Raw genomic sequence first — 57,671 nt, 5'->3', positions numbered from 1 at the left:
CATTGAGGATATGATTGTAGCGTCAACGAAGCCGCTGCGTTCCAAGCGTATTCACATCGGGATGGATGAAGCGTTCGGGCTTGGTCTAGGCAAATATATGCACAAGCATGGCTTCCGCGAACGATTCGATATTATGAACGAGCATTTGGCGCGCGTATTAGAGATTACGAGCAAACATGGCCTTACGCCGATGATGTGGAGTGATATGTACTTCCACCTGCTTATGAAAAACGGCGGCCACTACTATGATCTCGACATTAACTTCTCGAATGAAGTTGTTGATCAAATTCCGAAGGGTGTACAATTCGTCTACTGGGATTACTACCATGATGATCAAGGCTTCTACGAGGAATTTATCGAGAAGCATCGCCAACTGGGCTCTGATCCGGTATTCGCTGGCGGCGTCTGGGTATGGGGCGCGATGAGTCCGAACTACGGGAAGACGTGGCAGAATACGAATCCGGCGCTGCTTGCCTGCAAGTCGAAGGGCATTAAGGAAGTGTTCGCGACAGCATGGGGCGACAACGGGCAGGAGACGAATCATATGACAATTCTGCCAGGCTTGCAATTGTTCGCTGAGCACGGCTATACCGAAGGGGAAGTCGATGAAGCGAAGATGAAGGAACGCTTCCAGCTGTGCACCGGACAGAGCTTCGATGATTACTGGCAGCTCACTTACTTGGATGAGACACCGGGTGTAACGAAGAACAACATGCACGGTTCGAACGGTTCGAAGTTCCTGTTGTTCCAAGACACACTGATCGGGTTGTTTGATATCTATTTGACAGAAGAGCTGGAGTCGCAGCTGCCGAAGCATTACAGTGAGCTTGCTGAACGCCTCTTGGCTGCACGTGACAATACCGCAGGCGATCATGCGCTCGTGTTTGATATGTATGCGAAGTTGTCCAAGGCTGTTGGCGCAAAGTCGATGCTTGGCGTGCAGGTCACGCGCGCGTACCAGAATGGTGATAAGGATGAGCTTCGCCGCATTGCCGCTGATGTCATTCCGTCCGTTCGTCCGCTGGTCGATGAAGCGCGCAAGGCGCATCGTGCATTATGGATGGCGACAAGCAAGCCATTCGGCTGGGAAGTGCTCGACAGCCGCTATGGTACCGTGCTTGCACGGCTGCAGTCGGCGGAAGATCGGATTCTCGACTTCGTGGAAGGCCGCGTAGATCGCTTGGAGGAGCTTGATGCAGAACGTCTGCCATTCTACAGTGATGATCCAGTGGCAGGGGATCGCATCGCACATCAGCCGTTCTTCCATCGCATGGTGACGGGTACCGTGTTCTCGGCAATCTAATATCGTCAGGCAGCGAAGTCAATGGGATGTAAATACCTTATCGTGCTTGCAGGAGACATGTGCAAGGTTCGATGGCAAGCACGATGCTGCTACAGCGAACTATGGTAATAGGCTGCTGTATACAGCAGCGAGGGGGCCCGGTCGGTTACGACCCGGGTTTTCTTGTTGTTGTGGTGCTAGGCATGATGGAGCTTCACCTTTTATACGATGTGAAATCGGATGATGGAAGATATCTGCTGCAAAGGAGATGCTAGATTGGCTATATACGCCCTCCTGCTAGTTATTGCTTCAGCCTTCGCGCATGCAGCTTGGAATATGTTCGCGAAGCGGAGCATTCATAAGGAATCCTTTTTATTTTGCTTACATGGGTTGGCAACCGTCGTGTTCATGCCATTCTTCATCCATGATCTTGTGATCATGCACTGGACTTGGACGAATGGCTTGCTGCTTGTTGTGTCCTTACTGCTGCAAGGGATATACCTCTGGCTCGTTTCCAAGGCCTATCAGATTGGGGATCTGTCCAAGGTATACCCGATGATGCGTGGAACAGCCGCACTCATTGTGCCAATTGTTAGTGTGGTGCTGTACCAAGAGAGCCTGTCTCTTGTTGGCTGGCTCGGCTGGCTGCTCATTGTTGGAGGCTTGTTCGCGCTTAGCGGCATGTTCTCCTCGAAGGAACCGCGTGACAGGACATGGTGGCTTACCTTGGCAATTACGACGACGGTAGGATTGTGTACGGCCAGCTATACGCTGACGGATAAGATGGTGGTGCAGTTCTTCAGCCCCTTGGGTCTGATTCAAATTTCGAACTTAGGAGCGCTTCTATTCTTAGCGCCTTCTGTCCTGAGAACGAAGCGGCTGCGCGAGGAATGGCGCATCAATTGGCGCACGATTGTACTTGGCTCCGTCGTCTCGCCAGGCTCCTACTTGCTGTTCTTGTTCGCGATGACGCTTGGTCCGCTTGCACACTTGGCGCCCATTCGTGAATTCAGCATTGTGATCGGGACATTGCTAGGCATCGTTGTGTTGAAGGAACAGCAGGGCTGGACGAGAATTGCGACTTCGGGGGTCGTAGCAGCCGGTATGGCCTTGATCAGCATGTGGGGATAGCGGGGATAGCAGGAATCTTCCGGTTCGTTGTTCAGTGCGACTTGATTGCGACCCATTTGCATTTGAATGAGTGAATGTAATATATAAGCCCAAAAAAGCGCCCGCCCTCAATGATCGTCTGTATGCAGCAGGTCAGTTGAGACAGCGGGCGCTCTATGTTCACGAGGGACTCTCGTGTTAATTAACAATCTTATATTTATCGTTCGTCAGCTCGAAAATTTTCTTAATGCCTGATGTAACGTACACCTTATGATCCGTAGTAATGAAGATGGCTTCAATATTCGGATCTGCCTCGACGAACTTCAATCCCTTCTCTACACCGAGTGCGAATAAAGAGGTAGACAGCGCATCGGCATCCGTCGAGTTGTTCGTCACAATCGTTACACTGCTAAGACCATTGTCAACCGGATACCCATTAGCAGGGTCAAGAATGTGGTGGTAGTGTTTGCCGTTCTCCACAAAGTAACGCTCATAGACACCTGATGTAACAATCGTCTTATCAGTTACCCTCATCTTGCCGATTTGGTTGCCGCGAGATTCATCCGGGTCTTGGACGCCAATGGTCCAGTCGGAACCGCCAGGCTTCGGTCCAACGGCAAAAATATTGCCGCCAAGATCAATAATGGCGCTAGGGAAGCCGTTCGTGCGCAAGTAGTCAGCAATACGGTCTGCAGCGTAGCCTTTGCCGATGCTGCCCATATCCAGCTCCATGCCTTCACGGTTCAGCTTAATTTCATGCTTGTCCGGGTTGAGCGTAACATCCTTATAATCAACCAGCTTCAAGGTTTCTGCGAGTTTCTTCGCATCCGGCACTTTCGCATTCTCATGGCCAATATTCCATAAGTCCACGATCGGGCCGACGGTTGGATCGAATCGCCCTTCGGTACGCTTCGCGTAATCGAGCGACTTGGCAATCAGATCATAGGATTCCGGCGTGACCGCGACAGCTTGCTTGCCGGATGCAGCATGGATCTTCGCCAGTTCGCTCGTGTCCTTCGTACGGTTCAGACGGGAGTCGATTTCTTTTAACAGGTTCTCGATATCTTTGAATTGTTTTTGATCCGCTCGCTCATCATAAATCTTGACGGTAACGATCGTATCAAAAATAAAGTAGGATTGCTGCTTAATGGCGGATTTCTGGCTTGCAGTATCGCTCGTTCCAGATGCATCTTTACTGCTGCCGCAACCACTCAAAATAAGGGCGCAAGCAGAGAACAGAACGATGGCACTGCGAAGCAGGCTGCGTGAACGTATCATAAGGCGATTCCTCCATATATATGTGTAATGAAATAGACAGGATTTGAACATCCTTGTATTAAGGAAATAGGCTCGTAACCAAGCATTTTATTATAGCAGTTCCCCAAAAAGTTGCAAACCAAGCATATCACAGAAATGCAGACTATCACGTGCATATTCCGCTGAAGTTCACGGTTATGACATGGACGAACATTGAACCTTCTTTCACGAAGAGGTATAATAAAAATAGCTTCAAAATTAAAATGTAACCCGAGGAGTCAACAAGATGAAACGTGGAGATCTGATTCTCATCGGAGTCATTATTGTCGCGGCGCTCGCATTTCTTGTGCCGAAGTGGTTCTTTCAAAATGAAAGTGAAAATTTGCACAATTCCAAGGTGGTCGCTCATATTTCCGTAGATGGGAAACCTTATAAACAAGTGGAATTAACCGAGGAAGAACAAACTATTCGCGTCGAAACCGATCATGGCTTCAACCTATTGAAGGTGCATGATAAGGGGATCGAAATGATTGATGCCGATTGCTCCGACAAGGTGTGCCTGTCGTTCGGCTTCGTATCGAGACCGAATGATACAATCGTATGCTTGCCTCATCGCGTGCTTGTCGAGCTGTTCAGCGAGGGCGATGCTGGCCAGGAGAGTGACATCGATGCCGTCGTACAATAATACGAATCGTATTGCCGTGTCCAAACAGTCCGAAGCGTTGAAGAAGGCGGTCATTATCGCCATATTCAGCGCTGTTGCTGTTGTTCTCGGCTTCGTAGAGGCCATGCTCCCGGTGCAGACGATTCTGCCTATCCCGGGGGCGAAGCTCGGATTAGCCAATGTTATGATCTTGGCATGCTTATACTTCTTGAACGGAAGGGACGCATTGACGCTCGTCATCTTGAAGACGCTGCTCATGACGCTCATGCTGGGAACCTTCTCTGCCTTCCTATTTAGTTTCTTAGGATCTTTGTTCAGCTTCATGGTGATGTACGCCATCTTGAAAATTGGCCGCGATAGCGTCAGCCTGATAGGTATTAGCGTCGTAGGCGGCGCCGCGCACAACGCCGGTCAGCTGACTGCGGCGTATATTGTGTTTGGTACGGCAAATATTTTCTACTACTTGCCGGTCTTGCTTATTACGGGTGTTGTAACAGGCATCTTTATCGGCATCGCGGTGAAATATATTGTCGCAGCACTGGCGAAGCTGCCGCTGTTCGACTCGCTTGCTCCGCAAATTGGGGTGGCGCATGGCAAGGAGACAAGTGCAGATAGTGCCGCTAATGTTACTGCTGCTGGTGCGGGCACTGCCAATGATGTTGGTACTGCTCATGCCAGTTCTGCATATGAAAATGCAGTGTTTATGGAGAACATCCATTTCCAATATCCGCACCGCTCTCCGCTATTCCATGGGATATCGCTTCAAGTTCCTCAGGGGCAATGGGTCTCTGTAATTGGGCCTAACGGTTCGGGCAAGTCGACACTGTTGAAGCTTATCAATGGATTGTTCACTCCACATGCTGGGCATATTTATGTCAACGGGGAGCACCTCAATGAAGAGAGCGTTGCAGATATTCGCCGCCAAGTCGGCTTTCTGTTCCAGAACCCAGACAATCAGTTCTTCGCCACAACGGTGCGCGATGATATTGCGTTCGGCATGGAAAACCGCCAACTGCCGCTTGCTGACATGGAACGCCGACTTGAGCAGGTAGCAGATGAGTACCGTGTGCGGGAATGGCTCGATCGGCATCCCGCAGAACTGTCGGGGGGACAGAAGCAGCGCGTGGCGATCGCAGGTATGATGGTATTGAATCCGGACATTTTGATATTCGATGAAGCGACCTCGATGCTGGATGAGCGCTCGAAGCGGGAGCTGACCGCTCAGCTCCAGAGCTTGCATGCGTCTGGGCGCTACACGATTCTATCGGTTACGCATGATGCGGAGGAAATACTCGCTTCGGATCGGGTTATTGTGGTTAAGGACGGAACGATAGCGGCGGATCTAACGCCATCTAAGCTGTTCGCAGACGAAGCACTCATGAAGGAGTGCCGCTTGCAGGCGCCATTTACCCTCCAATTGGCGAAGGCGCTGCAAGCAAGAGGCATGGACGTGCCGGATACGAATGACGAGAGAGAGCTGGTGAATGCACTATGGCGATCATAACTGCGGAACGGGTCACGTATCGCTATCAAGGGCAAGGGGTGCATGTTGTCCCCGCACTAGATGAATTGAATGTCGCGTTTGAGCAAGGACAATTCATTGCGCTTCTCGGTTCAACCGGCTCGGGCAAGTCAACCTTGCTTCAGCATTTGAACGGGATCTTGCAGCCGACTTCCGGAAGCTTGAAGGTAATGGAGTTCACCTTCCAAGGAGGCATGCCAGAGCGCGGCTTGAAGGAGCTTAGGCGCCGTGTTGGGCTTGTCTTTCAATTTCCGGAGCAGCAGCTGTTCGAGGAAACGGTGGAGCGGGATGTATTGTTCGGCCCCTTGCAGTTTGGACAGAGCGAGGAGGAGGCGAAGGCATCCGCTCGCAAGGCAATGATGCAGGTAGGTCTGCCTGAATCGCTGCTGCAGGTCAGTCCATTTGAGCTGAGCGGCGGACAGATCCGCAAGGTAGCGATTGCGACCGTACTCGCCTCGAATCCTGAGATTGTCGTACTTGATGAGCCGACGGCTACCCTTGATCCGGTGAGCAGAGCAGAGCTCATTGCGCTGCTGCATAAGCTCTGTAAGGAAGAGGGCAAGACGATCATTATGGTAACGCATCGTCTGGATGAGCTGTTTGCCTATGCAGATTCGTTCGCCTTAATGAAGGATGGGCAAGTAACCTTTCAAGGCACGCGCTCGCAGCTCGTGGCGCAGCCGGAACGACTAGAGGAGGCAGGAATTCTTCTGCCTGCAACGATGCGTCTAGCAGCACTTGTTATGGAGCGATCAGGTGTGCCAATGGATCAGCTTCCTTGCTCGGTAGAGGGATGGACGGAATGGCTCGCTGCCACGATTGCAGGCGTAGGGCTCGAAGGAAGATCACATTTTGCAGGCAAGCAGTTGGAACAGCAGGCCGATTCATTGGAGGAGAAGGAGGAGTAGCCTTATGCAGGCGAAAATGATGCTCGGCCGCTACGTGGCAGCCGATTCATGGATTCATCGTCTTGATCCGCGCGCCAAGCTGACTGCGATGGTCATCTATCTAATCGCAGTCATTCTTGCAGAGCAGTTCGCTGAGCTTGCGGCGCTTACGGTGTTCGCGCTGCTCATGATGATAAGCTCGCGCATCTCGCTATACCGCTACTTCCGCGCCTCCCGGCCGCTGTGGCTCATTATGGCCTTCATGTTTATTTTCTATCTTCTATTTGATTCAAGCGGCAGTGCACTTGTCCAAGTAGGCGGCTTGAAGATTACGACAGGCGGCGTTACTTATGGGGCATATGCTGTATGGAGAATGGCGCTGCTCGTGACGCTGACTGCAATATTAACGTTCACGACAGCACCCGTTGAACTAAATCTGGGTCTTGAGCGCGTACTCAAGCCAATTCGATTCGTTGGAGGCTCTCCGCAGCGCTGGTCGATGATGATAGGGATATCGCTGCGCTTCATTCCAACCATATTCGAGGAAGCGGAGAAGGTAATGAAGGCGCAGGCTTCGCGTGGAGCGGATTACGCGGATTTGTCCTTCACGCAGAAGGGCAAGCTGGTTATGACACTAATGGTGCCAGTCATCGTGAGTGCCTTCCGCCGTGCGGAGGAACTGGTACAGGCGATGGAGGCACGTGGCTATGTACTGAATGCGCCACGAACGTCGCTGCGCCAACTGCAATGGAAGCAGGCTGATACCTGGTTCATGGCGTTATTTATTGGAATGTTAGTGCTTATTCTACTATGGTAGATCGGTGCGCAATCCGTTGCTTCCTTTAAGAAAGAGAGGAGCGGCAGCGGATTGCGCGTATTTATTGTATATATTGTGAAACTTGTCACAATAACAGTTTAAATATGTTATATTTAGAATATAAATATTTGGTTATTCGAAAGAACGCAAGGCGATACCTTAGAAGTGACTACTACTTGAAACGAATGGACTTGGGGGAGAGCGACTGTGGCTAGATATTTTAATGGGAAAGAAATTGAATTGTTGGCACCTGCCGGAACGTTTGACATCTTCAAAGCTGTTATTGATATGAACTGCGACGCTGTATACTTCGGGGGGCCGTCTCTGAACATGCGGATGATGCGCAAGGGCTACAATCTTAGCTATGAAGAAGTACGTGAAGCCGTGAACATGGCGCATGACCGCGGCAAGCGTGCCTATATTACTGTGAACAACTTGCTCAATGAAGGTGATCTGGACGAAGCGAAGCGTTACCTGTCGTTCTTGAACGAGGTAGGTCCAGACGCGATTATTGCGCAAGATTTGGCCGTATTCCCACTCATCCAAGACATGAATTTATCAAATGTACCGGTTCACTCTTCAGTTATGATGAACGTGCACAACTTAGAGATGATCGAGGCATTGAAGGAAATGGGCGTTACACGTGTTGTGGCATCCCGCGAGATGGATCTGCATACCGCAGAGCTGCTGCAAGCGAAGACAGGCATGGAGTTTGAATATTTTGTCCATGGGGATATGTGTACGGTGCATGGTGCAAACTGCTTCTACAGCTCGATGTTGTATGGCAATAGTGCGAATCGTGGACGCTGTATGAAGCCATGCCGCTGGGATTACCGGGTGAAGAAGGACGGCAATGTATATCCAACCGAATATCCGCTTGCGGCGAAGGATATGTACATGTATGAGCATATTCCAGAGCTGATCAAGTCGGGCATTACTTCATTCAAGCTAGAGGGACGGATGCGGGATTTGGAGTTCCTGAAGATGATTGTGAACAGCTACGGCGATGCAATTGATCGCTACATTGCGGATCCGCTCGGCTATGATCGGAAGGAGAACAGCGACACGCTGTATGAGAACCGCAAGCGGGACTTCTCGACGGCCTATGCGTTCGGCAAGCCAGGGCTTGATTATATCAACACGCGTTATGAGGGAACGGGGAAATTCTATAGCACAGGTAAAGTATTCAGTACACCAACAGCTGAGCGTGAAGTGAAGCCAGAGCGACTGGAACAGGTTCGTGATGCCTTGGCGGGAGTTCGTCAGCCGGAGAAGATGAAGCAGCCGCAATTGTCTGTACATGTCAACAATGTGGAGCAGGCGAAGACGGTACTCGAAGCGGGTGCAGACATTGTCTATTTGACAGGAGACGTATTCCAGCCAGATATGCCATTCACACGCCATGATATTGAGATGCTGGTTGAGATGAAGGGCTCTTCGCAAATCATTCTTGGTATGCCGCGCATGATGAATGAACTGCACATTGAGCAATACAATCACTTCCTGCGGGGCGGGCAATATGGGCTTGATGGTTTGCTCGTCAGCAATATTGGGGCTATGCATAAGTTCCGTGATATGGGTCTGCCGATGATTGGCGAATTCAATCTAAACGTATATAATCATATGTCGGCGAAGCTGTACCATGAACACTTCGGTTTGGAGCGCGTACATGCGTCTCTAGAGCTTCCGCTGAACGACCTAGCGAATCTGCTGCAAGAGACAGAGCAGGTGCCGGTCGAGATGATCGTTCACGGCTCGCCAATCGCCATGTATCTGGAATTGGATCTGTATGAAAATACAGTCGCGATAGAGCCGGTCATGCAGGAGGACAACAAGTACGTCGACAATCAGCACCTAGTGCTGATGACAGACAAGGGCGAGAATCCGGTGTACCGCGATTGGAGCGGACGCAACCACTTGGCATTGGCCAAGGAACTGTGTTACTTGCCGTTCTTGAAGGAGCTGCATGAAGCGGGCGTGAACCACTTCCGTATCGAGGGTAAGTCGTACACAACTGAGCAGCTGCGCAGCATCGTAGGCACATACCGTACAGCGCTGCAGGACTTGTCGCTCTGTGGTGAATTGTATGCCGGCATGAAGCCGGAATATGCAGGCTACACACTAGGGTCGCTGCAATTCGGCGAAGCGCTGTCGATTGATTTGCAGCCAGTTCATGCTTAGTTTGCATTCTTAATAGATCTATAGCGGTGGGCTTAGGTTTCTTATTTTGCTATTTCGGTGTCCTAAATAGTTTTTCTATATCGGTTCTGTACCTGTGGTAGAAAATGCGCTTCTTCTCTTTCCTAATCTCGGATGAACGAATGAGTTGGAAGTACGCATGACATCATGAATAGAGATAAAGTAATGATGGATAAATAAGAGAATAAAGTCAGTAATGGAGTAGAGAGAACAAGAAGCGGCAGGGCTTGACTTGAATGGCCAAGTTACAGCCTGTCGTTTCTTCAGTTCAAGATGAGAAAGGGTGACTACGACGTGAGCAAGGAGCAAACAACGTATATCGGACCTGAGGGTGTTATAGAGAAGCGGAAGCAATATTTCTTCCCGTGCACGCATCACTTCTATCGCAATCCACCGCAAATTGTACGCGGCTCGATGCAGTATTTGTACGACGAGAAGGGAACACAATATACTGATTTCTTCGCAGGGGTATCAGTCGTGGCGAGCGGCCACTGCAATCCGGCGATTACTGGAGCGACGATCAAGCAGCTGGAGACGCTGCAGCATACGACGACGATTTATTTGACGCAGCCGATGGTTGATTTGGCGGAGCGGCTCGCAAACGGCGTCCTGCCGGGTGATCTGAAGCGTACTTTCTTCTGCAACAGCGGCTCGGAAGCGAATGAAGGTGCGATGCTGCTTGCTAGACTGCATACGAAGCGCCGCAATTTCATTGCGCTGGAGTATGGCCTGCACGGGCGCACATTCCTGACGATGGGCGTAACGGGCATACCGATGTGGCGCGCTGATGATTATTTGGACAGCGGAGTAACCTTCATCCCTCGTCCATACAATCCGGAGACAGACGATGAGACGGCGGCACGCCGCTCGATTGAGGCGCTGAAGCAGGTGCTGGAGGAGAAGGGAGATACATTTGCAGCGATGCTCGTGGAACCGATTCAAGGCAATGGAGGCATGATTGCACCGCCAGATTGGTATTTCCGCGAGGTGAAGGCGCTTCTTGAGGAGCATGGCGTATTGATGATAGCCGACGAGATCCAAACCGGCTTCGGTCGTACAGGCCGTATATTTGCCATGGAGCATTACGGCGTTGTGCCAGATATTATTTCGATGGCAAAAGCACTAGGCAACGGTGTGCCAATCGGTGCATTTGCGACAACAGATGAGATCGCGGCAAGCTTCAACCGTGCGTCGGCATCGACATTTGGCGGAAATCCGGTATCTTCTGTTACTGCGCTGGCTGTACTCGATTATATTGAGCAGGAAGACTTGGTAGGCCGTGCAGAACGGCTCGGAAATCAGTTGAAGTCAGGCTTGCAGGCACTGCAGGCGAAGCATGCGGTACTCGTTGATGTACGCGGCAAGGGCATGATGCTTGGTGCGGAGCTGCACGGTACAGACGAACAAGATAGCGCAGCACTGACGGATCGTGTATTGGAAGCGATGAAGGATCGCGGCTATATTATTGGGAAAAACGGCATTGGCCGCAACGTGCTAGCCTTCCAGCCGCCGCTCGTGATGACCGAGCAAGATATTGAGGGGATGCTGAAGGAACTGGACGCAGTATTGGCGGAAGCGGTTCAATAGGCTGCTTTGCTTCGATTCGGAAACGTCCATTTGACTCGGATGAATAGTGAGCCCCTAGCAGGACATCATGATCGTATCTCCTAGGTTGGATTTGTGCCTGTTAAGGACAATAGAAATAGATATTTGAACACTCATGGGGTGTATGTAAGCTATGGTTATTATTCAAAAGGTTATTCGCAAAACGCGCATGTTCGGAGAACTGGTCATGTTCTCCCATACGCTGTTTTCACTGCCGTTCGCCATCATCTCGATGGTATGGGCAGCAGGAGGGATTCCCTCCTTCCATGTCATGCTCTGGTCGCTCATCGCGCTCGTAGCAGCCCGTAACGGAGCGAATGCGTTCAATCGCTTGGCAGATTTGCCATTCGATGCAGCGAATCCGCGCACGGCGCATAGGCATATGCCGCAGAAGCTGCTGCATGGGCGTGAAGTAACGCTGTTCGTCATCATCAACTTTGCGATCTTTATCGCAGCGGCAGGGATGCTGAACTCACTCTGCCTATGGCTGTCGCCTGTGGCGATTGTACTTATCTGCTCGTACTCGTTTACGAAGCGGTTCACCTGGCTGTGCCACCTGTACTTGGGCTTTACGATTGCATCAGCTCCTATTGGTGCTTGGTTCGCCGTGACTGGGAAGTTCGCCGTGACACCGTTTATTTTAGGCACAATCGTCATGCTGTGGATTGCGGGATTCGATATCATTTATGCGACGCAGGATATTGAGTTCGACCGCAAGACCGGATTATGGTCGGTGCCGAGCATCTTTGGCTATGAAGATTCGCTCTTTATCGCGCGCTCATTGCATACGATCATGGTTGTGCTGCTGCTCGTACTGTTCGTCATTCGGGGTCTAGGCACCGTTTACTTAATCGGCATCGGTATCGCAGTCATATTGCTGATGCTGGAACACAATATCATCAAGCCATCCAGCCGCAAACGGATGAATGTCGCGTCGTACAACCTGAATCAAGTTATCAGCATGACCATTCTGTTTTGTACGATGGCTGACTTTTTCCTGAAATAAGAATTAGGATAAATAAAAACAGGAGTTTTGTCTCAATGACACCGCTCCTGTTTTTTATATTTTGTTCAGTATCCATTAAGTAGAAACTATTTAACATCAGAAACTTGATCGTATCTATATTTTACTTGACAGTCTTAGTAATTAGGATATCTGGGAACTAAAATATGTTGATCTTCACAGGAGATGATTAGAATTAGTTGTTGAATGATTTTGGAGGCCGTCAGGCTTGGATTAAAACGAGTGTTTGTTTGATTTGGAGTGCGATTCTATCCTATATGGACAAATCTTATGTCGTTCACTAGTATATATGGATTAAGTCCGATGTCCCGACAGTCCTTGATATTATCAATATTTACACTTAGGTAAAAATATGGTATGTTTCTAATTAACACAATATATCTACATATTTCATTTATTACCATCATCTTGAAGATGGAGGGGCTGATTATTGGATGTAATTTATAACTAAAATTTAAGTCGGAATATCATAAAAATCCTTCAGAAGCAATTCACAATATGTTTGTCCCCATGAATCTTTCCATGAAAACGATTACCTACCAAACTATCATTGCCACAATTACCTGGACTCATCAAAACCAACGCACAGCAAACAACTGGGTTCATGTTACCTTCTAGTTTTTTTAACGTTTCGAAAAGATAATAAGGGAACTTTTTAGTTTCTAATACCTTAATTATTATCACAACAGGGTCATACATAAATTGAATGATCATAGAATAAGGAGGAGACTCTATTTGAAAAGCATTACTAAAACAACGCTTGTTATGTTACTAACTGTGTTTGTGGTGAGTAGTATTTTTTTCAGTACAGATTCATTTGCAACTGCGGGTAATGAATTGCCAAGTAAAGAAGAGTTTTTGCAAATGGTGATTAACAATGGGAACTACGTAAAATACCAACAAGATTTTATCAAAAGCGAACCAAAATTAGTTAATTATTTGAGAGATGAGAATAATAATCCGTATGGTTATATTGCTCAGTTCGAATTTGAGTACGGTTATAAAGAGAAAGAAATAATTCAATTAGCTTCTCTTTTGACTTTCACTTATGACATAAAGAAAAAACAAGTTGAGACTCTTATCATCGATTATAGTAAATCGTACTCTGATGGAGAAATATATGTAAGGGACTATGCAGGTAATGTCCAAACTTCTTACCAAGTTGATGCAAATAAGAATTTGAAAAATTACCTTGCATCATTGACGGAAAAAACTGAAGCACTTAAAAAATCAAATGATAATAACGCGACTTTAGTAGATAACTATTGTTGGACTTGTACAAAGTATGAGGAATATGGTGGTACATATGAAGGTATGTGTCAGACTGTAGTTGGCACAGCCTGTCTATGGGGTGATAAAGTTCCTTATGGCAGACTCATTTGTGCGGGAGCCTACATAATAGGTTGTTACGTTCCACCCTACAAAATTTGTGCAGAGGGACGATGGAATACTAGATGTCCTGTTGAGGGATTTAAGGGGTAATTTTTATTAAGCAAGTCAAAGCAAATGTAAATCATCTGCTTTGACTTGCTTTCAATAATGCATAGATATCAGAAAAAAAGGAGAGGGTTGTATGAATATTAAAGAGGCAGTACTATCAATTGTTATCTATGCTTTTCTTGGTTATTTATGGGTCATATTTGTTAAACATATTAATAGTATTGCAAATTCAATGAACCACATCTCGGGCGGATTGATCCTGTTCGTTGGTGCTTTATTGTTTTGGATGACTGTTAATCGGATCTCGCCTTTCAATACTTACAAGCAGACTCATCCTGCCAAGGTGATCGGAGCTATAACTTTTATTGCAATTGTTTTGATACAAGTTTATGTTTATAACTTAGTATAGAAATGAATGATTGTTTAGAAAGAAACATTCAACAACAAATAAGTGTTAATGTGCCATTGCCACAATAAAATATATGTTTCGCAAGATCGTTCCACTAATTTATACATTTTTTACTTCTACATAACTACATTTCTTTTATCTACATTTGTTCGCATAGAGATTAAAAGAAATAATTCATGACGTACCCTAGTTGCTAAGTACCTCTTCATGTCCAATACGAATTCAATTCTTATATTGGAAGTGCTACGAACAGTATCGATACCCCGCTAACTGCCGCTGAATTATGGGTTTCGGGCAAATTGATAATATTAATAAGGGATAGGCGTTACCATTTAATTTAAATCAGTATATACATGCTTCATATTGTCCAAAGATACGTTAACTTTGACGCCGCCTTCTTTGAGGAGTTGATTTTTTAATGAATCAGGAATATCAATAATATCTTCATCAGTGAAAATTAAAAGTTTGAGAATTGCGTCTTTTTGATCTACAGATAGCTCTTGAGGCGCAGTAATGCCTTTGATATACCCTTCCTCAAATTGTTGAACACTAACATTGTTGAGTGTAAGTGTTTTAAGTGCTTCTACTTGTGATTGTGCTTTTACATTCGACGGAAAAAATGAACTGAACAAAAGGACAACAACTGATAAAACATATTGACGCGATAAGAGCTTCAATAAAACCCTCCTAATTTGTAAAATTGTGTATGCTGTTCTTTTTTAGTAGAATGTATATATAATAAATCGTAAATATTTAGGGGGTTGTATTGTCAAAAGGAATTTTTTTGTATTATTTGTTTTGTGCTTTTTCCTTTTTGTTATAATGCCTTTTTTACTGAGCACAGACAAAACAGGCGCTGTTGCAACTCTTATCGAAATAGATCAAAATAAGAAATCACTTGTATTTTTAAATAGGGAAGAAGAGCGAATTGTAATAGACAGTACTGATGAAATTGTTCAAACGTTGAAGGTGAATAAAAACTATTTTATTATTATTGAAAGTCGACGGTTTACAAAACCAAAACTCATCTCGGCCAAATTAATGCCTGATGATGTATGAACTGCTCAGCGAAAACCCACAATTACACCAATATACAGTGTCAATGTCAGATGAGCCTGTAATGTGTTACGTAAATTGATGAAAAGGAGCCGTTGTGCATCTTTTCTAATCGTCGTGTTAAGTATTGTATAGATATTCTGCCCCCCACCAGATCTAATTCAAATCTTATACAAGCAATAAGAACCCGCCCCTTTATCTTAAGAGGCGGGTTTGTTGATTTTTTGATGTTGAAAACAACGGATCACACTATTTGGAGAATTATGCTGGTTACTTTACACCTTTCATGTAGCCCTGAATCTTAGGAGACAGCAAATAAAGCACCAGACTCAGAACGAGGGCCACCCCACCAATAACTCCGAAGTATAGCATCTCAGTTTCGGGCGTATAGAACTTCACAATCTGTGCGTTAATGGCTTGAGCAGCAGCGTTGGACAGGAACCATAAGCTCATGGTCTGAGCCGAGAAGGCCGCAGGTGCAAGCTTCGTGGTAGCCGAGAGGCCAACTGGCGACAAGCACAACTCTCCGAGTACAACGACGAAGTAGCTGAGGACGAGCCACAATGGGTTAACGAGCGAACCAGCACCGCCAAAGTAAGCCGGCAGCAAAATGATCAAGAAGGACAGACCAGCAAACAGCAAGCCCAGAGAGAACTTCTGCGGTACAGTCGGTTGGCGATTGCCGAGCTTAACCCACAGCCACGCAAATACAGGTGCGAATAGGATGATGAATAGTGGATTCAACGATTGAAACCAAGCCGGTGAAAGATGAATACCCGCGAAGTCCAATTGGGTACGCTTGTCCGCATAGTTAGCCAGAATCGTAGAACCTTGCTCCTGAATGGCCCAGAACATAATCGCAGCAATAAACAAAGGAATGTACGCAATGATTCGGGAACGCTCAACGGGCGTTGTTTTCGGACTGCGGTACATCACGACAAAATACAAGGTTGGAATCAGTATTCCCAACACGCCAACAAGCTTGATAAAGGTGTCAAACGTAAGTGCGCCTAATAGTATCGCAATCGTAATTAAAGCAGCGAGAACAACAATGCTTACACCAAGAATGGTAAATACCTTTTTCTTCTCGGCAGGTGACAGCGGGTTAACGACGACTGTACCGGCAATACCCAAATTTTTAGGACGAGTTACTACGAAAACAATTAGACCTAGCAACATCCCGACAGCGGCAAGACCGAAGCCAAGGTGGAAATTATTCATCCCAACTGTTCCTACAACCAGAGGAGCGAGGAAGCTTCCTAGGTTAATCCCCATATAAAAAATACTGAAGCCCGCATCTCGGCGATTATCCTCTTCCTTATAAATATCCCCCACTAAACTGGATACATTGGGTTTCAACAGTCCTGTACCTAATACAATCAAGATCATTGATACAAAGAAAAGCGCGGTATTTCCCGGTATGGCCAGCACGATATGCCCGCACATAATCAAGACTCCGCCATAAAAAACCGCTTTCGACGTACCGAATATTCGGTCAGCCAACCAACCTCCAATGATTCCTGACATATATACGAGTGATCCATAAATGGACATGATGGCAAGCGCGATGTCTTCCGGTAACCCAAGTCCGCCCTGCGTCACCTCATAATACATAAAGAATACAAGGATAGCCCTCATCCCATAGTAGGAAAATCGCTCCCAGAACTCAGTGAAAAAGAGGGTGAAAAGGCCCTTAGGATGTCCAAAAAACCCTTGTTGTGGGACACTTTCTATTATCTTCTTCTTATCATAATTGGGCATAACAACTCTCCTTTGATGTCGATATCCTGCTGCAGCGAATTGTATAATAATGAGTGTAAATTAATTATAATACTTGTTGTGGTTTTACAGCAACCATCCACAGATAGCAATATAAGTAAAAATAAATATGCTTCTTCCAATATTACTATTCCACATGACTGAGGTATTCATCACTCTTTTTTCGATGCTGCTAATTGGGTTTTTTTGGAGGGTAACTGGGATGCGCTTCAGAGCAGAGAGAAGCAAGTGAATGTAAGTGGGGGTGGGATGAAGATCCTGTAGTATGGGGGAAACGGATACTCAGAGAAATCGTGGAACAGGTGAGCAGGACGGTTAAGCACTTCATATTCTCAAATGATGTGACCATTTGCTCCGAATTGAAGAGCCATATAAAACAAGAAACCCGCCTCCTTAACAATAGGGGCAGGTTTCTTGTTATTTCGTACTGGAATCACCGGACACTTCTTCGTGCTCCATTGCATATTCAAAATCATCGATATCGTAAATGGGAATCGGGATTTCGTTCGTAATCAGGCGATCCACATATTCGAACTGATCAGTAAGTAAGGGAGCCTGCTCACGTATAGCGGTAAGGATAAGTTCCGTTTCGACGGGGTCAAATGTCTCGCCATAGCGGGCGTTATCCATCGCATTGACGACAATGCAGGATACGTTGCCCTGCAAAATAAGCGGTGGACTGTGGCGCCAAGGGGCTGTCAGTGCACGTTCGATCTTCTTCTTGTTCAGCTCGCTCTCGAAGTAGGAGATGAGCTCCTCAATTTGCTGCTTGGCATATACGTCTTCCTCGGGATCAGGCATGACCTGGTCACCTTCCAGACGCATCTCGTACAGCTCGAGTATCGTCGTGTATGGAATTATATATTCGACTGGACGCGTTGGCACAGACAGTTGACCATAGACCGCCAGCATGACTGCTTCTATTACGAATTGGCGAGGCTTCATCGTCGTACCTCAACCTCCTTCATCTATGGTGTAAGTGACAGACAAGCAGCCTGTACATATTTATAATACCACCTTGCCCTAACGCACAAAAGAGTAAACGGTACAATTTGTAAACAATTGATACTAAAAAAATAGCCAAACCCTTATTTGAACAAGGATTCGGCCATTTAGCGTAGATTATTAGTAGGTGCGGGCTTCGAAATAATGCCACAGTGCCTTCAAATCCCGGTGGGCAGGATAAGAAGACAGCTGCTCCGTTATATTCCAAGCCTGCTTCATGAACTCATGACTCATTTGAAGTGCTTCATCCAATGTACCACTGCGATGAATAAGCGCAATGGCTTCATCGAATGCATCATCTGGTGAATCTGCCTTCAACCCATGTATCTTCGCTGCGATCGATGCGTCACGCATGGCCAGAATGACCGGCAGCGTTGCATGTCCGTTCCGCAGATCGACCCCAGCAGGCTTGCCGAGTGATTCTGAAGATTGGGTGAAGTCGAGAATGTCATCTCTGACTTGGAATGCCATCCCGAGCTGATCGCCGAATGCATACAACTGATCGATTACGTGTTCATCAGCGCCTGCTGCCTTCGCACCTAGCTGCAGGCAAGTTGCCATCAAGAGCGCCGTCTTGTTGCGCGTCTTCTCCCAATACGCATCAAGCGACAGGTCGAAGTTGTATTTCAACTCCATCTGCTGATATTCACCCAGACACAGCTGCGTCGTTGTAATCGACGCCAGATCATGTGCGTAAGGCTCATGATCCTTGCCGCTAGCTGTTAGCAATTCGATGACACGGCACATAATGTAGTTGCCAATGTGAACTGCGTCATAGATGCCTGTCTTGCAGTGCAGCGCTGGCTGGCCTCGGCGCGTATCAGACTGATCCAGAATGTCGTCGTGAATAAGTGACGCTACATGAATAAGCTCGGCAGCAGAGGCTAGTCGGTAGACATCTTCGGATTCCACGTCTGTGCCGAAGCGGCTGCCTACGATTGTCATCATAGGTCTAAGACGCTTGCCTCCTGCACGGATGAGATCCAACACGCTCTTCGCGACAATGGATCGGGAGGGGACATCCGGATCGTGCAGAATAACGCGTTCCAAATCCCGATTAATTCGCCGTAGGGAGATGTTCAGCTGATCGCTCAGCGTACCGTTAAATGATGCCATAGGAAGCCACCTGCTTATAATGAGTGGACACGAAACGGCCCATTCGTTGATGAAGCATCATATCCGAGGCAGTGCCCTCGACACGGCGAATCTGGATGCGCTTGTTCGTCGTTGCCAAGTCTATAATGAGCTGTGTCATTCCGTGGCGAACGGCGAATTGATAGTACAGGCTGAGCAGGAAATCACCGTCCAACACAGCCTTGCCCGCGAGCTGTTCATCCTGCGGAACATGTTGATGTGTACGCAGTGCTTGACGAAGCAGCCAGTAGCAGCCGAGCAGCACTTGACGTTCCTGCTGCTGCATATCGTACGCATTCAGCATGCGAGCCATGTCGAGCAGCAGATGTTCATCCGTTCCAGCCGCCAATTGAATGCCGGTGATCGGCGGGAGATGCTGTGCCAGAAGGTCACTTGTTTGATTCAATAGTTGCCGATTCATGGGAACCCCCCGCTTCCCTCAGAAATAAGGAAAGTAATGTGACACGAAGTACACATTACTTTTCCAGTACACCATACCATCTATTCTTGTTGAGCAATTAATCCGTATACAGGTACCAGCGCTTCACGAACGGAATCTTCTTCCAAATTCGCTTCAGGCGTGGATACAGGTAGTAGTCCAGACCGAACGTGCTGCCGGAACCGCCGATAAGCGCGATGCCGCCGAAGAAGTACCAGAACATTTCATAAGGAGCCATACCGGACGTGTAGATCATGACGCCCATCGCAACAGTTCCGATCGATGCGATCGCTGTGAACAAGCCCAAGATCAACATAATACCGAAGATAACCTCAGCTGCAACCATGCAGCCTTGGAAGATGTAAGCCATTGCTGTATAGCCGCCATCGTTTGTATAGAACATCAAATCCATCGACCAATCGACAATGCCCTTGACGAAATCAGGCACTGGAATCGCCTTGATAGCCGTACTTGCACCTTCAACAGCGGATGCTGCTGTCTGTGCGTCAACCGTTGTATGAACTGCATCAACCGCTTGAGAAGCTGCAGTCACACCATCCATCGCCTTAGGCGGGATGAGGAACATCTGCGAAGGATCCTTCAGCAATTTCGATGCCTTCTCCCAACCTTGGGATAACCACATGAAACCGATATAGATCCGAAGCGGAACAAGCCAGAAATTCGGGGAACGCTTAGCAAAATGTCCACCGACGAAGCTGCGGCGATTCTTCACATGGAAGAATTCGTGCATCATGTAAGACCAGATCTTATGGAAGCCAAGTACTTGCAGGAAGTACACAATATTAATCATATGCTTGAAGAACATGGCCATGAAGCCAGTGAAGTGGAACATTTTCTTCGGCGTGCCGATAGCGGCTACCCCGTAGCGTCCACCGATACATACCATCGTACCGTGGAAGGTTGGCTTATACGACTTATGTGTGCCATTCTTCAAGTCAGCCACGATATTATGTGCGATAAGACCAGCAGAGTGCTCGGCGTTCTCAACCATTTGCGGTACAGGACGCTCTTCGCCTTCCGGAATATAGAAGATGTTGTCGCCGACAACATACACATTTTTGTGATCAACGGACTGCAATTTGTCATTTGTCAAAATGCGCTTGCGTCCTTGCTGCTGAACATCGAGGTTGCCTACAAGGTCAGAACCTTCGACACCGGCAGTCCAGATAACCGTGCTCGATTTGATTTCATTATCGCCAAGGACAACGGAATTCGGCGTAACGCCGGAAATCTTCGCACCTGTGATAATTTCAACTTTCATTTTGCGGAGATACTTGTCCGCTTTGTCAATGAGCTTTTGCGGCAGGATTGGCAGGATTTTCGGAGCCATATCTGCTACGACGAGGCGAACCTCAGATTCGTCCACATGGAACTCATGGCACAGCTCTTCGCGATATTCCGCCAATTCGCCGACCATTTCGACACCAGTGAAGCCGGCGCCAACGACGACGAATGTGAGCATTTGCTTGCGCAGCTCTGGATCTGAAATCTTCGTCCCGTCCATGAACATTTGACGAATTTGTTGTTTCAGTTTAACTGCATCCTCGAACGACCAGAGGGAGAAGGAATTCTCTTCTGCACCCTCGATACCGAAGAAGGATGGCTTACAGCCTGTACCGATAACAAGATGGTCGTAATTGTAGGATTTCTTTCTGCCATGCAGCTTCTGTCCGTTGAAATCAATGTTCTCGATCTCATCCAGCACTACGTCTACTTTCAGACCTGCAAAGATTTGCTTCAGGTCCATTTTGATTGCTTCTTCTTCGACGCGGCATGCTGCAACCTCATGCAGCTCCGTCATCATCGTATGGAAAGGTTTACGGTCGATGAGCGTAATGCGAATGTCTTTGTCTTTCTTCAGACGCTTCGCCAGCTTTTTCGCTGTCAGTACGCCACCATAACCGCCGCCCAATACAACGATCTCTTTCATGGTTTCACCCCGTTGTAATGCTTATTTGTCAATATTTTAAAATTGAACTATCTAATGCGAACAAGGGAGCTCCGCGAATAAAAAAGCGATATATGGCTCTCAAGCATTCATACGCTGCTCGTGCCCATTTTGCTTTCCTACTGCGGAGCTTCCGTGTTATCTCTATGTGATCAAGGAAGGAGTAAACTTATCTTACTTTGCTTTAGCCAGTGCTTCTTGAGCAAGTTTCACGAAGCTGCCAACGTGGATGGATACGCCGGATACAGCGTCTGTTTTACCTTCGTTGTTTACAGCGATCGCAGCTGGATCTTGCTTAGCGATAAGTTCTTGCTCCATTTTTTCAGCTTGCTCGTGCCATTCAGAAGAAGCACCGCCAGCTTTCATACCGTATTTGCCATCTTGAGATTGCTTTTTCTTGGAATCTCCGCCGTCTTTATGAACGCCATCCCAGTTTACAGCTGTGATTTTGCCGTCTTTAACTGTGATGTCCATTGTTTCTTTCCAACCGGATTTCTCATCGAAATCAGGAGATTCTGCATGGAAGTCGCCGTCTTTCAATGTTACTTGAGCAGCGTCTTTATTCGCTTCTGTTGATGTGTTTGTTTCAGGTTGTTTTGCAGCTTCTTCTTTCTTATCTCCACAACCAGCCAACATACCTACTACCAATACTGCGGATAGTAACAGTACAAGTTTCTTTTTCATAAAGAGTCCCCACCTTTTCTTTAGTTCAAAATTACTTTGTGAAAATTATAACTAACCGATTTACAATGTCATTTTAACATTAACTCCCTCTATTTAATGTGATATATGTCACACATAAAGGGTAAATCTTTAACTAAACCAAACTTTTTCCACGACGGTTTATTAGCTGCGCATTGACGATGCGGCTATGTATGACAATATATTCCCTCCATATCGCTCACAATATACGAGAGGGGCATCGGTAACGTTCATCCATCCATGTAAAATAATTGCTTCCACTTAATATAAGGGATAATTGCATCGCTGTTCAGTGATATTTTTCTATTGGCATGAACGATATGCATATGGTAAAGTTATGGCTTGCGCCTGAGCGCCGCGGTTCGTAACCATCCCGCGTAATCAAAACTAGGGAGGAATTTTATTATATGTTCAACTTTACTTGGGGCATTCTGTTCGTCCTTGCGAACTTTGCCTTCTTCTTGATTTGCTACCGGGCATTTGGCAAGTCGGGACTATATGCCTGGATTGGTGTAATGACGGTCATCGCTAATATCCAAGTTGGCAAGACGATTGAAATGTTCGGCATTGTCATGACGCTTGGCAACACGGCGAATGCAACGCTGTTCTTGACAACGGATCTGTTGAATGAAAAGTTCGGCCGTAAGGAAGCGAAGCGCGCAGTGTGGTTCGGGTTCTTCACGTTGATTATGACGACGATTATTATGCAGATGGCTCTTCGCTTTACGCCTGAGGCTTCTGATATGGCGCGTACGGCACAAGCATCGCTGTCGAATATTTTTGATTTGATGCCGCGCCTTGTCGTAGCAAGCTTGACCGCGTATTTCGTCAGTCAGTTCTTAGATGTGAAGCTCTTTAGTTGGGTGAAGGAACGATACCCGAAGGCAGGCCAATTGTGGATTCGAAGCAATGGTAGTACAGGAATTAGCCAAATGGCGGATTCGCTCGTATTTTGTACGATTGCGTTTGCTGGCATGGTGCCTTGGGATGTATGGTTCCAAATCTTTATTACTACTTATGTCATTAAGCTCATCATCTCGGTGTTATCGACACCAGTTCTATATTGGGCTAGAAGCTTCCCTGTTCGTGAAGATGTGGAAGGGCAGCAAGCGAAGTAGGGAGCGCCAATGGTTGACTTGGTAAACCGGTTCTAGCTTTCTTAATAAATGAAGACCCCGATACCGATATGAAGTTCTCCCTGTCAAGTGATGGAGCCTATCATGGTGTTGGGGTCTTTGTATAGGGAGTTTGTCCGAGCGGTTCGCTCCCTGAGGGATTTTTTATGATCATGATTCAGCCGGCAGTTCCGCATGTATCGTCACGGAACCATTCCCGCTTGTTGCCCAAACGCGTCCGCCTGCCCGTTCCACGATGTCGCGCACGATCGAAAGCCCAATGCCCGCACCACCGTACGTGCGCGAGCGTGAAGGATCAACCCGGTAAAATCGTTCGAACAAAAGCGTCAGATGCTCGGGAGCAATCTCCGCTCCAGTATTCGTAACCTCCACGCGGAGCATTTTAGCGTTTGCTTGCATCGATAAACGAACCGAATGACCATTCGGTGTATAGCGTATCGCGTTGTCGAACAGATTCTCAAATACGCGTAGGGCGTGAACTTTGTCGATCATGACGCAGACCGGGGAGGAAGGAACATCCTCTTGGAAAACAATTGCTTTTTCCTCCCATTTCGGCATATACCTTGAAGCGGCTTCTTGGGCAACGGATCGGAGATCGACCGGATTTGAGGGAATGGCCGCTTTCAAATCGCTCTCCGCCACAGCCAGACGGTGAATGTCCTCCACCAGACAAACGAGCCGCTCTACCTCGTGGTAACATTTATCGAGCGTTTCGGGCTTTGCGGAGAGGACGCCGTCTTTCATCGCTTCCATATAGCCCCGTACCGTAGATAGCGGATTTCTGAGCTCGTGGGCTACGTCCGCCACAAGGCTTCTTCGAAGCTGTTCGATCCTCTCAAGTTCCTTGCTCATTTGGTTGAATGAACGAGCCAAATCGCCGATTTCGTCGTTCGATCGAATCTCTGCCCTCACGGTATAATCCCCGCTCGCGACTCGCTCAGTCAGCTTCCGCATCCCGGACAAGGGGCGGACGATCGAACGGGTGAATAGCCAGTTAATCCCAATGGAGAGGGGGATGATGGCTAGACTGGTATATAGAAGATAACGCCCCGTAGCCGATTGGAACATGAGGAAATTTTGGTACACCATCAAGCGGTTTTCTTCTATCAGTTGAAGCGTGTACTGACTAAATCCGATGCTGATTCCGGCTACAAGCAAAATTAAAACTATCGCGTTAATCGCAAGGAGCTTGTAAATGAGTTTGATTTTCACCGTTTACCCTTCCTTTAACCGGTAGCCGATGCTCCGGACGGTTTCAATGAGATCGAATCCGGGATCAGTATCACGGATCTTTTGCCGGATATTGCCGATATGCACATCCACGATACGGTCGACAACATCTTTATCGCCCAGCGGATACAGCACGTTCAGCAAATGCTCGCGGGTACAGACTTTCCCTTGCATTTTGAGCAAGGTGATGACAATTTGAGCTTCCTGGTACGTGAATTGCAGGGGTGCTTTCTTCCAATAAAACCGATGGCTTTCGGATTCGTATAACAAATTCGCGTTATTGTTCAAAATGAGCCCCGAAGCTTTCCGCTCCGACGTACGCATCCGGCGTAGAATTGCCTGCATCCGGGCGACGAGTTCTCGCGGACTGAACGGTTTGCACAAGTAATCGTCGGCTCCACGTTCTAAACCCCGGATTTTGTCCTCTTCCTCGATTTTAGCCGTAAGCATGACGATAGGCGCGCTGCTGATTTTGCGCATTTCCCAGCATGCCGTAGTACCGTCCATGAAAGGCATCATAATATCCAGAATGATGAAAGATGGAGCCTCAGTTTTCACCAGTTCAACAGCTCGCTGCCCATCGCTCGCGGCAAGCACTCGGCAGTTCAGTGCCCCAAAGTATTCCTGCAAAAACGAGACGAGCGAAGCATCATCGTCCGCAATCAGAATAGGACCTTCAAGCTGCAGCTTATCCATCGGAACGTTCACCTCCACGGCTATCATTTTATCAGACATGATGCTCTCGTGTTCTTTATATGATCTTTACAATTCTCCGTTACATTGGTCAAGAGCCCCGTCTTACGTTGGCTCAAAACCTTTTCAGAGAGGCGATGAGTGAATGATGGTAAACAAAATGATAAAACCTGTACTTTTTGCCGGAATGGTACTTTCCGTTATTCAACCGGCGATTATTTTGGCTGCTGATAACAATTTGGCTTCGATCTCGGCTGCGGGAAACAACACCGCTGCGGCAATCCGCCCCTTTGACGGCGAGATTATCAATAACTCACTGGCCGTAAGTCCCGACGAGCAAACTGCGGTTGTCTCGGATAGTCGTCAGCCATGGATTCGAGTCTATGATCTTGCCCAAGGAACTTTGCGTAAGGAGATCCGCGGCTTTGTTACACCAAGAAACATTATGTTCATTAACGGCGGTTTGCAGTTTGTCGTTTCGGATAGCACACTGGGCACCCTGCGATTTTACAACACGGAAGACCTGGCATTGAAGGATGAGGTTGCAGTGGGTCAAGGCGCATTTGGAACTGATGTCACCGCGGACGGAAATACCATGTATGTCAACAATGAAGCCAAAAGTACAGTAACGGTTGTGGATCTCGGGCAGCATAAGACGACCGCTGTCATTCCGGGATTCTCCCAACCCCGTCAAGGGATAAAAGTATCTCCCGACGGTCGTTATGTGTTTGTTACTAACTTCAAGGGAGACAAGGTATCGGTTGTGGATGTCAAAACCAATTCAATCATCCATGAGATCTCCGGATTTTCGAAGATTCGAGCGATTTCAATATCCGCCGATGGCTCTACCATGTATGCGGCAAACAGCGGGCGTAATAGTATTGCCATAGTGGACATCTCACAAGGCAAAATCATTGGCGAGGTAAAGGTTGGGCGCGATCCTTACGGCGCATCCCTTTCTCCTGATGGAAAGATCCTTTTTGCCAGCAACAAGCTGGATAACTCCATTAATATAATCAGCACCTCCGACAACAGCATCATCGGGAGTATAAAAGGATTTTTAGAGCCCCGGCAAGCGATCAGCTTCAGCAAGGATGGGAACTTTGCTTATGTCCTTAATCGCGATCTCTCCATTTCTCGAGTGGATGTGAAGGCTGGTATGATTCTTGATACTGTAAGCGATAAAGATGATATTTATTATGATGTCAAGGTCAATGTTAAAGGCAATCCGATTCAAAGTGAAGAGTATCCTTATTATAAATCCAAAGCCGACATCATTTATGTTCCTGTACGTTTCGTTACAGAGGCTTTGGGTGCAACAGTGGAATGGAATAATGATTTTCAAACCATTCAAATCAACTACAACGGCAAAATCAATTCAGTTAACGTGGGAGGTAAAACCGCATTGGCAGGTGATCAACAGATCCAACTCGATGGTCCGGTTGAAAAAAACGGGGAACGCACCTTTGTTCCGTTAAGCTTTATTTCGAAAGTCATGGGAGCCAGCGTAAAGTGGGATAATCCAAGCAGAACAGTAAATATTACGCCGGTTAAGTAATGATATAAAACGCTGCCTAGTCAATTGGTAGCCCTTGCATGAGCTTTGATTCTCTACGCCAAGAAATCAATGAGGTAATTATTTTGAGTTAAAATGGAAGATTGTCCCTTGTTTCACATGGAACTTTTTTCGACAGGAATCTAGTGAATATGAGCAATCTGCTGTCATAAAGCATACGAATAACGAAGTTGATGGGAGATATGAGCATTGCCCCAATGATCAGCGGACACTTTGCAATTTCTGTTTGTCACTGGACTTTCTGATGGATGAGGACTATAATTACCCGTGTAATAGGTAGCTTCGATAACTGCATATGCACGCTAGGGGTGCTGGAATTTGGCCGGCTGAGATTGTATCCCATTAAGATACCGACCCTTACACCTGATCTGGGTAATGCCAGCGTAGGAAAGACGTTGAACCGCGTCATTATTGTTATAATTAGGTTGCTTGCTTATTCGTCATGCTCTGCATGAATGTGCGCTGCTTTGGGCAGAATGGACATGATTGCAGTACGGATGAACGAATGCCGGATGACCTTATTGACGTGATTCATCGTATGATGCACATTCGCATATACGCGTAGAACGGCACACAAAGCGTCCCAGAGGGGGCGCTTTTTTTTGTGGATCTGAATCGTGTTGCAGGACGGCGGGACGGGAACTTGCTCATCCACACATATACGATCGAGCGGATCGTCCAACTGGTGAACGCGGCAGGCGTTATCGAAGCACTTTCTAATTTCATGATCGGCTCTCCACTAGTGAGGGAAGGAAGAAAAGGGGGATTCATCATATGCAACGGACACGCTTTACACGAGGGTTGATGCTGGCGCTCGTTATCATGATGACATTTGCGCTCGCTGCTTGCGGCGGCAAGGGTCAAGAAGCAGGACAAGGGAGTCAGGCAGAGGGGAACACGACTCAGGAGCAAGGAACTGATAAGTCGAAGGAGAAACGCGACATTAAGCTTGTGCTTGATTGGACGCCGAATACGAACCATACTGGCTTGTATGTCGCTAAGGAGAAGGGCTACTATGAGGAAGAAGGTCTGAATGTTGAGATATTGCAGCCGAGTACTGGCGCATCAGAGGCGATGATCGCATCGGGAGAAGCGCAATTCGGTGTTAGTGTTCAGGAAAGTATTACGATGGCTCGACAACAAAATGTTCCGATCGTGTCGATTGGTGCGATCATTCAGCATAATACATCAGGCTTTGCCGCGCCGAAGGACAAGAACATCAAGTCACCTAAGGACTTTGAAGGCAAAACGTATGGCGGCTGGGGCTCTCCGGTTGAGGAGATGATTATCCGCACGATTATGGAAAAGGACGGCGGCGACTATAGCAAGCTGAAGAGCGTCAACATGGGCAATGCCGATTACTTTACAGCTGTGAAGAAGGATATTGATTTCGCGTGGATCTTTTACGCTTGGACAGGTATTGAAGCAGAGCTTCGCGGTGAGCCGATTGATATGCTGTACGTCAATCAATATGCGAAGGAACTCGATTATTATACGCCGGTTCTTTCGACAAGCGAGAAGCTGATCAAGGAAGATCCTGAATTGATTAAGGCATTCATGCGTGCTACGTCCAAGGGATATCAATATGCGATTGACAATCCAGAAGATGCAGCCAACCTGCTGCTTAAAGCGGTGCCGGATTTGAACAAAGACCTGGTTATCGCAAGCCAGAAATGGCTGAGTCCGAAGTATAAAGACGATGCACCTCGCTGGGGCGAGCAAAAGCGTGACGTATGGGCAAATTACATGAATTGGCTCGTGGAGAACAAATTAATGGATAAGAGCATCGATGTAGACAAGGCGTTTACGAATGACTTCTTGCCAGCTTCATAAGCCTGCACGGTTATAGGAATGGGCAATGGGCGCATATGCGCCCTTTTGCTGTATTTCGTTACAGGATGATCGTCACGAGATAATCGTTACTAAGTGATCATTCGAATGAACGTTATATCTGGATTGCGAAAGAGGAGGGGAAGCAAGATGGCGAACAGTTTAGTAAGTATTCAGATCGTTCCGAAGACGAAAAATGGGGAAGACGTAATTCCCTATGTAGATCGTGCAATCGAAGTCATTCAAGCATCGGGTGTGAAATATCAGGTAAATCCACTGGAGACAACGATGGAAGGCGAACTTAGCGAACTCTTCCGTATTATTGAGGATATGAACAAGGCCATGATTGAGATGGGAAGCAGCAATGTGTTATCGCAAGTGAAGATTGTGTATAAGCCTTCCGGCATTACGATGGATGAATTGACGGTGAAGTACCGGCCATGAGTGGACGTCGAATCGCGAAGATCGGTCCTCCGATCATTGCATTTATCATATTCCTTGCTATATGGCAGGCAGGAGTAATGGTGTCAGGCATTGAGAAATGGATGCTGCCCAGTCCGCTCGATATTGTACAAGAGGCCGTAAGCAATGGTGGCGGTCTGCTTATGCATACATGGGCTTCTGTTCAATTGACGCTCATTGGCTTCTGTGTAGGCACGGCTGTCGGCTTGCTGCTGGCTTGTGCGCTTCATCCGATGCCGTGGCTGAAGCGGGCGATCTATCCGCTTGTCATAGTCAGTCAGAATATCCCGACAATTGCGCTGCTGCCGCTGCTCATGATCTGGTTCGGCTTCGGTCTCATGCCGAAGATTGTCACCATTACGCTGGTATGCTTCTTCCCCGTATGCGTGGCTACCCTGGATGGTCTTGCCCAGACAGACCGCACGATGATGAATTATATGCGTATGGCGGGCGCGAGCCGGTCGCAGCTGTTCTGGAAGCTGGAGCTGCCCCATGCACTTCCATCTGTCTTCTCAGGCTTGAAAATAGCAGGGACGTATAGCGTGATGAGTGCGATTATTTCCGAGTGGCTCGGGACGGACAAAGGGATCGGCTACTACATGGTACTGCAAAAAGCAGCCTATCGCACGGATCGCATGTTCGTGGCAATCGCAGTTGTCATTCTATTGAGCTTGGCCATGTTCGGCCTCGTATGTGCATTGGAACGGCTGCTCATTCATTGGCGCCGTGACAATAAGCAGGGGTGAAGGGGGGAGCGTTAAAGATGATCACAACAAACGAACAACAGCCAGTTGCCCAGCGAGATGCTGATCATGTGCATCAGCATGAGGCAGTACAGAAGCAGGCCGCTCTTGAGCTGCGTGATGTCAGCATGTCATTTGACGGTCGAGCGGGACGGCTTCATGTGCTCGATCAAGTATCCATTACGGTGCAAGCAGGAGAGTTCGTCTCCATTATTGGCCCATCCGGATCGGGGAAGAGCACACTGTTCCATCTCATAGGCGGTCTGCTTCGTCCATCAGAAGGGGATATTCTCGTCCATGGGCAGAACGTGGTTGGTCAGACAGGCCATATCAGCTATATGCCGCAGCAGCCCGCGTTGTTCCCATGGAGAACGGTGGAGGACAATGTTATCCTCGCTCCAGAAATTGCAGGCAAGCCGAAGAAGGAGGCGCGGGAGGAAGCGCGCCGCTGGCTAAGCAATGTTGGATTGACGGGTTATGAACGCTCGTATCCGCATGAGCTGTCCGGTGGCATGCAGCAGCGTGTCGCCTTCCTACGCGCAATGATGAGCCCCCATGAGCTGATGCTGCTTGATGAGCCGTTCAGTGCACTTGACGCGCTAACACGCAGTGATATGCAGCGCTGGCTCATTGACCTGTGGGAACGCAATCGCCGCTCGGTGCTGTTCATTACACACAGCATTGAGGAAGCGCTGCTGTTGTCAGATACGATATATGTACTATCCAACCGCCCCGCGCAAGTGTTAGAGCGAGTTGCTGTCCCGTTCGCGCGGCCGCGAACGGAAGCGCTGGCTTCTGAGGCCGAGTTCGTCCGCATGAAGCGCGAACTGTCCGATCTGCTGCGTAGTATACAATCTTCATCTCCTATACGTTGAAGCGTGAAGCTGTCTCTTAATAAGAGGCAGCTTTTTTTGGGGAGAATATAGAGATGAGATGCAGCCCCTTCTAATCCCTTATTGTCTATCCATCTCAAATCTTATATATGTATCCTGCCCGCTGCCTGGAATGACCCGCTGTTCATTTTCTGGTGGAAAAAGTTAGAGGCAAAGATTATAATTAAATCTCGTTAGACATGGATAGCCGCAACTCTGTGCATTGCTGTATAGAGATGACGGTGTGTCCTGAGGAGGAATGAATTCAAATGATTACGAAAGAAAGCAATCTGCGGATGGTCGTTGCCGGCCTGCTGCTTGGTATCCTGATGGCAGCCATGGACAATACGATTGTTGCAACGGCGATGCCAACGATTGTAGGCGAGATGGGCGGCTTCAATTTGTACGTGTGGGTGACGTCAGCCTACATGGTAGCGACAATGGCAGGGATGCCGATTTTCGGAAAGCTGTCCGACATGTATGGCCGCAAGCGGTTCTATGTGTTTGGTTTGCTCGTCTTCTTGGTCGGCAGTGCGCTGTGCGGAACAGCGGACAGCATGATTCAGCTTGCAATTTACCGCGCGATTCAAGGGATTGGCGGCGGTGCCGTCATGCCGATCGCGTTTACGATTATTTTCGATGTGTTCCCGCCTGAGAAGCGGGGCAAGATGACGGGGCTATTTGGTGCGGTGTTCGGAGTATCGAGTGTGGCGGGCCCTCTGCTTGGCGCATACATTACCCAATATATCGGTTGGGAGTGGGTATTCTACATCAACTTGCCGCTTGGCCTTATCTCCCTATGGTTCATTATGCAGTTCTATAAGGAGAAGACTACGACCAAGAAGCAGCGCATTGACTGGGGCGGAGCCATTACGCTCGTCGTTGCAATCGTCAGCTTTATGTTCGCGCTTGAGCTTGGAGGCAAAGAGTACGCTTGGGATTCAACAGTTATTATAAGTCTATTTGCGATATTCCTTGTGTTCTTGATCGCCTTCTTGATCATTGAGACACGGGTGCAGGAACCGATTATTTCGTTCAATCTGTTCAAGCGCCGCTTGTTTGCGGCAAGCCAGGGTGTCGGCTTCTTCTACGGGGTGTCGTTCGTGATTGCTACCGTATATATCCCGCTGTTTGTCCAATGGGTATATGGAGGCTCGGCAACAGATAGTGGTCTCGTCTTGACACCGATGATGATCGGTTCCGTTGTGACGAGTTCGATTGCCGGTATTATGGTTGCGAAGCGCAGCTACCGCAGTTTGATGATCGTATCCGGTATTTTCTTCATCGGCGGTATGTTCGCGCTCAGTACGATATCGACAGAAACACCTCGTACGTTGTTGACGCTGTATATGGTCTTAACGGGACTTGGTGTAGGCTTCTCCTTCTCCTTGCTCAGCATGTCCTCTATGCACGGCATGGAGTTTCATCAGCGTGGCGCGGCGAACTCGACCGCTTCCTTCTCACGCTCGCTTGGGATGACGATTGGTATCACCTTGTTCGGTACGATCCAGTCGCATATGTTCCAAGGGCGTTTACAGGAGGTAATGCCTGCGGGCAGTGCAGCGATGGAGCTTAAACCCGAGACACTAATGAGCGGGCAGATGGGCGAACTTCCGCCTGAAGTGGCCCGGGGTCTGACAACGGCTCTCGCGGACTCGATAGCTAGCACCTTCCAATGGGCCCTCATCCCAGTAGCATGTGCGCTTGTGTGTATTGCGCTTATGGGGAATGCTCGGATGATTCGAGGGGATCAAGGTCAGGGTCGTGGCGGAAATTCGAATGAGGCAAGTGAATTGAGAGCCGGAGAAATGTAAAGAAAGCAAGGCCGTAGCCTTTGAAGTGAATCGCCGCAGGATACTCGTCTAAGACGTGACGCCTGCGGCGTTTTTTGAGATGGGGGTTGAAAACAATGAACGAATATGAAGTGCATGTTGTGGATGCACATATACATATTGATGGATATAAGCAAGCAGCAGTCGCAGAACTGGAAGCGTCACTAAACCATCCATACTTGGATTATGTGATTGTGGTGTCTATGAATCTTGCTTCTTGCCTCCACACCGAGCAATGGGCAAATCGTTATCCCGGCAAGGTACTCCCTGCATACGGATTCCATCCTGAGCAAGCTCTTCCAAGTGCTGACGAGCAGGAAGGGCTGCTGGCCTGGCTTGAGCTGCATAAGGAGAGCATGATTGCCATTGGTGAGGTTGGTTTGCCGTATTATATGCGGGAGGAGTCGCAGAAGCGCGGCGACTCATTTGACCGCTTGCCCTATATAGAGCTGCTTGAATTGTTTGTAGAGCGGGCTGCTGCATGGGATTTGCCAATTGTGCTTCACGCCGTGTACGATGACGCTCCGATTGTCGTTGACTTACTTGAGCGATATAGTGTGCGTCGCGCGCATTTTCACTGGTTCAAAGGAGATGAGAAGACGATATCCCGCATGGCTGACAACGGTTATTTCATCTCATTTACGCCAGACATCCATTATGAGGATGAGATCCGCGCGTTGGCCAGACAGTATCCAGTGGAGCAGGTGATGACGGAAACGGATGGGCCGTGGCCATTCGAAGGGGCATATACAGGCCGACATACGATGCCCATTATGGCGTACGATGTTGCCATCGAGTGGGCTGCGCTGCAAGGTATGGACATATTGGAAGCTTCGAGGCTGCTGCGTGCGAATGCGCAGCGCTGTTACGGGGTATAAAGGTAGAAAGGACACATGTTGATGCAGCAAGCATGCTGCTTGGCTTAGTCAATAAGGATAGATGATTGTAGATAGGAATTCGCTGATTTATGTAGATGGCGTATTTATGGGTACTTAACAGGGGATTGTCCATACGAGTCAATGCTCCGACGAAGCACAGACAATCCCTTGCTTTTATGAGGTGGTGGTACCATGCAGCAGCCTGCTGCATGATGTTTTACAATCAATTACAACACCATTGCAGCAATGAAACCTGCGACAAGCAGCGGCACATTGTAATGGAGGAAGGTTGGCACGCAGGTATCCCAAATATGATCGTGCTGTCCATCCGCGTTCAAGCCGGCCGTAGGACCAAGTGTACTGTCCGAGGCAGGTGAACCAGCATCACCCAGTGCACCTGCTGTTCCGATAAGGGCAACAGTGGCTAGCGGGCTGAATCCTAGTCCGATGCACAGCGGTACGAATACAGTGGCGATAATCGGAATGGTGGAGAACGAGGAACCGATGCCAAGTGTAACAAGCAGTCCGATCGCAAGCATTAACAGCGCAGCTATTGCTCGGTTGTCGCCAACTGCCTCCACAGAAGCCCGCACAAGTGTCTCAATATGTCCCGTATCTCGCAGTACAGCGCCGAAGCCAGAGGCTGACATCATGACGAAGCCAATATAGGCCATCGACCGCATGCCGTCTGTTAGGACACGATCTGCTCTGCTCCATGGAATGACACGTGATAGGATGAGGATTGCCAATCCGGCGGCTGCCCCATAGATCATAGATCCTGTGCTGAGCTGTACCGTCAGCATTGCTGCGATAGCAGCGAGTCCTGACCAAGCTGCCCACTTGTTTGTCACTCCGTCTTGACCTGGGATGGGAGAAGATCCAGGCTGCGTTGTCCCTTCTATTGTTGTATATTGACGCGGCTTGCGATAAGAGATTGCAAGTGAGACAATAAGTCCGATCACCATACCAACAGCCGGAATCAGCATGGCTCGCGGGAGCAGTGATGCATCGACTGCAAGACCATTCTTGGTTATATTGCCTGCTACGGTGTCGTGAAAGATTGCCCCGAATCCAACAGGCAGAAGCATGTATGGTGTAATAAGACCGAATGTAAGCGCGCATGCAACGGCTCTCCGATCGATGTGCAGTGAATTGAACAGCACGAGCAGCGGTGGAATGAGCACGGGAATGAAGGCGATATGCACGGGAACGGCATTTTGCGACATGCAAGCAATGAGTGCAATGGCGGCCAACACGAGATACCGTGCAGCGGCACGAGGAGCCTTCGTGCTATCCTTTCCCTGTACTAAGCTTACCGCGCCGCGCACCAGCTTGTCCGGCAATCCTGTTTCCGTCAAGCCAGCGGCGAATGCCCCCAGCAGTGCGTAGCTTAGAGCAATTCCGGCATTGTCTTTCAGTCCTTCTCCGAAGACATCGAGTACGCGAGATATGCTAAGGCCTCCTGCTAGCCCGCCTACAACAGTAGCTGTCAGCATCGCAAGTACAACATGTACGCGAAGCATACTTAATCCGAACAATATTGCCAATGATAGTAGTACTGCATTCATCGTCTGATGCCACCTTTATTTCAACTTTACGTTTGCGTCACTATGATACCTAATTAAAACATTACCACTTTACCATAGCAACGTACAATCATTTCCTGTAACGCTCAACCTCTTTGTGTTTTTAATGTACGATGTGTTCTTTACAAAAATTACTAATAATATCCGTCTTCGAACTGATGTGATCTTTGCCTGATTGCTATACACTAATAAAGTTCATGTCAAATAAGAGATAAATGAACTGCTATTTGTTATATATGGAGGGAGAGTTGTCTATGACTCATGCACAATCTGGGAATGTACAGTCGGGCGAGAACAAGTCCGTCTTTAGTTTGTTCCGCAATCGCTTTGTCCAAGCGATTATGGTTGCGGGTCTATTTATGCAAATTGGGGTATGGGTACGGAACTTTGCTGTCCTTTTGTTTGTCATGGAAATGACAAATGGAGATCCGTTCGCCGTCTCAATGGTATCCGTAGCTGAGTTTGCGCCTATTTTTATTTTTTCCTTTATCGGAGGAACATTTGCAGACCGGTGGCGTCCGAAGCGGACCATGATATGGTGTGACTTCCTAAGTGCTTTGTCTGTGTTCGCCGTGATGTGGACGATCGTCTTAGGAGATTGGCATGCCGTTTTCTTCACGACCTTTATTTCAGCTATTTTGTCTCAATTCTCGCAGCCTTCATCCATGAAGCTGTTCAAGCAGCACGTGCCAGAGGAGATGCTGCAGGCCGGCATGTCGATATTCCAGACGATGGTAGCCTTGTTCATGGTTCTAGGTCCAGCAATCGGCACGACCATCTTCCAACATTATGGGATACAAGTGTCGCTTGTGATTACAGGGATTGCGTTCATTCTGTCGGCAGTAGCACTTCTGTTCCTTCCTGCTGATCATGCAGAGGACAAAGAGAAGCATAAGCAAACGAATGTGATGCAGGAACTGGCGGCAGGCTTCCGCTATGTCATGAAGAGTCGCCTATTGAAGCCGCTTGGCGGTTGTTTTGCTTTTGCTGGATTGGCAATTGGATTGATTCAACCGATGGGTGCCTTCCTTGTAACGGAACGGCTTGGGTTGCCGAAGGAGAATCTTAGTTACTTGGTGATGGTTAACGGCGGTGCAATGCTTATTGGCGGTGCGCTGGCCATGGGCATTTCGAAGAAGCTGCTTCCGCAGCACATGCTGGCTGTCGGGATGCTGATGAGCAGCGGAGGCATGCTGATGGCAGGCCTCTCTACGCAGTTGTGGCTGACGCTGGTTGCTCAGTTCATCAGTGGATTGTTCTTGCCTTGCATTCAAATTGGGATTAACACGATGATTTTGCAAAATACTGAAGGTGATTTCATCGGTCGCGTTAATGGTATTCTTAGCCCGATGTTCACGGGTGCCATGGTACTGACGATGTCATTATCAGGAGGTATTAAGCAGCTTACTTCTATTGTATTTATATATGAGGTAGCAACCGTGCTCTTCATATTGGGTATTCTCGTGATGCTTCCAATCTTGCTTACGCGCAAGCCATCACCGAATGATTCGCTTCAGCGGACGACAGGTACGGAAGGCTAATGCTGTTCAATACGAGAGATGCTGATTCTATTTGTCCGTAACAGACATACACGAATCCTGCTCGAATAGAATATCGGAACAACTGCGGCGGCCCATTGACATTGGGTACGCCGCGTGTTCATAATATAGGGATAATAGTTGCAAGACAGGTCAACAATTGATGACGAGAACGAGTACGCTATGAAGCAGTCTGAAGAGAGTCGACGGGTGGTGCGAGTCGATGGCTGACATGGCCGAATATCCTCTCCGAGATTCCCTGCTGAATGCGAACTGTGCGCCTCCTATTCTTTGGGGTTGCAGGGCACAGACGTTTGAGTAAGCAAGGACGGCAGTTCCACCGTTACCCGGATTCGCGATGAATACGCGGCCAAGCGCTGCAGCAGAACAGGTCGATTTCCGAAGAGGGAGCGATGTACAGCTGCAGAACAAGGGTGGTACCACGAGCTCAAACTCGTCCCTTCTTAGGGATGAGTTTTTTCTATTTGTAGAGGTTGTACTTTCATTATCACTGTGTACAAAATACGTATATTCGATCGAAAGCGAGGAACCGACAATGGAAACGACCCAAGCAGCACCTGCAGTTACTATGGAACATATCGTTCGTGCACATCACGTGCTCAAAGAAGTCATCGTTCGGACACCGCTTCAGCGTGACCCCATATTGTCCGCTAAGTATGACTGCAATGTGTATTTGAAGCGTGAGGATTTGCAGATTGTCCGCTCATTCAAGATTCGCGGCGCCTATAACATGATTCGCCACCTGACGGAGGAGGAGCTTGAGCGCGGTATCGTCTGTGCAAGCGCAGGCAACCATGCGCAGGGAGTCGCCTATTCCTGCCAAGCACTGCAAATTCAAGGCACGATCGTAATGCCGAGCACGACGCCAAGCCAGAAGGTAACGCAGGTGAAGCGTTTCGGTGGATCATATGTCAATGTCGTGCTGACTGGGGATACGTATGACGATGCGTACGAGGCAGCCATGAACATCTGTGAGGAGAAGGGCAGTACGTTCATCCATCCGTTCGATGATCCTTATATCGTAGCAGGCAACGGAACGGTAGGCATGGAAATTATGGAGTCGCTGGAAGGCGCGGCAGACTATGTGTTCGTAACGATTGGCGGTGGCGGCTTGGCGGCAGGGGTAAGCACCTATGTGAAGACCGTTAGTCCAACAACTCGCATCATCGGTGTAGAGCCAGAAGGAGCAGCGTCGATGACTGCGGCATTGGAACGCAAGGAAGTACTTACGCTGGATACGATCGATAAGTTCGTCGATGGCGCTGCGGTCAAGCGGGTTGGACAACTGCCTTATGAAATTTGCTCGAATCTGCTGGATGATGTGATTCAGGTACCGGAAGGCAAGGCCTGTACGACAATTCTTCAGTTGTATAACGAGAATGCGATTGTAGTTGAACCCGCGGGTTCCCTGCCGATTGCAGCCTTGGATCTGTACCGGGAACAGATTCGCGGTAAAAATATCGTATGTGTTATTAGCGGGGGCAACAACGATATTGATCGAATGCAGGAAATTAAAGAGCGTTCTCTCATTTATGAAGGCCTGAAATACTACTTCACGGTGAACTTCCCGCAGCGGGCAGGAGCCCTTCGTGAGTTCTTGCAGGATGTGCTCGGTCCGAACGATGATATTACGCGCTTCGAGTATAATAAGAAGCATAACAAGGATAATGGGTCTGCGCTTGTCGGCATTGAGCTGAAGTATAAGGAAGATTATGAGCCGCTCATTGAGCGGATGAACAAGAGGGGCATCCAATACATTGAGGTGAACAAAGACAAGACGCTGTTCGATCTTCTGGTGTAATCGGATAGTACTTGGATGATAGAAGTGTTCGAGGGTTCAAGTTTGCACTCGCAGTACGCGAGGAGTGGACAATCGGTGTTGAACTCGCTGGACGATACGGGTATATTTATTAACAAAGTGTGTTAGGGCAAAGAAAGGTTGATGACTGGTGGACAATCCGAATCCAAATCATAGCTCCAACTTTATACGCAACATCATTGTTGATGACTTGAAGGAAGGCCGCGTAAACGATATCGTTACACGCTTTCCGCCTGAGCCGAACGGCTACTTGCATATCGGACACGCGAAGTCGATATGCTTGAACTTTGAGCTGGCGCGTGAGTTCAAAGGCCGTGCGCATCTGCGCTTCGATGATACGAATCCGCTGAAGGAAGATACTGAATACGTCGAGTCCATTAAAAAAGATGTGGAGTGGCTCGGCTTTAAGTGGGACGGACTCTTTTTCGCGTCTGACTACTTCGAAGAGATGTACAATCGTGCAGTATTGCTGATTAACAAGGGGCTTGCGTACGTAGACGATCTGTCTGCGGATCAAATTCGCGAGACACGCGGTACGCTCACAGAGCCTGGACAGAACAGCCCGTACCGGGAGCGTTCGGTAGAAGAGAATCTTGATCTGTTCGCTCGTATGCGGGGTGGCGAATTCGGCAACGGCGAGAAGGTGCTTCGTGCCAAAATCGACATGTCGTCACCGAACATTAACTTGCGTGACCCGGTTATTTACCGTATCGCGCACACTACTCATCACAATACAGGCGATGCATGGTGCATCTACCCGATGTATGCATTCGCACATCCGCTTGAGGATGCAATTGAAGGTGTAACGCACTCGATCTGTACGGTTGAGTTCGAGGATCAACGTCCGTTGTATGACTGGGTCGTCGAGCAAAGCGAGATGGAGAAGACGCCGCATCAGTATGAATTCGGGCGCTTGAACTTGACGAATACCGTGATGAGTAAGCGCAAGCTGAAGCTGCTCGTAGACGAGAATGTTGTAGACGGTTGGGACGATCCGCGCATGCCGACTGTTTCCGGTCTTCGCCGCCGTGGATTTACACCAGAGTCGATCCGTACGTTCTGTCGCGAGATCGGGGTAACGAAGTCGAGCGGTGTTATTGATTTTAAATATTTGGAGCACTTCCTGCGTGAAGACTTGAAGCTGAAGGCGCCACGGACAATGGGCGTATTGAAGCCGCTTAAGGTCGTCATTACGAACTATCCGGAGGGACAAGTAGAATGGCTGGATGCGGAAGTAAATCCGGAGAACCCGGAAATGGGCGTTCGTCAGATCCCATTTTCTCGCGAGATTTACATCGAGCAAGATGACTTCATGGAGAATCCGCCGAACAAGTACTTCCGCCTGTTCCCAGGCAATGAAGTGCGCTTGAAGCATGCTTACTTCATCAAATGCAACGACTTCGTGAAGGATGAGAACGGAAATGTAGTAGAGATCCATTGTACGTACGACCCTGAGACGAAGAGCGGAAGCGGGTTTACCGGCCGCAAAGTGAAAGGGACCCTTCACTGGGTGGATGCTACACATGCAGTTCCGGCTGAGTTCCGATTGTACGAGCCGCTCATTCTTGATGAGCAAGAGGAAGAGGACGAGTCCGCGTCCTTCTTGGAGCGCATTAACCCGAACTCCCTCGTGGTGGAGCAAGGCTTCATCGAGCCGAATATGAAGGATGTGGAGCCGCATGACAAGTTCCAATTCTTCCGTCACGGGTACTTCAATGTGGATCCGAAAAGCTCAGAACCAGGCAAGCCTGTGTTCAACTTGACGGTATCCTTGAAGAGCTCGTTCGCATTACCGAAGCAGTAAGAAATAACGGGAGTGACCTTGTGTCCCCTATAGCGCCGCATCTTGACGCGATAGACACCTGCTGGTGTGCTGTTGTTCGATAGTGAAACAGTGCATCTAGCAGGCGTGAAGATGAAGGAGGTCTTTCGATGAAAGGCAAAGTCGTATTACTAACATCAGATACAATTGGTGCTGCTGAGAATGGCCTTGGAGCAACGATTCTGGAGACATTCCTGACACTTGTGAAGCAGCAGGAACAGCTTCCAGCCGCAGTGTTCTGCATGAATCGCGGAGTGCTCGCGCTGACTTCTCAATCGCTCGCATCCTTGCAGCTTGCTGAGCTGGAGAAGCTCGGCGTGCCAGTGCTTGCTTGCAAGACATGTGCTGATCATTATGGAATTGCAGACAAGCTGGCAGCAGGACAAATCTCTGGCATGGGTACGTTCGTCGAACTAGCAGCCAGTCATGAAGTGCTGACTATTGGATAGCCGTTAGGCTTAAGTTGCATAGCAACAGCTCAATGATGGAGCTGCCCACAAGACCGGATTCTCTTGGGAGAGTCCGGTCTTTTCCTTTTATGTAAGAGGCATGGATTCTATCTAGTAATGGAACCAGATGTAAAGACAGGCAGAATGAACTTATCAAGAGGTGTGGAATAATAGATTTTCTTCATTCATACGTATAATCACGAGATTATGTAAAGGATGGGGATGAGGATGTCAGTCGGAGCGCGATTTATTAAGGTGGCTGCTTTTTATTTCGTTATCGGCGTACTTGCAGGACTGATTGCAGGCGCAACGAAGCAATTTCAATATGCGTCGCTTCATGCGCATATCGGCTTGCTGGGATGGGTATCGCTCGCCATCAGCGGACTTGTATACGTGAAGTTCCCGAAGGCGGGGGATAGTTCGCTTGGCAACGTGCATTTCTGGCTGCACAACATCGGACTTCCAATTTTTCTTGTTGGATTAGCATTAGCGGTTAATGAGGTAGCGGCTGCGACGGCCTTGTTGATCGGGGGCGGAGTGATTTCAGTGCTGGCGGCTTTGGTATTTGCCCTTAATGTATGGAGTAATGTGAAATCATAAGCTGCTTGTACGTGAAAGATGATGCGTGAGATGATGTCGGAGTCCTGAGAGGGAATGGAGTAGCATCTTCATCATGTATACGGAATGAACAGGAAAGGCAGGAACAGCGCTATTAACTGCACCTCCAATCGCTAGATGGTGTCTAACAATTGGGGTGCAGTTCACTACCGATCCTGCCTTTCTGCCATTTATGCAATCGATTATCCGATCCCTATTCCTATAGACGAACTGCGGTAGATACCGATTCGGCGATAATCTCATCGGCAGTGACTTCGCGTCCTAGCGCACTGGACATATAGATGCCCTGGCTGATCAGCATCGTATTCAGTGCCAGCTCTGCGGTAGGAAGCAGCGGTACAATCCCGTTCAGCGCTGCAATCCAATGACCTTGGGAAGAATCATAAGCCCATTCATTCGGATTAAGAAGGTGTCTGCGACGATTCATCGCCTGGACGTCCACTGTTGCGTTGAGATCCATATCTGACACAGTATGATGGAAGCTGAACGGATGCTGTCCTTGGCTCGTTTGGTATGGCATGCGAAGTCCGCCCTTGGAGCCCACTATGCTGCTTCCTTCGAAGCCATCCAAGTAGATTGCCCACGCTTCGATGATATCGAGCGTTAAGCCTCCCTCGAATTTTACGAGGCCGAGGCCGAGCTCTTCAACGTCGAATTTGCTAGTTTCCCGGCGTTCCTGGAGCATCTCCATCTCTTGATAGGTCTGTCCGCTAATCCGTGTTACCCGAGGCATACCAAGCAAGTAAAGCAGCTGAGAGATATGGTATACGCCCATATCGTATAGGGCGCCTCCAGAAGCGATGGATTTCTGCGTGAAGGACGGAGTGCCATAGCCGTCAACATAAGGGCGTCCACGACGGCGGAAGCCCGTTGAACGAGCGTGGTACAGCTTGCCTAACTGCCCATCCTCAATTAGCGTCTTTGCGGCCTTCGTCTCCGCGTTATATAAGGTAGCCAGCTGGATATGCAGCATGCGTCCGGTTGCCTTAGCAGCTTCAAGCATGGCTGCACCGTCATAATAAGAACCGGCAATCGGCTTCTCGCAATATACATGCTTGCCTGCTTCCAATGCTGCTATGGTGATTGGCGCATGGAAGTTGTTGTGCAGGCATACATCAACAGCCTCGATATCATCACGCTTCAGCAGCTCGCGGAAGTCCGTATACACATGCGGGACTTGATACTGCTCGGCTACTTTCCGAGCTTCTGCTTCATTCACATCGCATACAGCAACGATTTCTGCACCGCTGACGCGGGCGTATTCATCCAGATGATGCTTGCCGATTTGTCCGACGCCAATGATGGCAATACGTCTTGATTCCATCGTTCTCCCCCTTGGTACTCTGTTCTAAGCAGCTAGGCTGCATCTGCATACGGGAGCGCTGTTGCGGGGGCGCAGCGTAACAGGAATTACACGGGGCTCTCCCTGTTAGGCGGGCAATGAAGCCAGATGACCCTTCAACTTCCCGATAGCCTCTTCCATAGCAGTCAGCTGTTCATGTGGCGCATTGTACTCAATTGCCCAATACCCGTCATAACCAGCGTTCTTCAATGATGCCAATCGTTCCTTGGCCTGCTGTGATTCAATCAAGCGATAATCAACATGGGTATGTCGTACCCATGGCGCAGCCTGCAGGTCGCCTTCCGCGGCATAAGCGTCTAATGTGTCCGATGACGTCATGCGAAGTGAGAAGGAATCTCCCGTAGGCTTCCATCGCCCAAGATGAAGCAGAATTCCGTAGTTCGGGTGATTTACTGCTTCAGATATGCGAACCAGCGTGTCAGGTTGCAGCGCACAGCCGGTATGATTCTCAGGCCCAACCCAGTACCCTCCCTCAGCAGCGCGCTGTGCGTACTCACGGTATCGCATCGTGATGTATTCAAATGCCTCATCGCTGAGCACATCATCTCCATGGTGAACAGCATCAATACGTACAGACTGTGCCCCCATGATTTCGGCTGCGCGAAGATGGGCAAGTGCATTCTGATGCAGTGCCTCGCGTATTTCTGGATCGGGATCCCAGATGTGAGCACGATCAACCGCAATATTCACGAGAGCCATCTCACGCTCCACAAGAGCGTCTCGAATTCGCTGCAGCATATCATCATCCGCAACCTGCCATAGCGGGCGTGTCGTATCTGCAAAAAAGGCGTTCCAGAAATCAATGGCGTGCAATTGATACCGTTTATGGACGGTTGCAATATAAGCGAAAATATCCATCTTGCCCTCAACTCGCAAGTTATTGAATGAAAATCCGCCAATAGACAGTTTCATGCTGTTCCTCCTTATGCGAAAGGTGATGAGCTTGCTTTCGTATCTTGGGAATAATGAACTTGAAACTCGGTATTTCATCTGTGAGAAGGTATGGGAAGTGAGTTTGATTCGAGAGTAGCAGATTATGTAAGCGCGGACAATGTGCTAAATTTGCCATAATGACACCGTTTTCATATTAAATGAATACTTGAACGCACTGTATCTTCAGAATACGGACGATTGCACATATTGAGATTGGCAGCGGGAAAATAAAAAGCCCGCAAAAGCTGCGGGCTGAAGAATGTCTCGTATGATGACTATAGAACGCGCTTGGCACCGACATACGTGCGCTTGGACCATGAAGATGACATGCTGGTCACTACGACTTGGTATGCACTGCCTGAAGAAGCATTCAAGTATTGGTTATTGCCGATATAGACACCAACGTGAGAGATTGTGCTGCCATTGTTCGCGAAGAATACGAGATCGCCAGGTATTGGATTGCTTACGCGATATCCGACATTATACATCTCCCGGGATGTCCTTGGCAGCGATACGCCGTTCTTACGGAATATATATTGAATATATCCAGAACAGTCGAAGCCGCTAGGCGTTGATCCACCCCATACATACGGTACGCCGAGGTAACTGCGTCCGGTGTTGATGATGCGAGAAGCTGCACTTTGTACAGAAGCGGTCGTGACAGACTTCTTTTGCGGAACGCGATCAACGCGAGGAATACTCTTCAAATAATCGGGTGTCCACTCAAAATCCAAATCAAAAGCGTTCATCAAAAAGCGAAACGGAATATATGTATTATCTCTGTATGTCCAAGGCTTGCTACCCATGTCGATCGTCTCGCCATTCACATCGGCAGAAGCGCTGTCTGTACGAAAACGGATAGTCGTCGTACCATTCGAGAATTCAATGTTGTTCACGCTGGAGTTGACAGCGGACCAAGACAGGGAGTAACCCATTTGCTCCGCGAAGGCGCGGACTGGGACATACATATTTTGATTTTCATCAATAATGGGAATAATATCGGTAAATTGTAAGGCATTACCGTTGACGTGGATCGTGGCTTGCTTAGGCGCGTCGGCAGCAAAAGCCTTCGTACCTAGTGTGCTATCTGCAAACAGCAAGCATCCGATGACTGCGCTTGCTGCAAGAGCAGTCCGTATGGCGGTTTTCACTACATCTCCTCCTCAGCTGTTAAAAATGTAAATTGATTACTAAAAAATCGACAAAACCAGACTAACATAATTTTAAAAAAGCTGGCAATAGTCTGGAAGTATTAAAAATGACAAAACTGTAACTAAACTGTAACCGAAGTGTTAACCCTTATACATCAAGGGATTTGAGAAATTTGAATTGAATACGAACTGTGAAAAAATAATAATGGAAATGTAAGTAGATGTTATTTCTGTTGCAATTTATTCGAAATTCGACTGAAAACAGGCGCAGCAAACTCAGGTCTGGCGCGGAGAACGCTGTAATAGTGAAATAGAACAGAGGAGAGGTGACAGTCTTGCAAGTCCATGTAAAAGAAATGAAACCACATGAATGGATCGGTAGTTGCGGCAATAATCAAATCATGATCAGGCAACAGGCAGATTCGTCTGGATCTGCTTCATTAAATAGGCCCTTCGACCTATGGATGATGAGCTTAGCATTCGCGGTTGCGGAATCGATTCGCAGTTATGCAACGGAGAAAGCATGGGATTTACAGTCCCTTCAAGTCGATGCGGTGGATGAAGTGAGTGATCAGGGCAAGCTCCTGTACGTTACATTTCACATAACAGCAGCTGGACTTCAGAAGGAAGAACGCGACGAAGTATTCAGTGCAGTGCGGACTACTTGTACACTGCTAAGACTGGTGAACAAAGAGATTGAAATGTATTTTGCTGATCGGCTTGCGAACGAATGAATGAAGCCGCAATAAAACCCAGCACCCTCTATAGGATGCTGGGTTTCTTCATACACCCTAAATTGGAATATATTAATAATTCTAAAAGATATCGTTTGTGTCTTATATATGTAATCATAGAGGTAGGGCGAAGATCCATCTCATGCAACAATAGATTCACACTTTGAGTTATGTTCAATATATTGATTATGATATTATAAAGCTTGAAGACACGCAGCTGAATAGGGTGATTATCCTTAGCTGTGAATGTGAAGTATAGGAAAAAGAAAGCGGTACCGAACCGCTACCGTGCTCGTGTGCCGGCAAGGGATGGAGGTATAGGCCTTGTTGAAACCGTTTCACCAGATGTATCAGAAGCACTTTAAGAAGAAATTATTTAATAAATTAATTGCGATATATTCACTCATTGCAGTTGCTTCCTTAGTGACGGTATCTGTGTTTGCCTATGAGTTCTTTGCGCGTAAGGATGTCAGCAACGCACTCATGGAGCAGCAGCGCACGGTAGATACCATTAACCGATACATTGATCAGAAGAATGATCTAGCCCAGGCGATCGTCCAGCAGGTGTATCAGGATAATCTGCTCATCCAGGATACCGTCTACTTGCTGAATGAGGGATATGAACAATATATCCGCTATCGCTTGGATGCCTACAGCTCGAGCAACATGTTCTATGTGCGTAAAATGCAGGAATTCTTCATGCTCCAGTTCTGGAAGGATCCCGATTTGCAAAATATTAATCTCATCAGCCCTACGAAGCAGTTCGCTTATATGTATACAAGTGATGGAGTGAAGGGCGGGCTCTATGACTGGAGCCAAGATCCGCAGATGAATACGCAGTGGAAGATGAATCGCTATGGTGAACGCGTCTCTTCTTATACGAATCAGAGTAAAAAGGAAGAAACTTCAGCCGATATACAAGATATACCTTTACTGCGCCACTCGGATCGCTTGGTCGATATGCTTGACCAAGATGGATCCAAGCGATTAGAGAAGCAGGCTCAGGCTTCTATTCCTACAAAGACCAATGTGATTAAGTCAGAGTCGGAGAAGCTGCCGCTTATCAGCTTCACGAATCGAGTGAGCAGTCCAGAATCTTTGCTGACAGCAGGACACATTACGATTGATTTCAATGCGAACGGAATTGGGCGTCAGATTGGGTATTCCCTTCGAGGTGAGCAATGGATTGTACTAGATCAAAAAGGTGAGATCATCTATCCGGCTTCCCAATCACAGGGGACGTCGACATGGGCCGATGTTGAGGAACTGTCCAAGCTCGAGCGCAATAAGCCGCAGTCGATTCAGGTAGATGGGAAGTCCTCCTATGTAACGGTCTCTCAGACGAATAAGCTGGGACTGTATGTCGTAGGCGCATTGCCGGAGGCAGCCATTACCGATCATTTGTCTGGACTGAAGAATACGATTGGCATTGTGACGATACTCTGTATATTTGCCGTTCTGATGGTGACCTATTTATCGGTACTCCATTTATCCCGCCGTACGCAGACGATTGTGATGGCGATGAAGAAAGTGCAGGAAGGCAATTTGAACGCAAGGTTGCCCGTTACGCGTGAAGATGAGCTCGGTCTCATCGCGGGTAGTTTCAATCAGATGTGTGAGGATTTGAAGCAGTACATTAATAAGGTGTATAAGTCCGAATTGAAGCAGAAGCACGCGGAACTGATAGCGCTGCAGGCGCAAATTAAGCCGCACTTCCTATATAACACGTTAGAGGTTATCCGGATGCGGGCAGTATCCAAGGGCGCTCATGATGTCGGGGAAATGATCTACAGCCTGGCAGCGATGTTCCGTCATATGGTCAAGGACAAGACGATCATTACCGTGAACGAAGAGATTGAGAACTGCCGCCGATACTTGGAGCTGACCCGAATACGATATCGAGACAAGCTGCAATTCACCATTCATATGGATGAGCGGCTTGGCGGCTATAATACGATGAAGCTGTCGGTTCAGCCACTCATCGAGAATTATCTCGTACATGGCATTGTCTTGGATCGGAAGGATAATCATATCCGCATTGAGGTTACGCAGCACCAGGGAGATCTGATCATTCGGGTGAGCGATAATGGCAAGGGGATTGAACCAGAACGGCTGCAGGAGATTCAGAATGATCTGGAGCAGCCGCAAATCCAGGATCATGGTTCGCTTGGTCTGAAGAATGTGCAGGAGCGCCTCCGCATTCTGTATGGAAATGAATATGGATTGACGATAGACAGTACCTTGCATGTAGGTACGACGGCAACTGTTCGGGTGCCGCTGCAATAATAGCGTGGTGAACACTTCTAGTACCACTTCATAATGGAAAGCAGACAAACTTTCGTGTGACTAGGGTTGGGGGGGATATAGATGTACGATGTATTCTTAGTCGATGATGAGCCGTTTATTATTGAAGGATTGCAATCTATATTAGAGTGGAATGATTACGGTCTCCGTATTGTTGGGCAAGCGGAGAATGGAGAGGCCGCCTGGGACATTCTGAAAGATCACCCTGTCGATTTGGTTGTGACTGATATTATGATGCCGAAGATGACAGGCTTGCAGTTGATTGAGAAGGTTAAGCAGGCGCATCCGCATACACGTTTTATTATTTTGAGCGGGTACAATGAATTCGTCTACGTGAAGGAAGGCATTAAGCACGGGGTTGAGAACTACTTGTTGAAGCCAATCAACATTGATGAATTCCGCTCTACGCTGGAGAATACAGTTCAGAAGCTGGATCAATCCCGCATGCATCATATGGTGGAGCTGCACAATCGGGACATCCTGCGCGACAACGTGCTGTTCCGCTGGCTGCGTGACCGCATTCATATGGAGGAGCTGCAGCAGCGTGCGGATCTGTTGGATATTCATTTCGTGCATCCTTATTATATGGTCGTTCTTGTTCGTCCTGAGGTTCGGAAGGACAATGAAATGGACTATATGAAGCAGGATGAGGTTGCTTCTCAGGCGAAGCATCTGTTGGATGAGAAGTTCGGTGGATTTTGCGTGCGCGAGTGGGACGGAGAAACGGCGATTGTTCTTGGCTTATATAATCGTGAGGACAAGCAGGAAGCGATAGAGAAGCTGGTGCAATGGAAGGCAGAGACGGAGCAGAATCTGCAATCGGTGCTGGAAGTCACTGTCGGCAGCGTGCAGGAGGGGTATGCCAAAGCCTCTGTCAGCTTCGATCATGCGAAGCAGGTGCAGCCATACCATCTCGTTCGAGTAGATGACAGTATTATAGATTGTGATGAAATTGAGAGTTATCGATCCTCGCGTCCTTCTTCGGTACAGCCGGAGACGGAACCTTACGTGAAGCTGCTCTATGCACGAAATAAGGAAGGGCTGCGCGAACAGCTTGAAGCAGATTTCGAGCGTTTGTCGGATACGGACGGTGTCACGCCGCGCGACATGCGGAACTTCGCTGTAGAACTGCTCATCGCATGGAAACAGTCTGTGAAGGGGTCAGCGGTGCTGCAATTGAATGATGAACGCGATTGGTTCGATGACGTGTATCATATTCAGACGCTTGATGCCTTGAAGGATCATGTTCTACAAGTGGCGGCACATGTGATTGAATTGATGAGTGAACCGGAGGACATGAGTCCTGTCGTCAGACAGGTGCTGCATGATATCCAAGAGCGCTACGCGGAAGAACTTTCACTTAAGACACTCAGCCAAGTGTATAATATTAACCCTGTATATCTGGGGCAGTTATTCCAGAAGGAAGTCCAGTCGACGTTCTCTGATTTTTTGAATAAGACACGGATTAACAAGGCGAAGGAAATGCTGACAGGAACAAATTATCGGATGACGGATATTGCAGCCAAGGTTGGATACTGGGATAAAAGCTACTTCTACAAGCAGTTCAAAAAGTATGTTGGCATTTCTCCAAAAGAGTATCGAGAGATCCATAGTGCAGCGAATGAATTGGCATAATAACCAGCATTGGAAAGGGCATCCATGGCGAAGTGACGCTGTGTAAGCCCTTTCTTTATTTTGTACACCAAATCTAAAGTTTATTGACTATTGGAAGCGCATCAGTTGAGTTACCCTATAAGTACAACATAGCAACGGGGGATGATGGGATGCAATTCATCAAAAATGCCTTTCGGAGCTTAAACCGCAATCGAATCTTTCTGCTAATGGTTCTTCCGGGAGCCTTGTGGTTTTTGTTCTTCTCCTACCTGCCGATGTTCGGAACTGTGATCGCTTTCAAGGACTATCGTTTCAGCCGAGACGGCTTCCTTGCCAGCTTACAGCAAAGCGAATGGGTAGGTTTTAAAAATTTTGAATACCTTTTCAAAACGAATGATGCTTATGTCATCACAAGAAACACGATACTATACAACGTAGTTTTCATCGTTATCGGTCTTGTATGTGCCGTAGCAATGGCAATCATCTTGAGCGAAATTGTGAATAAACGGTTGGCAAAATTGTATCAAACCGGGATGTTCCTGCCTCACTTCTTGTCTTGGGTTATCGTCGGTTACTTTACATTCAGCTTCTTGAGTGTAGATAAAGGGGTAATGAACCAATTCCTTACTTGGATGGGCAAAGACCCTGTATCCTGGTACTCCGATACGACGTATTGGCCTTACATTCTCGTCTTCCTGAATATTTGGAAGGGTGTCGGTTACTCCAGTGTCGTATACTTGGCAGCCATTGTTGGTATCGACAAGACGTATTATGAAGCAGCGATGATTGACGGCGCGAACAAGTGGCAGCAAATTCGCCACATTACGCTTCCAGCGATTACACCGCTCATTACGATTTTAACGCTACTCGCCGTGGGACGTATCTTCTATGCAGACTTCGGTTTGTTCTATCAAATTCCGCGTGACTCCGGTCCATTGTATGCGGTAACGAACGTAATCGATACTTACGTATATCGCGGTTTGAAGGCGACAGGGGAAATTTCAATGAGTACGGCAGCTGGCTTGTATCAATCATTAGTCGGATTCATTCTTGTCATGACCTCGAACTGGATCGTTCGAAAATTCAACAAAGACAATGCGTTGTTCTAGGCTAGGGGGGAATGACTTTGCGTAAGACTAAACATCGCGACGTTCATGAGTTGTCCAGAGGTACGAACCTTTTGTTCAATATTATTGCTGGTGGATTCGCTCTACTCTGTGTCTATCCGTTCCTTTTCGTTATCGTTATCTCGTTAACGGATGAAGAATCATTGGCACGCAAGGGATACACACTGTTTCCTGAAAAATGGAGCTTCTCGGCTTATGAGTACATTTTCAAAGCTGGGGATCAGTTGCTCAATTCCTACGGTATTACGATATTTATTACGTTAATTGGTACGTTGATTAGCTTGGTGGTTATCAGCTTGTATGCTTATGCGATATCTCGCAAAAACTTCGAGTACCGGGGATTCTTCTCCTTCATCGCATTCTTTACGATGCTGTTCAACGGTGGTCTCGTACCAACGTACATGGTCATTACGCAAGTGTTGGGGTTGAAGGATTCGATCTGGGCGCTTATCTTGCCGCTCATCATGAACGCGTTCTACGTACTCATCATGCGTACGTTCTATAATACGACGGTACCAGACGCGATTATCGAATCTGCTAAAATTGATGGTGCTGGTGAATTGCGGGCATTCATTACGATTGTACTTCCAATCTCATTACCGGGGATTGCCACAATCGGCTTGTTCGCGACACTCGGCTTCTGGAACGACTGGTTCAATGCTTTGCTCTATATCGACAATCCGTCGCTCGTACCATTGCAGTCCATGTTGATGCGTATCGAGAACAGTATGCAGTTCTTGCTGTCGAACGCACAATTGAACTCTTCCGGTCAATCGCTCGAAATGCTGCGGACATTGCCGCAGGAAGCAACTCGGATGGCGCTTGTCGTACTGGCAACATTGCCAATCGCATGTGCGTATCCATTCTTCCAACGCTACTTCGTTCAAGGCTTGACGATTGGTGCGGTAAAAGAATAACTCTTTACCCTATGGTTATTCCCGGATGGCGGCGATGATCATTGCCGCCTCTGGAAATAATATAAACATTCAGCGTGGTACAAAAAGGGGAGGTAACAAAATGGCTAAGGCAAAAAAAATGCTGATGATGACATTCTGCCTCATCATGGTCGCATCTTTGGTTCTCGCAGGTTGCGGAAATAAAAAAGATGAAGCGGCTGGCACAGCAGGAGACAAAAAAGACGAAAAGCCAGTAGAACTGATCTGGTACACGATCGGTACTCCGCAAAAAGACGTTGACAAGGTAATGGAGAAAGTCAGCGAGTACACGAAAGAAAAAATCGGCGCTACAATCAAAATGAAAATGTTCGACTGGGGCGATTACAACCAAAAGATGCAGGTAATCGCCGCTTCTGGGGAACCTTTTGATATCGCTTTCACGTCCTCATGGGCATTTGATTATGTACAGAACGCGAAAAAAGGCGCGTTCTATGAACTGGATGAGCTGTTAGACAAATACGGTCAAGATATTAAAAAGAACGTTCATCCATCCTTCTTGGAAGGTGCTAAAATCGAAGGTAAAACATACGCGATTCCTGTAAATAAAGAGCTACCAGCTCAAAAAGTATTCCGCTTCAACAAGAAATATGTTGATAAGTACAACATCGACATCAACTCCATCAAGACTTTGGACGATTTGGAGCCAGTTCTTGCAAAAGTAAAAGCAGGCGAGCCTGGATTGTATCCAGTGTCTGCTGACAAGCAATTCAAGTTCGGTGTTCCTTACGACTTGGTTAACGAAAACTTGCCAATCGGTGTAGCATTGACGGATACGAACGACTTGAAACTCGTCAACGTTCTGGAACAACCAGACATGATGAAGAGCTTCGAGACGATGCATGAATACTACAAAAAAGGTTACGTAAAGAAAGACGCGGCTACAGCACAAAACGGCGATGAAATGAAAACGGGCAAATGGTTCGTTGACATGCCGGACACTCAACCGTTCGCAGACAACCAATGGTCACAAACGCTCGGCTATCCAGTTGTATCTACTCCTTACACAGAGCCTTATGTTTACAACTGGTCTGTAATGGGTTCGATGCACGGTATTTCCGCGAACTCCAAGTACCCAGAGAAAGCAATGGAATTCTTGAACTTGCTCAACTCTGACAAGTACTTGCGCAACCTGGTGAACAACGGTATCGAAGACGTTCACTACAAACGTATTGACGATAGCACAGTAGAATACTTGCCTGCCAAGACAGAAGGTTACGATATGCCAGCATTTACACTTGGTAACTTCTTCATCTTGGATAAGTTGCCTTCTGACCCTAAAGACAAATGGGAACAATTCGCGAAATTCAACGATTCCGCGAAAAATGCGCCGCTTCTCGGCTTCCACTTCAACGCTGACAGCGTGAAAACTGAGATTACGGCTTTGACAAACGTAAAAGAAGAGTTCTATGCATCTCTGTATACAGGTTCTGTAGACCCTAAAGTTTACGTTCCAAAAGCAGTTGAGAAATTCAAGCAAGCTGGCTTGGATAAAGTAATGGCTGAAATGCAAAAACAATTGGATGAGTGGAAAGCATCCAAGAAGTAATCAATATCGGGGCATGATTGAATTTCGCCCAGCAGCAGATTTGACAACTAGAGCATGGCGACAACAACGTGCAGAGCGAAATGAATAGCCCTTTGTATCCAATCAGGTGGAGCGCTTCGCTTCACCTGATTGTGTACTATTTTGGACAAATAATTGGTTGTTTTTTCACATCCTAATCATTACAATATAATTGATATATTAATTATCTTATTTGCTATAATACAAATAATTCACTTGCGTTGTGATCATAAGTGAAAAGGAGAGAGCCGACATGGAACGTCTACCACAAGCCGTGCTTCGCGTGATGGAAGAAGCAAAGACTAAATTGGCCTATAACCCGAAATTGATGGAGCAGTTCCTGAACTGCTTCCCGAATACGCTGCAAACAACAACTAAGCTGCATGAAGACGGTACATCCTACGTCTTTACTGGAGATATTCCAGCCATGTGGCTGCGCGATTCCAGCGCTCAGGTACGCCAATACATGCCGCTTGCGAAGGACGATGCGGATGTGCGACGCGTCATTGCCGGATTAGTGCGCAAGCAGCTGAAATATATTCAAATCGACCCTTATGCAAATGCATTTAATGAACAAGAAGTAGCACTGGATGAAATTCATCACCGTGACCAAACGAAGCTGAACGGCTGGGTATGGGAACGCAAGTATGAGATTGACTCCCTCTGCTATCCGCTTCAATTGTCCTATTTGTATTGGAAAGAGACAGGGGACACTTCCCTATTTGACGGTGAATATAAGACGGTTGCCCATATCATCATGGATCTGTGGACGACGGAACAGCGTCACTTTGCGCAATCGCCATACCGCTTCGAGCGGATGGATTGCCGCAAGACAGATACGCTCAAGAACAATGGCATGGGTATGCCGGTCAACTATACAGGCATGACATGGTCTGCATTCCGTCCAAGTGACGATGCGTGCACATTTGGCTATTTGGTTCCTTCCAACATGTTCGCGGTTGTTGTGCTGCGGTACTTGGAAGAAATCGCAACAACGGTTTATGAAGATGCGCCGTTTGCCGCGAAGGCTCGCGCACTGATGGAAGAAATCGACGAAGGCATTCAAGCGTACGGCATCTTCCACCACCCGAAATACGGCAAAATCTATGCTTATGAAACAGATGGCTTCGGCAACTATAACCTGATGGACGATGCGAACGTGCCTAGCTTGCTCGCGATTCCGTACCTTGGTTATACAACGGCAGACGATCCAATCTATCAAAATACACGCCGCTTCATTTTGGGTGAAGAGAATCCTTACTTCTACTCCGGTAAAGCAGCGAAGGGTATCGGCAGCCCGCATACGCCGGATCAATACATTTGGCATATTGCCTTGTCGATGCAAGGCTTGACAGCAAACTCGCAGGAAGAGATTGCTTCCCTGATCGAGCTGCTCACAACGACAGATGCAGGCACAGGTTACATGCATGAAGGCTTCCATGTGGATGATCCTGCACAGTTCACACGTGAATGGTTCGCTTGGTCGAACAGCTTGTTCTCAGAACTGATTTTCCGCGAACATTGGCTTAAAGGGGAATAAGCAATAAGCAAGCCAATCGCTCATGCAGCAAAGTCAGATCATTAGGAATACTGGCACCTCTATCACACACATCATGGAAGAGAGGGAAACAACATGACAAAAAAGACAGCCCATATCATTTCTCATACACACTGGGATCGCGAATGGTATATGCCTTACGAGTATCATCACACTTTATTGATTGAATTGATGGATACGCTCCTTGATACACTCGATAACGATCCAGGCTTCAAGAGCTTCCATCTGGACGGACAAACGATCATGTTGGAAGACTACTTGCAGGTTCGCCCTGAAATGAAGGAGAAGCTGACGAAGTACATTCAAGAAGGCCGCATTCATATCGGCCCTTGGTACATTCTGCAGGATGAGTTCTTGACAAGCAGCGAGGCGAATGTGCGCAATATGCAAATCGGTCATCGCGATGCGAAGCAGTATGGCGGCAACATTTCCAAGGTTGGCTACTTCCCGGATTCATTCGGTAATATGGGCCAAGCGCCGCAGATTTTGAAGCAATCCGGCATTGATGTGGCTGTATTCGGCCGCGGTGTTAAGCCGACTGGATTCAACAACCAAGTATCGGAAGATGCAGCATATGAATCGCCGTTCTCCGAGATGATCTGGGAATCCCCAGACGGCTCGCGCGTCATCGGTATTTTGTTCGCGAACTGGTACTGTAACGGAATGGAAGTACCTGTGGATGAGCCGCAGGCAGTCGCTTATTGGGACAAGCAAATTCCGAATGCGGAGAAATTCGCATCTACACGCCACTTGTTGTTCATGAACGGGTGTGACCACCAGCCGATTCAAACAGATCTGTCCAAAGCGATTGAAGTGGCGAAGAAGCTGTTCCCGGATGTGGACTTCGTTCATTCCAACTTCAACGATTATGTAGATGAGCTTCGCAAGGAGCTGCCTGAGAACCTGCAGACAGTACACGGCGAATTGCGCAGCCAACGTACAGACGGCTGGTATACGCTCGTTAATACAGCGTCCTCCCGTGTGTACTTGAAGCAAATGAACGCAGAGAACCAGACGCTGCTTGAGAAGGTAGCAGAGCCGCTTGCGGCAATTGCGCACCAAGCAGGCAAGCCATACCCACACCACCTGTTCGTGTATGCGTGGAAGACATTGATGCAGAACCATCCGCATGATAGCATTTGCGGCTGCAGCGTGGACGAAGTGCACCGTGAAATGGTGACACGCTTCGAGAAGTCGAAGCATACAACAGAGACAATTATTAATGAAACGGTAGACAGCCTGCTGAAGCAGATTGATACATCCATATATAGCGGCAAGCAAGCTGTGCCATTTACCGTATTCAACTCGACAGGATACAATCGCGACGGCGTAGTGGAAGTGACAATCGAATTGTCTCGCCGCTACTTCCGAGAAGCTCATCCGATGAAGCTGGCAGCGGAAATGAAGAAGGATCCAATCGTACCAGGCGCAGTTGTCGACGCAGACGGCAACGTGCTGGATTGCGAATGGGAAGATGCGGGCGTAGTCTTCGGCTATGACTTGCCGAAGGATAAGTTCCGTCAGCCATACATGGCGCGTGCAGTGAAGGTGCGCTTGCAAGTACAAGACATCCCTGCATTCGGTTATAAGACGCTTGCTTGGGTGACAGGCGCATCGAAGGAGCAAGGGGCTAGCCTTGTGACAGGCGAGTTCACACTTGAAAATGATCGCTTGAAGGCAGTCGTTGCGGAAGATGGTTCGCTTACGTTGACAGACAAGTCGACTGGCCATACGCATGCTGGCCTGAACGTATATGAAGATGCAGGCGACATCGGGAACGAGTACATGTTCCGCATGCCTGCAGGCTCCAAGCCGCTTACGACGGCAGGGCTAAAGGCAGAGCGCAAGGTTGTAGAAAATACGCCATACCGTGCGGTAATCGAAGTGGCGCATAACTGGAGCATTCCGGTATCCGCTGACGATAAATTGGAAGAAGAGCGCCGCGACATTGTGGACTTCAACCTTCGCAAGGCACAGCGCTCGACTGAATTGGTTACATTCCGCATCATCACTCGCTATACGCTCGATCGTGGTGCGAAGCGCGTCGATGTTCATGTAACGATGGACAACAAGTCCAAGGATCACCGCGTAAGAGCGTTGTTCCCAAGCGGCTTTGAGTCCGAAACACACTTGGCGGAATCGATCTTTGAAGCGGCACGCCGCAACAACATTCCAGCGAAGGAATGGGAGAACCCAAGCAACGATCAGCATCAGCACACATTTGTCAGCGTAAGCGACGGCAAGCTGGGCTTGACGGTTGCGAACAAGGGCTTGTTCGAATACGAAGTATCGCAAGACAACAAGAACACGATTGCAGTTACGCTGCTTCGCTCTTCCGGCGAGCTTGGCGACTGGGGCTACTTCCCGACACCAGAAGCGCAGTGCATCGGCGTTCATACGGCTGAATATGCAATCATCCCGCATGCTGGCGACGTAGTTGCTTCTGGCGCTTACGCGGAAGCACATTCGTTCCAAGTGCCTTGGGTTGTACGCCAAGTAGAAGTGCAGGAAGGCAAGTTCCCAGTGAACCATGCATTCCTGGCATGGAACGGCGAAGGCGTAGCGTTCTCCTCCTTGAAGATGGCAGAAGAGACAGGCGACATGGTCGGCCGTTGGTTCAACTTCAAGCATGAAGAAGCTGCTCTGAACGTATCGCTTCCAGAAGCTGCGAAAGGCTTCTACCGCAGCAACATCATGGAAGAAGTTCAAGAGAACATTGCTTCTACGAATAACCGTGAAGTAAGTGTTGCGTTGAGCAGTGCTGAGATCTTCTCGCTCGGTATCCAAAAATAATACGTATGATCATAGGAAAGGGGGTGTCCCAAAAGTCTAAAAAGACTTGGGACGCCCCCTTGTTTTCAAATATGTAAAACAAAAAGAAACCGTTCTTTAGTAAAATGGAAGTACCACCCACCATTTACGAAAGGAACGGTTTCTTTGTACATTCAATATAGCATGGATC

47 protein-coding genes, 1 riboswitch and 1 other annotated feature (1 of these 49 running past the window's edge) are annotated in these 57,671 nt (G+C 48.0%); of the genes, 33 read left to right on the top strand and 14 right to left on the bottom strand.

Translation table 11 applies throughout. The annotated features are described in order from the left end of the window. Together RQP50_RS19775 and RQP50_RS19770 are read left to right on the top strand one after the other, a co-directional pair. Positions 1-1,303, top strand: partial view of a beta-N-acetylhexosaminidase gene (locus RQP50_RS19775; protein ID WP_315746470.1) — the 3' portion only. The gene continues 608 nt to the left of window position 1, outside the view; the window shows 1,303 of its 1,911 coding nt (coding positions 609-1,911); the start codon falls outside the window, past its left edge; it ends in the stop codon at positions 1,301-1,303. 255 nt (positions 1,304-1,558) lie between these two features. Continuing rightward, complete coding sequence (locus RQP50_RS19770) at positions 1,559-2,413, top strand: DMT family transporter (protein WP_021257265.1); 855 nt, start codon at positions 1,559-1,561, stop codon at positions 2,411-2,413. Between the two features lie 177 nt (positions 2,414-2,590). Here RQP50_RS19770 and RQP50_RS19765 read toward each other — a convergent pair whose 3' ends face one another. Continuing rightward, complete coding sequence (locus RQP50_RS19765; RefSeq protein WP_072729123.1) at positions 2,591-3,670, bottom strand: FAD:protein FMN transferase; 1,080 nt, start codon at positions 3,668-3,670, stop codon at positions 2,591-2,593. A gap of 265 nt (positions 3,671-3,935) precedes the next feature. Between RQP50_RS19765 and RQP50_RS19760 the strand changes: the two genes are divergently transcribed. The 9 genes from RQP50_RS19760 to RQP50_RS19720 all read left to right on the top strand — a co-directional run bounded on the left by RQP50_RS19760 (position 3,936) and on the right by RQP50_RS19720 (position 14,216). Next, the gene (locus RQP50_RS19760) at positions 3,936-4,334 is read left to right on the top strand and encodes a NusG domain II-containing protein (protein ID WP_021257263.1); all 399 of its coding nucleotides are present in this window, start codon (positions 3,936-3,938) and stop codon (positions 4,332-4,334) included. Further along, entirely contained in the window at positions 4,318-5,817 is a 1,500-nt protein-coding gene (locus tag RQP50_RS19755) for an energy-coupling factor transporter ATPase (protein ID WP_315746469.1), read from the top strand. The genes RQP50_RS19760 and RQP50_RS19755 overlap by 17 nt, the downstream gene beginning before the upstream one ends. Then, positions 5,805-6,743, top strand: a complete 939-nt coding sequence (locus RQP50_RS19750; protein WP_072729121.1) for an ATP-binding cassette domain-containing protein — start codon at positions 5,805-5,807, stop codon at positions 6,741-6,743. The genes RQP50_RS19755 and RQP50_RS19750 overlap by 13 nt, the downstream gene beginning before the upstream one ends. Before the next feature lie 4 nt (positions 6,744-6,747). After that, entirely contained in the window at positions 6,748-7,539 is a 792-nt protein-coding gene (locus RQP50_RS19745; RefSeq protein WP_021257260.1) for an energy-coupling factor transporter transmembrane component T family protein, read from the top strand. 207 nt (positions 7,540-7,746) lie between these two features. Further along, positions 7,747-9,720 carry a peptidase U32 family protein gene (locus tag RQP50_RS19740; protein ID WP_315746468.1) on the top strand — a complete coding sequence of 658 codons (1,974 nt, stop codon included), beginning with the start codon at positions 7,747-7,749 and terminating at the stop codon, positions 9,718-9,720. A gap of 312 nt (positions 9,721-10,032) precedes the next feature. Next, complete coding sequence (locus RQP50_RS19735) at positions 10,033-11,325, top strand: aspartate aminotransferase family protein (RefSeq protein ID WP_315746467.1); 1,293 nt, start codon at positions 10,033-10,035, stop codon at positions 11,323-11,325. A 151-nt stretch (positions 11,326-11,476) separates the two neighbouring features. Further along, entirely contained in the window at positions 11,477-12,349 is an 873-nt protein-coding gene (locus RQP50_RS19730; protein ID WP_142544879.1) for a UbiA-like polyprenyltransferase, read from the top strand. Positions 12,350-13,102: 753 nt separating this feature from the next. Beyond that, positions 13,103-13,849 carry a hypothetical protein gene (locus RQP50_RS19725; protein WP_315746466.1) on the top strand — a complete coding sequence of 249 codons (747 nt, stop codon included), beginning with the start codon at positions 13,103-13,105 and terminating at the stop codon, positions 13,847-13,849. A 91-nt stretch (positions 13,850-13,940) separates the two neighbouring features. Continuing rightward, a complete protein-coding gene (locus RQP50_RS19720; RefSeq protein WP_315746465.1) occupies positions 13,941-14,216 on the top strand; it encodes a hypothetical protein in 276 nt (91 codons plus the stop codon). A 332-nt stretch (positions 14,217-14,548) separates the two neighbouring features. Here the strand turns inward: RQP50_RS19720 and RQP50_RS19715 are convergent, their stop codons facing one another. The 7 genes from RQP50_RS19715 to RQP50_RS19685 all read right to left on the bottom strand — a co-directional run bounded on the left by RQP50_RS19715 (position 14,549) and on the right by RQP50_RS19685 (position 22,282). Continuing rightward, positions 14,549-14,893 (bottom strand): hypothetical protein, encoded by a 345-nt coding sequence (locus tag RQP50_RS19715; protein WP_315746464.1) that lies wholly within the window; start codon positions 14,891-14,893, stop codon positions 14,549-14,551. 649 nt (positions 14,894-15,542) lie between these two features. Continuing rightward, positions 15,543-17,033, bottom strand: coding sequence for a peptide MFS transporter (locus RQP50_RS19710; RefSeq protein WP_065291503.1), 1,491 nt, complete (start codon positions 17,031-17,033; stop codon positions 15,543-15,545). A gap of 435 nt (positions 17,034-17,468) precedes the next feature. Further along, positions 17,469-17,996 (bottom strand): hypothetical protein, encoded by a 528-nt coding sequence (locus RQP50_RS19705; protein WP_021257253.1) that lies wholly within the window; start codon positions 17,994-17,996, stop codon positions 17,469-17,471. 180 nt (positions 17,997-18,176) lie between these two features. Then, complete coding sequence (locus RQP50_RS19700) at positions 18,177-19,172, bottom strand: polyprenyl synthetase family protein (RefSeq protein ID WP_315746463.1); 996 nt, start codon at positions 19,170-19,172, stop codon at positions 18,177-18,179. Further along, positions 19,159-19,611, bottom strand: a complete 453-nt coding sequence (locus RQP50_RS19695; RefSeq protein WP_021257251.1) for a hypothetical protein — start codon at positions 19,609-19,611, stop codon at positions 19,159-19,161. Before RQP50_RS19695 ends, RQP50_RS19700 begins: the two co-directional genes overlap by 14 nt. A gap of 97 nt (positions 19,612-19,708) precedes the next feature. Then, the gene (locus RQP50_RS19690) at positions 19,709-21,580 is read right to left on the bottom strand and encodes an FAD-dependent oxidoreductase (RefSeq protein WP_028533364.1); all 1,872 of its coding nucleotides are present in this window, start codon (positions 21,578-21,580) and stop codon (positions 19,709-19,711) included. Between the two features lie 192 nt (positions 21,581-21,772). Continuing rightward, positions 21,773-22,282: an FMN-binding protein gene (locus RQP50_RS19685; RefSeq protein WP_021257249.1), complete on the bottom strand. Its 510-nt coding sequence runs from the start codon at positions 22,280-22,282 to the stop codon at positions 21,773-21,775. Positions 22,283-22,707: 425 nt separating this feature from the next. On the opposite strand from RQP50_RS19685, the gene RQP50_RS19680 reads away from it, so the two are divergent. Beyond that, on the top strand, positions 22,708-23,418 hold the full coding sequence (locus RQP50_RS19680) for a queuosine precursor transporter (protein ID WP_021257248.1): 711 nt from the start codon (positions 22,708-22,710) through the stop codon (positions 23,416-23,418). 168 nt (positions 23,419-23,586) lie between these two features. On the opposite strand, the gene RQP50_RS19675 is transcribed toward RQP50_RS19680, so the two are convergent. Continuing rightward, positions 23,587-24,648 carry a sensor histidine kinase gene (locus RQP50_RS19675; RefSeq protein ID WP_315746461.1) on the bottom strand — a complete coding sequence of 354 codons (1,062 nt, stop codon included), beginning with the start codon at positions 24,646-24,648 and terminating at the stop codon, positions 23,587-23,589. A 3-nt stretch (positions 24,649-24,651) separates the two neighbouring features. Further along, positions 24,652-25,401, bottom strand: coding sequence for a response regulator transcription factor (locus RQP50_RS19670; protein ID WP_315746460.1), 750 nt, complete (start codon positions 25,399-25,401; stop codon positions 24,652-24,654). Positions 25,402-25,504: 103 nt separating this feature from the next. Here RQP50_RS19670 and RQP50_RS19665 point away from each other — a divergent pair, with 103 nt between their 5' ends. The 8 genes from RQP50_RS19665 (at position 25,505) to RQP50_RS19630 (ending at position 33,552) form a co-directional block, all read left to right on the top strand. After that, entirely contained in the window at positions 25,505-26,917 is a 1,413-nt protein-coding gene (locus tag RQP50_RS19665) for a stalk domain-containing protein (RefSeq protein ID WP_315746458.1), read from the top strand. Between the two features lie 312 nt (positions 26,918-27,229). Continuing rightward, a riboswitch (TPP riboswitch) is annotated at positions 27,230-27,343 on the top strand. 196 nt (positions 27,344-27,539) lie between these two features. Continuing rightward, positions 27,540-27,740, top strand: a complete 201-nt coding sequence (locus RQP50_RS19660; protein ID WP_072729110.1) for a hypothetical protein — start codon at positions 27,540-27,542, stop codon at positions 27,738-27,740. Next, the gene (locus tag RQP50_RS19655; protein ID WP_072729109.1) at positions 27,710-28,768 is read left to right on the top strand and encodes an ABC transporter substrate-binding protein; all 1,059 of its coding nucleotides are present in this window, start codon (positions 27,710-27,712) and stop codon (positions 28,766-28,768) included. Before RQP50_RS19660 ends, RQP50_RS19655 begins: the two co-directional genes overlap by 31 nt. A 147-nt stretch (positions 28,769-28,915) precedes the next feature. Beyond that, complete coding sequence (locus tag RQP50_RS19650) at positions 28,916-29,209, top strand: thiamine-binding protein (protein ID WP_021257241.1); 294 nt, start codon at positions 28,916-28,918, stop codon at positions 29,207-29,209. Beyond that, positions 29,206-29,973: an ABC transporter permease gene (locus tag RQP50_RS19645; protein ID WP_315746457.1), complete on the top strand. Its 768-nt coding sequence runs from the start codon at positions 29,206-29,208 to the stop codon at positions 29,971-29,973. The genes RQP50_RS19650 and RQP50_RS19645 overlap by 4 nt, the downstream gene beginning before the upstream one ends. Positions 29,974-29,990: 17 nt before the next feature. Continuing rightward, entirely contained in the window at positions 29,991-30,845 is an 855-nt protein-coding gene (locus tag RQP50_RS19640; RefSeq protein ID WP_315746455.1) for an ABC transporter ATP-binding protein, read from the top strand. 266 nt (positions 30,846-31,111) lie between these two features. Next, a complete protein-coding gene (locus RQP50_RS19635; protein WP_315746454.1) occupies positions 31,112-32,656 on the top strand; it encodes an MDR family MFS transporter in 1,545 nt (514 codons plus the stop codon). Between the two features lie 95 nt (positions 32,657-32,751). Next, on the top strand, positions 32,752-33,552 hold the full coding sequence (locus RQP50_RS19630) for a TatD family hydrolase (RefSeq protein WP_315746453.1): 801 nt from the start codon (positions 32,752-32,754) through the stop codon (positions 33,550-33,552). Between the two features lie 227 nt (positions 33,553-33,779). Here the strand turns inward: RQP50_RS19630 and RQP50_RS19625 are convergent, their stop codons facing one another. Beyond that, positions 33,780-35,120, bottom strand: coding sequence for a Na+/H+ antiporter family protein (locus RQP50_RS19625; RefSeq protein WP_315746452.1), 1,341 nt, complete (start codon positions 35,118-35,120; stop codon positions 33,780-33,782). A gap of 272 nt (positions 35,121-35,392) precedes the next feature. On the opposite strand from RQP50_RS19625, the gene RQP50_RS19620 reads away from it, so the two are divergent. From RQP50_RS19620 to RQP50_RS19600, 5 genes are all read left to right on the top strand, one after another. Beyond that, positions 35,393-36,679 (top strand): MFS transporter, encoded by a 1,287-nt coding sequence (locus RQP50_RS19620; protein WP_072729103.1) that lies wholly within the window; start codon positions 35,393-35,395, stop codon positions 36,677-36,679. A 151-nt stretch (positions 36,680-36,830) separates the two neighbouring features. Continuing rightward, positions 36,831-37,141: a binding site (T-box leader), on the top strand. Positions 37,142-37,232: 91 nt separating this feature from the next. Beyond that, positions 37,233-38,498, top strand: a complete 1,266-nt coding sequence (ilvA, locus tag RQP50_RS19615) for a threonine ammonia-lyase IlvA (RefSeq protein ID WP_072729102.1) — start codon at positions 37,233-37,235, stop codon at positions 38,496-38,498. A 148-nt stretch (positions 38,499-38,646) separates the two neighbouring features. Continuing rightward, on the top strand, positions 38,647-40,320 hold the full coding sequence (locus RQP50_RS19610; protein WP_315746451.1) for a glutamine--tRNA ligase/YqeY domain fusion protein: 1,674 nt from the start codon (positions 38,647-38,649) through the stop codon (positions 40,318-40,320). A 128-nt stretch (positions 40,321-40,448) separates the two neighbouring features. Next, positions 40,449-40,787 carry a DsrE family protein gene (locus RQP50_RS19605; RefSeq protein ID WP_021257232.1) on the top strand — a complete coding sequence of 113 codons (339 nt, stop codon included), beginning with the start codon at positions 40,449-40,451 and terminating at the stop codon, positions 40,785-40,787. 228 nt (positions 40,788-41,015) lie between these two features. After that, complete coding sequence (locus tag RQP50_RS19600) at positions 41,016-41,387, top strand: cytochrome-c oxidase (protein ID WP_072729100.1); 372 nt, start codon at positions 41,016-41,018, stop codon at positions 41,385-41,387. Between the two features lie 217 nt (positions 41,388-41,604). On the opposite strand, the gene RQP50_RS19595 is transcribed toward RQP50_RS19600, so the two are convergent. The 3 genes from RQP50_RS19595 to RQP50_RS19585 form a co-directional block, all read right to left on the bottom strand. Beyond that, positions 41,605-42,729, bottom strand: a complete 1,125-nt coding sequence (locus tag RQP50_RS19595; RefSeq protein WP_315746450.1) for a Gfo/Idh/MocA family protein — start codon at positions 42,727-42,729, stop codon at positions 41,605-41,607. Between the two features lie 105 nt (positions 42,730-42,834). Further along, the gene (locus RQP50_RS19590; protein WP_315746449.1) at positions 42,835-43,680 is read right to left on the bottom strand and encodes a sugar phosphate isomerase/epimerase family protein; all 846 of its coding nucleotides are present in this window, start codon (positions 43,678-43,680) and stop codon (positions 42,835-42,837) included. 296 nt (positions 43,681-43,976) lie between these two features. Next, a complete protein-coding gene (locus tag RQP50_RS19585; RefSeq protein ID WP_268624111.1) occupies positions 43,977-44,852 on the bottom strand; it encodes a C40 family peptidase in 876 nt (291 codons plus the stop codon). A 335-nt stretch (positions 44,853-45,187) separates the two neighbouring features. On the opposite strand from RQP50_RS19585, the gene RQP50_RS19580 reads away from it, so the two are divergent. The 8 genes from RQP50_RS19580 (at position 45,188) to RQP50_RS19545 (ending at position 57,502) form a co-directional block, all read left to right on the top strand. Beyond that, entirely contained in the window at positions 45,188-45,586 is a 399-nt protein-coding gene (locus RQP50_RS19580) for an OsmC family protein (protein ID WP_028533371.1), read from the top strand. 324 nt (positions 45,587-45,910) lie between these two features. Further along, positions 45,911-47,872, top strand: coding sequence for a sensor histidine kinase (locus RQP50_RS19575; protein ID WP_072729095.1), 1,962 nt, complete (start codon positions 45,911-45,913; stop codon positions 47,870-47,872). A gap of 81 nt (positions 47,873-47,953) precedes the next feature. Further along, positions 47,954-49,525, top strand: a complete 1,572-nt coding sequence (locus tag RQP50_RS19570) for a response regulator transcription factor (protein ID WP_021257225.1) — start codon at positions 47,954-47,956, stop codon at positions 49,523-49,525. Positions 49,526-49,674: 149 nt separating this feature from the next. Next, positions 49,675-50,613: an ABC transporter permease gene (locus RQP50_RS19565; protein WP_065293760.1), complete on the top strand. Its 939-nt coding sequence runs from the start codon at positions 49,675-49,677 to the stop codon at positions 50,611-50,613. Positions 50,614-50,624: 11 nt separating this feature from the next. Next, a complete protein-coding gene (locus RQP50_RS19560) occupies positions 50,625-51,548 on the top strand; it encodes a carbohydrate ABC transporter permease (RefSeq protein ID WP_028533372.1) in 924 nt (307 codons plus the stop codon). 100 nt (positions 51,549-51,648) lie between these two features. Then, entirely contained in the window at positions 51,649-53,133 is a 1,485-nt protein-coding gene (locus tag RQP50_RS19555; RefSeq protein ID WP_072729094.1) for an ABC transporter substrate-binding protein, read from the top strand. Positions 53,134-53,404: 271 nt separating this feature from the next. Next, entirely contained in the window at positions 53,405-54,691 is a 1,287-nt protein-coding gene (locus tag RQP50_RS19550) for a glycoside hydrolase family 125 protein (protein ID WP_315746447.1), read from the top strand. A 93-nt stretch (positions 54,692-54,784) separates the two neighbouring features. Further along, on the top strand, positions 54,785-57,502 hold the full coding sequence (locus RQP50_RS19545) for an alpha-mannosidase (protein ID WP_315746446.1): 2,718 nt from the start codon (positions 54,785-54,787) through the stop codon (positions 57,500-57,502). Positions 57,503-57,671 lie beyond the last annotated feature (169 nt).

Source organism: Paenibacillus suaedae, assembly GCF_032337355.1.
GTDB lineage: Bacteria > Bacillota > Bacilli > Paenibacillales > Paenibacillaceae > Paenibacillus_B > Paenibacillus_B suaedae.
The sequence above is the reverse complement of the archived record's forward strand: the minus strand, read 5'-3'. Positions and strand labels throughout refer to the sequence as shown.

Coding starts and splice junctions, on each gene's coding strand:
- RQP50_RS19570 (WP_021257225.1), top strand. CDS start 47,954: ATGTACGATGTATTCTTAGTCGATGATGAGCCGTTTATTATTGAAGGA.
- RQP50_RS19700 (WP_315746463.1), bottom strand. CDS start 19,172: ATGGCATCATTTAACGGTACGCTGAGCGATCAGCTGAACATCTCCCTA.
- RQP50_RS19620 (WP_072729103.1), top strand. CDS start 35,393: ATGACTCATGCACAATCTGGGAATGTACAGTCGGGCGAGAACAAGTCC.
- RQP50_RS19605 (WP_021257232.1), top strand. CDS start 40,449: ATGAAAGGCAAAGTCGTATTACTAACATCAGATACAATTGGTGCTGCT.
- RQP50_RS19630 (WP_315746453.1), top strand. CDS start 32,752: ATGAACGAATATGAAGTGCATGTTGTGGATGCACATATACATATTGAT.
- RQP50_RS19560 (WP_028533372.1), top strand. CDS start 50,625: ATGACTTTGCGTAAGACTAAACATCGCGACGTTCATGAGTTGTCCAGA.
- RQP50_RS19635 (WP_315746454.1), top strand. CDS start 31,112: ATGATTACGAAAGAAAGCAATCTGCGGATGGTCGTTGCCGGCCTGCTG.
- RQP50_RS19555 (WP_072729094.1), top strand. CDS start 51,649: ATGGCTAAGGCAAAAAAAATGCTGATGATGACATTCTGCCTCATCATG.
- RQP50_RS19545 (WP_315746446.1), top strand. CDS start 54,785: ATGACAAAAAAGACAGCCCATATCATTTCTCATACACACTGGGATCGC.
- RQP50_RS19645 (WP_315746457.1), top strand. CDS start 29,206: ATGAGTGGACGTCGAATCGCGAAGATCGGTCCTCCGATCATTGCATTT.
- RQP50_RS19680 (WP_021257248.1), top strand. CDS start 22,708: ATGTTCAACTTTACTTGGGGCATTCTGTTCGTCCTTGCGAACTTTGCC.
- RQP50_RS19750 (WP_072729121.1), top strand. CDS start 5,805: ATGGCGATCATAACTGCGGAACGGGTCACGTATCGCTATCAAGGGCAA.
- RQP50_RS19625 (WP_315746452.1), bottom strand. CDS start 35,120: ATGAATGCAGTACTACTATCATTGGCAATATTGTTCGGATTAAGTATG.
- RQP50_RS19670 (WP_315746460.1), bottom strand. CDS start 25,401: ATGTCTGATAAAATGATAGCCGTGGAGGTGAACGTTCCGATGGATAAG.
- RQP50_RS19690 (WP_028533364.1), bottom strand. CDS start 21,580: ATGAAAGAGATCGTTGTATTGGGCGGCGGTTATGGTGGCGTACTGACA.
- RQP50_RS19550 (WP_315746447.1), top strand. CDS start 53,405: ATGGAACGTCTACCACAAGCCGTGCTTCGCGTGATGGAAGAAGCAAAG.
- RQP50_RS19650 (WP_021257241.1), top strand. CDS start 28,916: ATGGCGAACAGTTTAGTAAGTATTCAGATCGTTCCGAAGACGAAAAAT.
- RQP50_RS19705 (WP_021257253.1), bottom strand. CDS start 17,996: ATGAAGCCTCGCCAATTCGTAATAGAAGCAGTCATGCTGGCGGTCTAT.
- RQP50_RS19755 (WP_315746469.1), top strand. CDS start 4,318: ATGCCGTCGTACAATAATACGAATCGTATTGCCGTGTCCAAACAGTCC.
- RQP50_RS19720 (WP_315746465.1), top strand. CDS start 13,941: ATGAATATTAAAGAGGCAGTACTATCAATTGTTATCTATGCTTTTCTT.
- RQP50_RS19710 (WP_065291503.1), bottom strand. CDS start 17,033: ATGCCCAATTATGATAAGAAGAAGATAATAGAAAGTGTCCCACAACAA.
- RQP50_RS19685 (WP_021257249.1), bottom strand. CDS start 22,282: ATGAAAAAGAAACTTGTACTGTTACTATCCGCAGTATTGGTAGTAGGT.
- ilvA (WP_072729102.1), top strand. CDS start 37,233: ATGGAAACGACCCAAGCAGCACCTGCAGTTACTATGGAACATATCGTT.
- RQP50_RS19595 (WP_315746450.1), bottom strand. CDS start 42,729: ATGGAATCAAGACGTATTGCCATCATTGGCGTCGGACAAATCGGCAAG.
- RQP50_RS19745 (WP_021257260.1), top strand. CDS start 6,748: ATGCAGGCGAAAATGATGCTCGGCCGCTACGTGGCAGCCGATTCATGG.
- RQP50_RS19590 (WP_315746449.1), bottom strand. CDS start 43,680: ATGAAACTGTCTATTGGCGGATTTTCATTCAATAACTTGCGAGTTGAG.
- RQP50_RS19640 (WP_315746455.1), top strand. CDS start 29,991: ATGATCACAACAAACGAACAACAGCCAGTTGCCCAGCGAGATGCTGAT.
- RQP50_RS19765 (WP_072729123.1), bottom strand. CDS start 3,670: ATGATACGTTCACGCAGCCTGCTTCGCAGTGCCATCGTTCTGTTCTCT.
- RQP50_RS19760 (WP_021257263.1), top strand. CDS start 3,936: ATGAAACGTGGAGATCTGATTCTCATCGGAGTCATTATTGTCGCGGCG.
- RQP50_RS19665 (WP_315746458.1), top strand. CDS start 25,505: ATGATGGTAAACAAAATGATAAAACCTGTACTTTTTGCCGGAATGGTA.
- RQP50_RS19695 (WP_021257251.1), bottom strand. CDS start 19,611: ATGAATCGGCAACTATTGAATCAAACAAGTGACCTTCTGGCACAGCAT.
- RQP50_RS19565 (WP_065293760.1), top strand. CDS start 49,675: ATGCAATTCATCAAAAATGCCTTTCGGAGCTTAAACCGCAATCGAATC.
- RQP50_RS19730 (WP_142544879.1), top strand. CDS start 11,477: ATGGTTATTATTCAAAAGGTTATTCGCAAAACGCGCATGTTCGGAGAA.
- RQP50_RS19655 (WP_072729109.1), top strand. CDS start 27,710: ATGCAACGGACACGCTTTACACGAGGGTTGATGCTGGCGCTCGTTATC.
- RQP50_RS19600 (WP_072729100.1), top strand. CDS start 41,016: ATGTCAGTCGGAGCGCGATTTATTAAGGTGGCTGCTTTTTATTTCGTT.